Origin of the sequence: Winogradskyella jejuensis, assembly GCF_900129745.1 — a bacterium.
GTDB lineage: Bacteria > Bacteroidota > Bacteroidia > Flavobacteriales > Flavobacteriaceae > Winogradskyella > Winogradskyella jejuensis.
Genome location: NZ_FQWS01000001.1, coordinates 1,441,788 through 1,499,458 on the forward strand (window position 1 = coordinate 1,441,788; position 57,671 = coordinate 1,499,458).

Here is a 57,671-nt window from a genome sequence, read left to right on the forward strand (position 1 = left end):
GGTAGTACCTCTTTTATTACTGATAAAGCAAAGACTTGGGTTTTAGTATTAGTCTTGTTAGGAGTCATTTTCTTTTCGTTTTCTATCTATGGTTTGGCAACTAATAGCCTTACCAGTTTTGATTTTAAATCTATAGCTTTTATTACGCCAGTTGGTGGTTTTTTACTCATTATGGCTTGGCTTTTAATGTTGATTAATATCTTAAAAACTAAAACGGATTAACATTTTTGCGACACTATATTCTAAAATAAAGTTTTATTTTTGCCGGATAACACAACATAAAAAATATGGTAAATTCAGACCAATCTACGAAAACGATTTCGTTAGAAAAGTATGGTATTAAAAATGCTAAAATTAACTATCAGTTAGCGCCAGAAACATTACAAGAAATCACCTTGCAAAAGGGGATGGGAAAAGAAACAAACAATGGTACTTTGGCTATTAATACTGGAAAATTTACAGGACGTTCACCTGAAGATCGTTTCTTAGTTAAAGACGATTATACCAAAGATAAAATTTGGTGGGGACCATCAAACAAAGCTATATCTCCAGAGAATTTTGATTTTCTTCAGAAGGAAATTGAAAATTATTTAAGTAATAAAGAACTTTTTGTCCGTGATGGATATGTTTGTGCTGACCCAAAGTACAAAATGAATGTTAGAACGGTGACTGAATACCCTTGGTCAAATATGTTTGTTTACAATATGTTTTTAAGACCTACGGAAGAGGAGCTTGAAAATTTTAATGAAGAATGGTTGGTTCTTTGTGCTCCAGGATATGCATGTCCACAACCAGAGGAGCACGGTTTACGTCAAGGAAACTTTTCTATTCTTAATTTTACTAAAAAAATAGCTTTAGTTGCGGGGTCTGCTTACACAGGCGAAATGAAAAAAGGTATTTTCACGGCACTCAATTTTATATTACCCGTAGAGAAAAACGTCTTACCAATGCACTGCTCTGCCAATGTTAGTGAAGACGGTGAAACAGCAATTTTCTTTGGTTTATCTGGAACAGGAAAAACAACACTCTCTACTGATCCTAATCGTAAATTAATTGGAGATGACGAGCATGGATGGACTTCGGAAAACTCTATCTTTAATTTTGAAGGTGGTTGCTATGCAAAAGTGATTGACCTTTCTGAAGAAAAAGAGCCAGATATTTTTAGAGCTGTAAAGCCTGGTGCAATTTTAGAGAATGTAATTTTTAAAAAAAACGGAGAAGTAGACTATATGGATAGTAGCATAACACAAAACACACGTGTAAGTTATCCTATTTATCATATAGATAATATAAAAGTACCATCTTACGCATCTAACCCAAAAAATATCTTCTTTTTAACCGCAGATGCCTTTGGTGTATTACCTCCAATATCTAAGCTCACGCCAGCACAAGCAGCTTACCATTTTATATCAGGTTATACTGCAAAAGTTGCTGGTACAGAAGCAGGTGTTAAGGAACCTCAACCGTCATTTTCTGCATGTTTTGGAGCGCCTTTTATGCCTTTGCATCCTACAAAGTATGCTGAGATGTTAAGTAAAAAAATGACTGAAGCTGGTGTAAATGTATGGCTTATAAACACAGGCTGGAGTGGCGGTCCTTACGGTGTCGGTTCTCGTATGAAGCTTAAATATACGCGAGCAATGATTACTGCAGTCCTAAATGGTGATTTAGGTCTTTACAATTATGACGATTACCATATCCATTCTGTATTTGGAGTGGCACAGCCTCGAGAGTGTCCAGGAGTACCTTCTGGCTTATTAAGTCCAAGAGCAACTTGGAATGATGACAAAGCTTACTACGATATGGCATTCAAATTAGCGAATTCGTTTAGAGAGAATTTCAAACAATTTGAATCTTACGCTTCTGAGGAAATCAGACGTGGAGGTCCTCAACGTTATGGTTATTAGAATTCGATAAAGAGAAATAAAAAAGCGATTCATTTGTGAATCGCTTTTTTTCATTTAATATTTCAATAAATAAGAAACTATTTTCCTTTATTAGCTTCTGTTATGTATTTCTTTAAAGCCATAGTCATAGAAGGTGTTTCAGGCGTTGGTGCAGCAATATCTACACGTAATCCTTTTTCTTCAACGGCTTTAATTGTTGTGTTTCCAAAAACTGCAATACGAGTGTCGTTTTGTTTGAAGTCTGGAAAATTATGAAATAAAGACTCAATACCAGATGGGCTAAAAAACACTAGAATATCGTAATAAACATTAGCTAAATCTGATAAATCACTAATTACCGTTTTGTAAAATGTTGCTTGTCTCCAGTTTACACCTAGTTTATCTAATGTTTCAGGAATTATAGGTTTTACTTTATCCGTTGTTGGTAGTAAAAATGTTTCGTCTTTATACTTCTTAATAAGAGGAGATAATTCCTCAAAAGTGCGCTTACCAACATATATTTTACGTTTTCTGTAAACAACATATTTTTGTAAGTAGTAAGCAACAGCTTCAGACTGGCAGAAATATTTCATAGTGTCTGGCACTTTAAAACGCATTTCTTCCGCAACTCTAAAAAAGTGGTCTACAGAGTTTCTACTTGTTAGGATAATTGCGGTAAACTTAGTGAGGTCAATTTTTTGCTGTCTGATGTCTTTTGCTTCAACACCTTCAACATGAATAAATGGTCTAAAATCTACTTTTACCTTCTGGCGCTCTTGTAAGTCGAAATACGGAGAGTTTTCAATTTTAGGCTCTGGTTGCGAAACCAATATTGTTTTCACTTTCATATACTAAACGCTTTTTTAACCGAAATAATCCTTAATTACCTTGTACAAAATAACATAAGGTCCAATTTCGAGAGCGCAAAGATACAATAAAAAATAGAAAGTATGAGAAAGAAGAGCTTTTTGATAGACTTTCAAAAATCTAATAAATCCAATGAGATTAATTAAAAATAAAAGGGTTAAACCTAAATAAATCACAACCTTTTCATCTAAGTTACTGAATAATAACAAGATGTTAAATAGGATTAAAACTACGGCAGATATGTTTTTGTAAGTAGTTTTCTGAAAGATATAAAACTTAGAAAATTCTGAAAAGTTAAAAATATAACCCACAAAGCGTTCTATGCCAATTTTTAAAAGCATAAGAGCAGCTATAAAACCAAAACAAACATACATGAGTTTATTTCCATTAGCAGGCGTATCACTTAACGCTAGATAGGCTATATAGATAAAAATACCAGCAGAAAACACAAAGTTTAGAGATAGTAATAAAGAGAATGTATCTAGTCCTTTTCGTTCTCTGGTGTAGAGTTTTAGATATTTATCATTCCATATAACAGAAACAAAATCTATAAATCTTGCATTAAAAAGCTGTTTTGCAGATACCACAAGTATCAAGCTTACTAATATAAGACCAACGTAAATGTCTTGAGTTATATATTCTCTGAGCATAAGGCTAAAGTATAAAGAAATGTTTAAAAATAATTACATATTCCATATGCAATTAATAAACGAGATTATGGAGCAAAACCTTACATTTGCCAAAACGAGTCATCTATGACAGATGCTATTGTCATCATACCAACTTATAACGAAAAAGAGAATATACAAGCCATATTAGAGGCTGTATTTGCCTTGTCTACTAATGTTCATGTTCTTGTAGTTGATGATAATTCTCCAGACGGAACAGCAACTATCGTAAGAGAGTTGCAGCCTATTTTTCAAGATAGATTACATCTTTTGTCTAGGTCAGGGAAAAATGGTCTAGGTACAGCTTATATTGAAGGTTTTAAGTGGTGTTTGCAGAACCAATATCAATATATTTTTGAAATGGATGCTGACTTTTCTCACGCTCCGAAGGATTTATTAAGACTATACGATAAGGTTAGTTCTACCGATGCAGATGTGGTTATTGGGTCACGATATATCAAAGGTGTCAATGTGGTCAATTGGCCGCTTACTCGAATTTTATTGTCCTACGGTGCTTCGCTATATGTAAAGTTAATAACTGGTATGCGCGTACAAGATCCAACTGCGGGTTTTATTTGCTACAAGCGAAAAGTATTAGAGACTATAAACCTTGATGAAATAAAGTTTATAGGCTATGCGTTTCAGATAGAGATGAAGTTTAAGGCTTTTAAAAAAGGCTTTAAAATTGTTGAGATTCCCATTATCTTTACAGACCGAATTAGAGGAAAATCCAAAATGTCTGGAGGTATAATTTCAGAAGCTATTTTTGGTGTTATTAGTCTTAAATGGAATAGTTTATTCAAAAAATAAATATGAGCAATCAAACCCTTATAAAAAATGCCAAAATTGTAAACGAAGGTTCAATTTTTGAAGGCGATATTCTCATCGAAAACGAGATTATTAAAGAAGTAGATACTTCTATTAGCGTTAAATCCGCTGATGTCAAGGTTATTGATGCTGAAGGAAATTACGTATTTCCTGGTATGATTGATGATCAAGTACATTTTAGAGAACCTGGCCTTACACATAAAGCAACTATAGAAACTGAATCTAAAGCTGCTATTGCAGGAGGAATTACATCTTTTATAGAGATGCCCAATACCAATCCGCAGACAACAACAGTTAAAAAGTTAGATGAAAAATTTGCCATCGCCGCAAAATCGTCTTATGCTAACTATTCGTTTATGTTTGGAGGTACTAACGATAACCTTGGTGAAATTTTAAAAGTTGACCCAAAATCTGTAGCAGGATTGAAACTTTTTTTGGGTTCATCTACAGGGAATATGTTAGTGGATGACCCTGAGGTTTTGGAGAAAATATTTTCTAGTACAGATATGGTTATTTCTGTGCATTGCGAGGATGAAGCAACGATTAGAAAAAACTTAGCAAAATATAAAGAGCAATATGGAGATGATATTCCAATGGAATTACATCCTGTAATACGTAGTGAAGAAGCTTGCTATTTGTCTTCATCAAAAGCTATAGAGTTGGCTAAAAAAACAGGAGCAAGACTTCATGTATTTCACTTATCTACTGCTAAGGAGACCGAATTATTTACGAATAAAATTCCTTTAAAGGATAAAAAAATCACAGCTGAAGTTTGCATTCATCACCTATGGTTTACAGACGAAGATTACAAAACAAAAGGAAGTCGTATTAAATGGAATCCTGCTGTAAAAACAGCTGAAGATAGAGATGGACTTTGGAAAGCGCTACTAGATGGTCGTATAGATGTTATAGCAACAGATCACGCGCCACATACTATCGAAGAAAAAGACAATTCATATACAAGTGCCCCTTCAGGTGGACCTTTGGTGCAGCATGCTTTTGTGGCATTATTAGAAGCCTATCACAAGGGTAAAATATCTTTAGAACAGATAGTTCAAAAAGCAGCACATAATCCGGCAATACTTTTCAATGTTGAAAAACGAGGCTATATTAAGGAAGGCTATTATGCCGATTTAGTTATTGCAGATTTAAATAGTCCTTGGACCGTAAACAAGGAAAATATTTTATATAAATGTGGTTGGTCTCCTTTTGAAGGTAATACCTTTAAAAGTAGAATTACACATACGTTTGTAAATGGTCATCTAGCATACAATAATTTTAAAGTTTTAGATGTTAAAGCAGGAAAGCGCTTGACTTTTGATAGATAATAATGAGACACCTATTTTTTTTAATACTAGCAATACTGTCGCTATTGAGTTGTGAGCCAAAGTTAAAGCCTGATAAGCCGGATAATCTGATTGCTGAAGATAAAATGACAGATGTGCTCTACGATATGTTTATTGTAAGTTCAGCAAAAGGAATAAGTAGAACTAAATTTGAAAAGATAGGATTAAACCCCGAGCAATACATTCTAAAAAAGCATAATATAGATAGTTTACAATTTGCCCAGAGTAACGACTATTATGCGCATGATGTTGAGGTTTATAAGGCTATGATAGAGACTATAAAATCTAGGTTATCAGCAGAAAAAGAAAAATATAAGGCTATAGAAAAAGAAGAACAGGAGGAGAAAAAACGTCAAAAAGATTCTTTAAGAAAATTACGTCAAGCTAATAAAACAAAAGAAAAATTGATTGACCCTCCATCTAGAGTTAAGGAAATAGGCAAAGACTAAAGTTTTAAATCCTTCAAATACAAATTAGAAACATCTTTTATGGATTTTTCAATGGCTATAAAATTGTAATTCAAAGCAGCTTTTATTTTAGAATTATCGTGTTTTGTAACAGAAGTTAGTGTATTTGCAAGTTGTTTAGATAATTGTCTTCGTTTTCCAAATAACTTATGCTTTAGCCAATCTAATCGCCATAGAATTTCTAATTGCCAAGGTTGAACTAGCTTTTGCTTTTTAGAAACCCCAAGAGCCTTAGCTGCTTTTTCATTAAAATCTTTAAACAATAGATTTTCTGCAATTAAAATGTAACCTTCATTTTTTATGGAGCTTTCCATGAGATTAATTATGATGTTTGTAACATCTAAAACATCGATATAACTCGATCCACCTTTGGTGTAAAAATTTAATCCTTTATAAATCTGATTAAACAAGCTTCCACTTCCGCCACTTCTCCAAAAGCCAGGGCCTAATATTATACCAGGATTTACGATTACAACGTCAAGTCCTTCTTGAGAACCACGCCAAACTTCAAGCTCAGCGCCATATTTGGTAATTGCATATACACTATTGTCTTCTTCGGGATTCCATGGTGTTGTTTCGGTGATTAAAGTTTCAGGATTATTGTTATGTCCAATAGCAGCAATAGAACTCACATAACAGAGCTTTTCAACTTTATTAGAGATAGACAAGTTTACAATATTTGCAGTCCCTTCAATATTTATTTTTCTGAGCGTTTTGTATTTGTCGGGTTCAAAAGATATAAAGGCAGCGCAATGGTAAACAAAAGAGATGTCTTTAAAAGCGTCTTGTAGTTTAGGTACATCAGTAATGTCAGCTTCTAGCCATTCTATGTTATTGTAGAGTGTTTCCCAATCTTCAGAATAATAAGAAAACACATGCTTTACTTTTTCTAGTTTATGGGCACGACGATAAATAGCTTTCACCTTTTCGCCTTTAGAAATGAGTTTATAAAGTAAATGAGAACCAACCAAGCCAGTTCCGCCGGTAACTAAAATCATAGTAACGAAGGTAGTGTTTTTTACATTTGTCTTTTGTGTTTTAAAGTGGAAACATATCTTTGCCAAACTAATTTTAGATATTAATACCCAATGGGAAAGAATTTTGTTGAAGAGTTAAAATGGAGAGGTATGCTACACGACAGTATGCCTGGTGTAGAAGAGCACTTAAGTGAAGCCATGCGAAGTGCTTATGTAGGTTTTGATCCAACAGCAGATTCTTTACACATAGGAAACTTAGTACCAATAATGTTATTGGCGCATTACCAACGCTGCGGTCATCAGCCAGTGGCCTTGGTGGGTGGAGCAACAGGTATGATTGGTGACCCATCAGGAAAGTCTAGCGAACGTAATTTATTAGACGAAGCGACACTACGTCATAACCAAGAAGCCATAAAAGCACAGCTAGCTCATTTTTTAGATTTTGAAAGTGATGCTCCTAATGCTGCAAAATTGGTGAATAACTACGATTGGATGAAGGAATTTTCATTCCTAGAATTTATCCGTGATGTAGGTAAGCACATTACCGTAAACTACATGATGGCAAAAGATTCTGTGAAGAATAGAATCTCTGGAGAATCGTCCAGTGACGGAATGAGTTTTACCGAATTCACCTACCAATTGGTACAAGGCTATGATTTTTTACATCTATATAGAACGGATAATTGTACTATACAGATGGGCGGAAGTGACCAATGGGGCAACATTACTACTGGAACAGAATTAATTCGTCGTATTGGTAATGGTAAAGGATTTGCGATAACTTGTCCATTGATTACAAAGAGTGATGGTTCTAAATTTGGTAAGTCCGAAGGCGGTAATGTTTGGTTAGATGCTAAGCGTACATCACCATATAAGTTTTACCAATATTGGTTAAACTCTAGTGATGAAGATGCAGAGAAATATATTAAAATCTTCACATTTTTAGAGCAAGATGATATTGCTTCAATTGTAGAAACTCACAAAGAAGCACCACATTTAAGAGGACTTCAAAAGCGATTAGCACAAGAGATTACAACAATGGTGCATTCTGAAGAAGATTTTAAAAATGCAGAAAAAGCGTCTAATGTTTTATTTAGTAAAACCTTTAAAACAGATATCGCAACTATAGACGAAAAAACGTTTTTAGATGTGTTTGAAGGTGTGCCTCAAGCCGAAATTACTAAAGCAGATTTTGATGCTGGTTTAGATATGATTGCTGCTCTCGCTGCAAAAACGGAATTTTTAAGTTCTAATGGAGAAGCACGTCGCGCACTTAAAGAAAACTCTGTATCTGTTAATAAAGAGAAAGTTAAAGAAGACTATATTATCTCTTCAGACGATTTGATTAATGGTAAGTATGTTATCCTTAACAAAGGGAAGCGTAATACATATATCATCAAGGTAGTGTAAAACAAAAATGCCCGGAGAAGCCTCCGAGCATTTCCAACCAATCAATCAACTTTCAACTATTATTAATTTTTCTTTTTCAAAAATTAATTTTTAATAGCCTCCCAATTTTGGTCGGCTTTTTTCTGTAAACCTTTCACATTATTTTTTTTCCATTTTTTTAGAGTATTTATTCCCCAAGAATTGTAGAATAAATAAAGCTTTCCATCTCTTATTTCAAAGGTTTCTGGGTCAACACCTACTTTTTTAGAATCTACAGCTACGGCATAAGCGCAATAGCCACCATATTGCGGAATATAGTTTTCAGGAGCTTTTAAAAATGCATCTAAATTTTTCTGCGAGGCAAACTTATACTTTACATTATCGTACGTAGTGGTAAAATTTTTATCACCTTCAATGGCTTTATTGTTAAAATATTCGACTACATCATAACCTTCTGCCACATAGCCTTTTTTTATATTGTAGTCTATAGATTGCGCATTAATGCTGGTAATACTAATTAAGAAAATTAAAAGTGTGAGTTTCATAGTGTCATTAGTTATAGATACTATGTCGAAAAGAGTTGTGGAGTCTTACAAAACCATAAGATTGCAACCACGAATATCAGAATTGTCAAAACGCCCAATAACTTCAAAAGAATTATCATCATAAACTTTACCTAAGTCTTGGGTTGCAATAAAGGCGCAAGAATTAATATTTGCTAAATCAATGATATTTAATCCACCAGATTTTCCTTTGTTCTGTATGCTAAGCGCATCTTCCGTATCACGTGTTAAAACTTTCATCCAAGGCGGACATTCAAAAACTCCTTTTCCTTTTGAGTACCCTTGGCTTAATAATTCGGTCATGCCGTACTCGCTATGAATATGATTAACTCCAAAACCTCTTTTTAAGATAGCATGTAACTCTGTGCGAATCATTTCTTTTCTTCGACCCTTCATGCCTCCAGTTTCCATAACTATGGTGTGTTTTAGATTGAAGTCAAAGTTTTCAGCCAAATCTAATAAAGCAAATGAAACCCCAATAAGCAAAACCTTTTGTTTTCGTTCTTCAAGTTGAAGAAGCGTTTTAGCTAATTCATCTAAATTATTTAAATAGAAACCACTTTCAGGCTGTTTAGAGTTTTTAATTAAATCTTCTGCCATATATATTAAAGAAGACCCGTCACGTTCTAAATAAGAAGGTAATAAGGCCAAAACAACATAATCTTCTATATTGCCATAGAAGTGGGTGAAGCCTTTTCTAAAACTCGTTTTATATATGCTTAAGTCTGTAACATGATGTTTACTTGTTGTACTTCCTGTTGTACCAGAACTTGTAAAGGTTTTTTCGATAGGATTTCTTGAGCTTAAAACCTCATGTGATTTAAAAAATTGAATGGGTAAAAACGGGATATCTTCAATGGCTTTTATATCGGAAGGATGCTTAAATAACAAGTCGCAAAACGAACGATAGACCGAATTATGTTCAAACTGAAATCTAAAAACCTCCAAGGCCAAATCTTTAAATTCTTTTTCTGAATTTATATTGAAAATTCTGTCCGTTTCTATCATGTTGTAAAATTAAGCAAAACAAAAAGCGCTACCAATGGGTAGCGCTTTTTAGACTTAAAAAATCTTTATGCTTATCTAATCACTAATTTCTTAGTGCTTGTTGCACCATCTTGAGTTAATCTTAATAAATAAATACCAGACTTTAAGTTAGAAACGTCTAATCTATTGTTAGAAATAGTTTCGTTTTTAACTTGCTTACCTAATATATCAAACACAGCAACTGTTATCTGAGAAGCATTTACTGAAGAAATGTTTACCTCGCCAGTATTTGTTGGGTTAGGGAAGATAGAGAATTCTCTTATCTGGAAGTTGTCATCCGCTGAAAGTACTTGTGCAAAAGTTTGACCAATAAGAAGATTGTCAACTAAAACTCCTTCATTTTGTGAAGAATCAGACTGTCTTAATCCAAATTCAGAAATTGTTCGAGCATTAGCATCATCTAAATCAGCACCTAAGATAGAAGTATCAGTATCAGATGCAGCATCAATCCAAAGCTCTGAAATATTTGTAGTTTGATTGTATCTTACAATTGCTCTGTATGTGGTTCCAAAAGAAAAGTCAGTTCCCCAAATAGCGTCTTCAGTGCTGCTGTCTGTTGCAATACCAACTGTGAAATCATTACCAGGAGTATTAGCTTCAGCAATACTTAATCTACCACTAAAGCCAAAAGAATCGTCTTTGAAGAAAGCAAAATATTCATAGTCACCTCCAGAAATAACAGCTCCTGGGTCTTGTACAGTAAAATCAATACCAAAATAGATGTCTCCTGCTACAGGAGTAAATGCAATACTAGCGTCTTCACTAGGACTTCCATGTTGTACTAAAGCTTGTCCAGATACTATTTGTAAGTCTTCAACTGTACCAGAGAAGTTAGACCAATTTGGATTGCTAACTAACGGACCATCTGCATATGTAAAATCTTCTGATATAGGTAGTGTAAGTGCTGGGATACAGTCTACAGCACTCACAGTAGTGTCTATATCGCATAATCCACCATCTTGAATGGTTACAATAACATCAATGCCTTCATTTACACCATTAACTGTAATTGTACCAGAAGCATCTGTAGAAGGATTACCCATTGATAAATCAATAGTTCCAGAATCTGCAGTTACTGTGTAAGTTGAAGTACCTCCACCTGTAAATGCAATAGTAGCTGTATATGTATCCGTACCTGAAGTAATGTTATCACACACAGCATTTACAGCACCGATAGATAATTCGCATACTGCAGCATCATTAGAAGCTCTAAAAGTTATGTTTTTTACGGTGTAAGTTCCGTCCATATTCCTTTGAACAGACTGAGTGTCTTTAGACATGTTTTCATCTTCATTGTATTGAATACCTCCTATAGCAGCAAGCAATGCAGTGTCATCTCCATCGTTTGTGTCGTAAACAACACCACTTAATATTGATGTTCCCATTGGAAGAGGAGATATAGGAGTGTCATTTGGAAAGTCAGATGCATTACCACTAATTAAAGCTACAGCATCAGCTCCATTTTGTATCGCGCCAGATCCTCCTGGAGGAATTTCTAAATCACCTGCAGATATTATTGCTGTATTTCCTAAAATAAAGAAACCATTAGCGTCGGTAGAAAATCCGTCTAAATCATAAGATAAATAACTGGCATCATCACTACCATTAAAAAATACAACTACTAGACCATCAAGCGAAGTGTTGGGTGTCCACAAAATCTCAACAAATTCAGCTGTGTCTGTACCAGGAGTATCAGCATCAACTTCGTTTATTACCTGACCAAAAGAGGTAGCAGAAATTAAAAAAGTAATAAGTAAAAAGTAAAGTTTTTTCATAATTAATTAATTATAGTTTAAAGAGTCTCAAATATAAAAAGAATATTCACTTTAAGTAAATGATAGCGAGCATTTAAGACATCATTTTACAATTATTTAAATTTCGAATTTTTTTCTTCGACAAAATGTAATAATCTTCGACAAATGTTAGGTAATTGTTACCAATTTGTTATCAGTAAATTTTATTTAGGAGTTATAATTATATTTACCGTAAGTTATAATTCTACTTTATTTTGAAAAAGAGAGATATTAAAATTTTACTCGTTGATGATGAGGCCGACATTTTAGAAATTGTGGGTTACAATTTGTCTTCTGAGGGTTACCAAGTAACTACAGCCAAAAATGGTCTTGAAGCCATTGAAAAAGCAAAAAAGCACAAACCTCATCTTATAATTCTGGATGTAATGATGCCAGAAATGGATGGTATCGAAGCTTGTGAGAAGCTCAGAGAAATTTCAGACTTGAGTAATACGGTAATTACGTTTTTAACAGCTAGAGGTGAAGACTATTCTCAAGTTGCGGGTTTTGACGCTGGGGCAGACGATTATATTACCAAACCCATAAAACCTAAAGTGTTGGTGAGTAAAGTCAAAGCACTTTTAAGACGTTTAAAAGAATCAGATAATCCTTCGGACGCTATCACCAAAATAGGAGATTTAATAATCAATAGAGAAGAATACAAAATCACTAACAAAGGAGAAGAAATAATATTACCTAGAAAAGAGTTTGAATTGTTATCTTTATTGGCAACCAAACCAGGTAAAGTTTTTAAGCGCGAGGAGATTTTGGATAAAGTCTGGGGTAATGAGGTTGTTGTTGGCGGTAGGACTATCGATGTACACATTCGTAAGCTCCGAGAAAAAATTGGAGATAAATCTTTTAAAACAGTTAAAGGTGTTGGTTACAAGTTTGTAGACTAATGCAAAAGTCCCTTAAGAAATCTTATAAATTCGCTTTTAAAACTGCAGCCTATGTTACTATAGTAGCTTCGGTTTTTATGGCCTTATTCCTGCATTTTTTTCATGAATTAGATTGGGAATTTTTAATTTTTCCTTTCGCATGTTATGTGGTATGTTTCGCAGTTATTCAATATCGCGTAGAGAATTTTATATATCGTAGAGTCAAAAAAATCTATGACGACCTCACACTCTTAGAATCAACAAATTTGAGACAGCAACCCATAACAACGGATATGAAAACGCTGACCGAAGAAATTGATAAATATGCAAGAGATAAGAAGATAGAAATTGAAACCTTAAAGGTGCGTGAAGAGTACCGGAAAGAGTTTTTAGGAAATGTATCTCATGAGTTAAAAACACCTCTTTTTACAGTTCAAGGTTATATTGAGACCCTTCTCGATGGAGCTATGGATGATGAAAAAATCCGAAAAAAATATCTTACACGTGCCAGTAAAGGCGTTGAAAGACTTACTTACATTTTGAAGGATTTAGACATGATTACCAAGCTCGAAGTTGGTGATTTAAGTCTCAATTACGAAACTTTTGATATCGTAGAGCTGGTTCAGAATGTGTTTGACCTTTTTGAAATGAAATCTGCTAAAAAGAAAATTACACTCACTTTTGACACGGATTATATAACCCCAATTTTTGTTCATGCAGATAAGGAGCGTATTCAACAAATATTAAGTAACCTTATTGTTAACTCTATTAAGTATGGACTAGAAAGAGGAACAACAGAGGTGAGTATCGAAAATTTAATTAAAAACAAAGTTATTGTTCGAGTGACTGACAACGGAGAAGGTATTGCAAACGAACATTTAAGTAGATTATTTGAGCGTTTTTACCGTGTAGACAAAAGTGGTTCTCGTAAAGAAGGCGGTTCTGGATTAGGACTTTCTATCGTAAAGCATATTATTGAAGCCCATAACGAAAAAATCTACGTAGAGAGTGAACCCGGTGTTGGGAGTGAGTTCTCTTTTACTTTAGAAAAGGCTAAATAACTTCTTATAATTTGTTTCATAATCAAGGGTTGTAAAGCCAGAATACAAATTGTCAAACTGTAAGTTGTGTTGTGTCATTTTCTCTTGAGACACATATGGAATCACGAGGTTTTTTGCCAGTTCTTTGGCAAGATAAATCTGCTCAAACTGACCAGGTGTAGGTATAAAAACAGCTTTCTTTTCTAGTTTGGCTAAATCCATAATGGTGGTGTAACCTGAGCGTGATATAACTAATTCACTAGAGTTTATGGCGTCTTCAAGTTCATCACTTGTCATATAATTATACAACTCTATATTACCTAGTTTTGTAATTTTTTGCTGAGATTCAACAATTCCTCTTATAAATAGCACCTTTTTTTTTCGGTCTTTAAGAAGCACTAGTAATTTCTTCTCAAGTTTTGTGCGCTGTGGTTCTGGACCAGAAAGAATAACAAGTGTATCAATAGTTTTTTCAATGGCTTCCTTTTTAAAGCGACTCAAAGGACCAATGTATTTTAAATGTCCTAACTTTTGTTTAAGATGTCCCAGTTGGCCGCTAAAATTAGGCTCATATTCAAAATCCGGCACCCAACATTCATCAAACTTTTTTACGATTTTTTGATGCCATTTGCTACTAAACCAAGTCGTTTTTCCGCTCAGCACATTGAGTTGATGCGTTATATAGACAGACGGAATATCATCATGTCTTACACCAAAACGATTGTCTGAAATAATACCATCAATATGTTCAGCTTTAACAAGCTTGTTAATTATTGCTCTTTCAAGTTTTATGGTTTTTAAAATATGAGGCAAGGACTTTAAAAACTTCCATTTAAAACTATTCCCGTTTTTAGGATACGTAATGTTGTAAGAAGGTAATTCAAAAGCTTTGAGTTTTGGGAACTCTTTTTTTAATAATTCTAAAGCACCGCCGTCAGAAGCAATAATAGGTTCAAAATCATTCTGTAGGAGTGCTTTTATTATAGGAATACAGCGTGTGGCATGCCCTAACCCCCAATGTAATGGCGCAACTAAAATTCGTTTCATCTTAACAAAGATAAACCTAAAATGTTTCCTTAATTTTGCCGAAATATTAAATAATTGTGGGAAGTAAAAACAAATTAAAACGTTTTAAAGAAAACGAAACCTTCGAGAATGTATTTCAGCCTAAAAGAGAAGAGTTAACAGATGGAAATTATAAACTCAAAGGCAATTGGAATACAACGGTCTTTAAAAACGATAATCCAATCGTTTTAGAATTAGGTTGCGGTAAGGGCGAATACACAGTTGGGTTAGCAAAACGTTATCCTCATAAAAATTTTGTTGGTATAGATATTAAAGGTGCTCGTTTTTGGAGAGGCGCAAAAACGGCCTTAGAGGACAGTATGCCAAACGCCAAATTTATGAGAACCCAGATTGAATTAATTGAGTATGCCTTTGCTGAAAATGAAGTAGATGAGATTTGGATAACCTTCCCAGACCCACAAATAAAATATAAGCGGACGAAGCATAGGATGACTAATTTGCAGTTTTTAGAACACTATAAAAGAGTACTCAAACCAGATGGAATAATGCATCTAAAAACAGATAGTGAATTTATGCATGGGTATACTTTAGGGCTACTCCACGGCGCTGGTCATAAGGTCTTATATGCTAATCATAATGTTTATAAACTTGAAGGTAGTCCAGAAGAAGTTACAGAGATACAAACATTTTACGAGAACCAATATTTAGAACAAGACAAAGCAATTACGTATATTAGATTTCAAATTAACTAAATCTTGAGCATCACTATTGTCTTTTTTTTAGGCCTTTTTGTGGCTTTAATTGGTGTCATTCCTCCTGGATTATTAAATATGACAGCAGCTAAAATTAGTCTTAAAGAGGGTGCAGGACGAGGTGTTATGTTTTCTACTGGTGTATGTTTAGTCGTTTTTATTCAAACATATATAGCTGCAATTTTTTCTAGATATTTAAGTAATCGACCAGATGTTGTTGAGATTCTTCAGCGTGTAGCCTTTGTTATTTTTGTTTTAATTACCATTTATTTTCTGGTTTTAGCCTCAAAACAAAAAGAAGAAGCCAATCCAGTTGATGAAGATGATATTCGAAGTAAAAAAAGTCGGTTTTTCTACGGTATGTTTATGTCGGCGCTAAATGTGTTTCCTATTCCTTATCAGGCCTACATGACAATTACTTTGGCATCTTTTGGTGTCATGGATTTTGAGCGCGTGAGTATTATCACATACGTCACTGGTGCTGCAATGGGAACTTTTGTAATGTTGTATGTCTATATTTTCTTTTTTGATAAGATAAAAGACAAAGCATTTACCTCTCAGAAGAATATGAATTACATCATTGGCAGTGTAACAGGTTTAGTGGCCTTAATTACCTTTATAAATATTTTGAGAGAGATATAAAATGAAGCCTGAAACTGAGAGTTTTTTCGAGTGTGTTTACGAAGTTGCAAAACGAATTCCTTATGGGCGAGCAACGAGTTATGGGGCTATTGCAAAATACTTAGGAGCTACTAGAAGTGCACGTATTGTAGGTTATGCAATGAATAGCTCGTTTGGTAAAGATGTGCCAGCCCATCGTGTGGTAAATAGAAAAGGTCTACTCACAGGAAAGCATCATTTTGAAGGAACTAACCTAATGCAACAACTTTTAGAAAGCGAAGGCATTAAAGTAGTCGATAATCAGATTCAGAATTTTGAAGCCATTTTTTGGGACCCTTCAAAAGAGTTAGGTTAGCATATTTATAAACTGTATTCACTCATTGTTCTTTTCAATTTTCTTAACGAAAAATATAAACTTTTAGCAGTATCTTTGCATTTAGAATTAATCTAGATAAACATTGAAATTAAATAAACAAGAGATACTCAATGCGCTAAAAACCATTACAGTTCCTGGTGAAGGACAGAATATGGTTGATAGTGGAGCAGTAACAAATGTCGTAACATTTGCAGACGAAGTTATTGTAGATATAACCATTAAAAATCCTAGTCTACAAGCTCGTAAAAAGACTGAAGTGGAAATATTGCAAACCATTCACCGCGAGGTTTACGAAAAAGCAAAGATTAAGGTTAATATAAAAGTGGAAGCACCTGCTACGCCACAACCAAAAAATGAGATAAAAGGAAAACCAATTCCTGGAATTTCAAACATTGTTGCTGTTGCTTCAGGAAAAGGTGGTGTAGGTAAGTCAACAGTAACTGCAAACTTAGCAGTGACTTTAGCCAAGATGGGATTTAAAGTTGGTGTTTTAGATGCTGATATTTACGGGCCTTCTATTCCAATCATGTTCGATGTTGCTAATGAGCGCCCACTTTCAGTGAATGTAGATGGAAAATCAAAAATGAAACCCGTAGAAAATTATGGCGTAAAAGTCCTATCAATAGGTTTCTTTACAAAGCCAGACCAAGCCGTAATCTGGCGCGGACCAATGGCAAGTAAAGCTTTAAATCAAATGATTTTTGATGCTGCTTGGGGTGACTTAGATTTCCTATTACTGGATTTACCACCTGGAACAGGTGATATTCACTTAAGTATTATGCAAGCCTTACCTATTACTGGTGCAGTTGTGGTGAGTACACCTCAGAACGTTGCATTGGCAGATGCAAAAAAAGGTGTGGCTATGTTTCAGCAAGACAGCATCAATGTCCCAGTTTTAGGAATAGTTGAAAACATGGCGTATTTTACCCCTGAAGAGTTGCCAACGAATAAGTATTATATTTTTGGACAAGAAGGTGCAAAGCATTTGGCTGAAGATTTAGAAGTGCCGTTTTTAGGAGAAGTGCCAATTGTACAAAGTATTAGAGAAGCTGGCGATGTCGGTCGTCCAGCAGCGTTGCAAACAGCAACTCCAATAGAAGAAGCTTTTGAAACAATCACTAAAAATGTGGTAGAGCAAGTTGTTTACAGAAATGAGAATTTACCAGAAACAGAAGCAATAAAGATTACAACAATGGCAGGATGTTCTGCTGTAAAAAAGAAATAAATGAGTTCAGAAGAATTAAAGTTAAATGTTGAGAAGGCGCTAGACGAAATTCGTCCGTTCCTTCAGAGTGATGGAGGCGATATTTCTTTACTGTCAATAGAAGACGATAAATTAGTAAAAGTACAACTTCAAGGTGCTTGTACCTCTTGCAGCGTCAATCAAATGACACTGAAGTCTGGTGTAGAAATGACCATTAAAAAGTATGCACCTCAAATAGAAAAAGTGATTAATGTGGAATAGTAAAGTGACTTTTGTCACTTTCTATTATGAAGCGTTAGTTTAGTTTTGCTTTCAATATTAGAAGTCAATGATTACAACAGATATAATTATTATCGGTGCTGGCCCAACTGGGCTTTTTGCCGTTTTTGAAGCGGGTTTACTAAAATTAAAATGTCATTTAATTGATGCTTTACCTCAACCAGGCGGACAATGTTCTGAGATATATCCAAAGAAACCTATTTACGATATTCCTGCTTATCCCGAAATTCTTGCTGGAGATTTAACGGACAAGCTCATGGAGCAGTGTAAGCAGTTTGAGCCAGGTTTTACTTTAGGAGAGCGTGCTGAAACTATAGATAAGCAAGAAGATGGGTCGTTTATTGTAACCACAAATAAAGGTACTCAGCACAAAGCACCTGTCGTAGCTATTGCTAGTGGCTTAGGAAGTTTTGAGCCTCGTAAACCATTGTTAGATAACATTACAGATTACGAAGACAAAGGTGTAGAGTACATGATTAAAGAGCCAGAGATGTACCGTGGAAAAGACGTCGTTATTGCTGGAGGAGGTGATTCTGCATTAGATTGGAGTATCTTTTTGGCTGATGTAGCTTCAAATGTTACATTGGTACACCGTCGTAATGAATTTAGAGGGCATTTAGATTCTGTAGATAAAGTGCAAGAATTAAAAGATGCAGGTAAAATTAATTTAATCACACCTGCTGAGATTACTGCTATTAACGGTAATGGAAAAGTTGAAAGCGTTGAGGTGACTAAAAAAGATGAAGCGCCTTTCAATCTTAAAACTGACCATTTTATTCCTTTGTTTGGCTTGTCTCCAAAGCTAGGTCCAATTGCTAATTGGGGGTTAGAGATTGAGAAAAACGCCATTAAAGTAAATAATGCTTTAGATTATCAAACCAATATTCCTGGGATTTTTGCCATAGGTGATGGAAACATCTATCCCGGAAAATTAAAGTTGATTCTTTGTGGTTTTCACGAAGCTACGTTAATGTGTCAAGCAGCTTACAAAATCATAAATCCAGGAAAGCGATATGTTCTAAAATATACAACCGTGAGTGGTGTAGATGGTTTTGATGGGACACGTAAAGAAGCACCAAAGGCTGTTGTCAAAACAATCGACTAGTGGATAAGAATGATGTAACGATAACAATTATCGACCGTGATGGTGTAACCCATCAAATTGAAGCACCAACGGATATGGCTATGAACCTAATGGAAGTTGTGCGTTCATATGAGTTAGCTCCAGAAGGTACTATTGGTGTATGTGGAGGCATGGCGATGTGTGCATCTTGTCAGTGTTATGTAAAATCAAATCACGAGCTTCCAGAAATGCAAGACGACGAAGAAGCTATGCTTTCTGAAGCATTCTATGTAAAAGATAATAGTCGTTTGGGTTGCCAAATCCATATTACTCCAGATCTTGAAGGCTTAGAAGTAGAGTTGGCTCCAGAGAGTTAATTATTCAGTTCTGTAATCAATTAATTTCGTCGGTCCCTCCAATAAGATTCTTACAATTTTTAGAGTGCCATCATCGGCTGTGGCGATTTGCCATTTTATGAGTGAAATAGCGCCGTTTTCAATTTCAAGGCCTGTAATACTTCTTGGGTGCACACAACTCCCATCATTAAAAAAAGCAATATCACCAGGTTCAGGAAAACGTGGTCTGTGGGTATGTCCAGCTATAGTAATTAGGTTGTCATTTTCTGTAATCCACTTTTTGGTTCTGCGCTCTACTTTAATGAGTTCTTTATAATTTTTCGCTGGGCTAGTAGGGTCAGCAATGCCCATAACGTTTAAAGGTTTCCATAGAATACGTACCATGAAACGGCTCACTTTCCAAAATAAATAATTCCACCAATCGGCTTGATGGCCGTGACATAGAAATAATTCTTGCTTAGTTTCAGAATGTTCTAAGACGATACCTTCATGATACTTAATATCACAAAATAAATCTTTGTTTTCTCCCGTTTTTGGGTCAAAATAGGTGTTGAGGTGTTTTTTAACATAACTTTCATTACGATAAACCATATCATGATTTCCCCATATCATATGTAGTCTGCCTTCATCATGAAACTGCTTCATAAGCATGTATACATTCTTATGTGCATATAGCAAAGAACTAAAGGATAAATTTTCCCAAAGCTCGTCACCATCTCCTAATTCAGCATAATTAAAACCTTCATTATAATAATGCTTCAGGGCATGAAAGTAGATGTTTCTGTTGTTTGCAAAATCGTCAGCAAAGCTATTATCGCCACGATGACAATCGCTAAATAGAATAAATTTACTCGAATCATTAAACGGAATACGAGCAGCATTTTTGTAAGCCTTGTCTAATCTTTTTCTTGCTGAAAACATAAAGTAAATTTAAATAAAAAATGCTTCCTGTGATTAAGGAAGCATTTATATTATAAGCTTAGGTTAGTTGCCAACTGAAGCCCAGCAACTTATTTAAAAGCATTAAATCCAGTAATGTCTAGACCAGTAATTAATAAATGAATGTCATGTGTACCTTCGTATGTAATCACGCTTTCTAAATTCATCATATGACGCATAATAGGATATTCTCCTGTAATGCCCATGCCGCCTAACATTTGTCTAGCCTCACGAGCTATTTTAATAGCCATATCTACGTTATTGCGTTTTGCCATAGAAATCTGAGCAGATGTTGCTCTGTCTTCGTTTTTCAATTGACCTAAACGGAAAGCTAATAATTGTGCTTTGGTAATTTCTGTAATCATCTCAGCCAATTTCTTCTGTTGAAGCTGAAATGCGCCGATTGGCTTGCCAAACTGTATGCGTTCTTTAGAATATCTCAAAGCTGTGTCATAACAATCCATAGCGGCACCAATTGCACCCCAAGCAATACCATAACGTGCAGAATCTAAGCAACCAAGTGGTGCTCCTAAACCAGATTTGTTTGGTAATAAATTTTCTTTTGGAACTTTTACATCTTGGAAAATCAACTCTCCAGTAGCTGATGCTCTTAAGGACCATTTGTTATGCGTTTCTGGTGTGGAGAAACCTTCCATACCACGCTCTACAATGAGTCCATGAATGCGTCCTTCTTCATTTTTTGCCCACACCACCGCAACATTACAAAACGGCGAATTACTAATCCAAAGTTTAGCACCATTTAGCACATAATGGTCTCCCATATCTTTAAAGTTTGTGGTCATGCCACCAGGATTACTTCCGTGGTCTGGCTCCGTTAACCCAAAACTTCCCATCCATTCGCCACTAGCTAATTTTGGTAAATATTTTTGGCGTTGTTCTTCAGTGCCATATTTCCAAATAGGATACATGACCAAGGATGATTGTACCGATGCTGTACTTCTTACGCCAGAATCGCCACGCTCTATCTCTTGCATGATTAAACCGTACGATATTTGGTCTAAACCTGCACCGCCATATTCTTCTGGAATGTAAGGGCCAAAAGCACCAATTTCTGCTAATCCGCCAATGATAGATTTAGGAAATTCTGCTTTTTGCGCAGCGTCTTCTATTATAGGTGAAACGTCACGTTTTACCCAATCACGAGCTGCGTCACGCACTAATTTATGTTCTTCTGAAAGTAAATCGTCAATATTATAATAATCTGGAGCTTCGAATAAATCAGGTTTCATTGGTATCACATTTTTAATGAAACAAAAGTAACGAAAACGTTTTCAGTGAACAACCAAACTATTACATTTTCAAGTAGAAATCTTTGGTAAGATTAATGTAATCTTCAGTGTAGTTGTGTCTTCCATTTTCAATAATTAATTCTGAAATGGATAGCTCTCTTTTTTGAAATGAAAACTCAATCAGACTTCGTTTTATATTAGAGTGCGAATCGCCTTTTACATGAAGTATTCGGGAAGGGAATAAATTGAATTTTGATGCGAGTTCAATAAAACGTTTTTCTTCATTAAAGGGAATAACAACTGAGAACAAACCATTTTCTGACAATAGTTTTGAAACAGCATAAACCAAATGCTCAAAAGGCATGGCGTCTTGAAATCTAGCTAAATCTCGTGAAGCGTTTTCAGTTTTGTAATCTTCGGAATAAAAAGGTGGATTGCAAACGATGGAGTCGTATTTATCATCGACTTCCTCTGTATATTCTAAAAGCGAGGCGTGATAACAAAAAAGGCGGTCGCTCCAGGGCGAATTTTCAAAATTATCGGTACATTGCTCGTAAGCATTTGTATCTATTTCTATGGCTTCAATAAGTTGAGCGTTTGTGCGTTGTGCTAACATTAGCGATAATATACCAGTACCCGCGCCAATGTCTAGTATAGCAAAAGGGTGATGCTCTACAGAAGCCCATGCGCCGAGTAAAACACTGTCTGTGCCAATTTTCATGGCGCAGCAATCTTGTTTTATTTCAAACTGTTTAAACTTAAAAGGAGCGGAACTCATTATTGGGAAAGGTATAAATCTATCAATCCTTGAGGTGTATTAACAATTACCGTTTTGTTGTCTCTATCTATTTTAACGATAAATTCGTCATTCATTGGTACTAGGATTTCGACACCTTGTCTATCCACTTCAAACAATGCTTGAGAAGTTGTGTCATTAACACCAACTATTTTTCCAACTAAACCAAAATTTTCATCTTTCATTGTAAAGCCAATGATTTCATGAAAGTAGAACTTGTTACCTTCTAGTTTTGGGAGTAGCTCTAAGGGAAGATATAGGTCAGATTTTAAAAGTGCATCAGCATCGGCTTCAGTGTCTACATCTTCAAATTTTAATCGTAATAAGTCAGATTTATGCAATTGAGATGCTTCAATGAAAAATGGGACGAGATTCCCTCTTAGGTCTATAAAAATAGCATCTAAATTATCGTATAAATCAGGTTCATCCGTATCTAGTTTAGCTAAAAGTTCACCTTTAAAGCTATACTTCTTTACTATTTTTCCTAAATAAAAACAATCGTCTTTTTTCATGATTTGAAATAAAAAACCCAGACACAAAATGTCTGGGTTTAAAAGTATAAAAATTAATTTTTTATTCTTCTTCGTTTGAAGCTTCAGTTTCCTCAGCAACTTCTTCTTCTACAACAGGAGTTGCAGCAGCAATACGTGCCTCGTTAACCGCTTTTTCAGCTTCTAATGCTTTAGCTTTAGCATCCGCATCAGCTTTTGATAAGCCATCAGCTTTAGCTTGTACTTTAGCAGCTTTTTCTTCTAACCAAGCGTTGAATTTAGCTTCAGCTTGCTCTTCAGTTAAAGCACCTTTAGTAACACCACCAGCTAAATGCTTCTTTAACAAAGCACCTTTGTAAGATAAAATAGCTCTCGCTGTATCTGTTGGTTGTGCCCCATTGTTTAACCATTGTACAGCACCATCAACATCAAGTTCTATTTGTGCAGGGTTAACGTTTGGGTTGTAAATACCTAATTTCTCAAGGTATTTACCATCTCTTTTTGCGCGAGCATCAGCCGCAACAATCCAGTAAAAAGGTTTTCCTTTTTTCCCGTGTCTTTGTAATCTAATTTTTACAGGCATAATAATTAATTAGTTGAGGTTCTCGACCTCTGTTATTAATGAGGGCGCAAAGATAGTATATTTTTTTAATTTTCAAGCTTTTATCTTAGGTAAAGATATATCGAAAAAATAATATACTTTTGACAGCTATTATACGTTATAAAAACTGCTGATTAAAGAAAATAAGATGAATAAAAATATCTTTCTTATATTAATAATAGCGCTCTTTTATGGTTGCGCTGAGGAAATAGAATTTAGTAACCCTGCGGTTCAAGGTAATTTTGAAGGGCAAGCTTGGAGGGCAACTGTACATACGGCTTCTACAAAAGATGGAGGTTTAATAGTAAGGGCACAAAGAGGAAGTGAAATATTGCTTTTATTCACAACACGTACTGATGTGGGTCAGTATCCTTTGGGTAATAATAATCAAAGTGAAGCAAGATTTAGAGGAGCTGATTTAATCACTTATTCTACTTTAAATGCACCTGATTCTTCAGTACAAGTTTTTCCTTCAGATGGACTTATAGAGATTACGGAATTGAATTCTGTTACAAATACAGTAACAGGAGAATTTAGATTCAATGCATTTACTGTAGATGGTCTTAATTCTGTAAACTTTATTGATGGTGTTTTTTTTCAAGTCCCAATACGCGAAAATATTTTAGAAACTACAGGCGGCTCAACATGTGATTTGGCTTCTGCAGCAATTAACGATTTACAGACTGAGATAATGGCTTTTGAACCAGCACCAGATGTGGATTTGTGCTTGCAATATCAACAAGCATTAGAAGTGCAAGTCTCATCGTGTGTTGATGTTGATGGGTCTTTACAAATGATGTTAGATAATATTGATTGTGAGGATAGTGATGGAGATGGACGTCCAAATTCGTTTGAGGACATAAATATGGATGGAAATCTTGACAATGACGATACGGATATGGATGGTATTCCAAATTATTTAGATGATGACGATGATGGAGATTTTGTTCCTACGGCCATTGAAAGGGGAGATTTAGATGGAGACGGTATCCCAAATTATCTAGATGTTGATGATGATGGAGATGGCATATTTACCATTTTTGAAGCGCCAACAGCATCTCAAAATACGGACGGAGATTCATTGTTCGATTATTTAGATACTGACGATGATGGAGATGGTATATTGACAATAGACGAAAACCCTGATCCTAACGGAGATGGTAATCCGGATGATGCTGTAGATACAGACATGGACGGTACGCCAGATTATTTACAGAATTAATAATAACATTTAATGTTATAAAAATGCCGTTACCAAGTAGCGGCATTTTTTGTTAAACCCTGTTAAATCAAGTGTTTTAATGCTAAGACTTGTTAAAATATTTTGTTTTTTGACCTCTACCTGTTATACTATTTTTGTGATGTGAAACAATAAGCATCTTAAAATAAATTATTGAATTTTTAAAATGATAAAAGATAAAATGAAGTACGAAAAAATTATTTCCGACAAGTTAAACGAATTACTAATTAAAAACTATGATGCAGAAAAAGGATACATCAAAGCCATGAAAGAAGTGGATAATGTAAACTTAAAAAACTTTTTTAGCAACAGAGCAGAAGAAAGAAGTCGTTTTGCACGTCAATTAAGAACTGAAATTTTAACATATGGCGAATTACCAGAAGACTCAGGAAGTTTTAAAGGAACGATTCATAGAAATTGGATGTCGCTAAAGGCAACATTCTCATCTGATAATGAAGAAACCATTCTGGAAGAAGCTATTAGAGGAGAAAAAGCAAGCCTAGATGAGTATAATGAATTAATCACCGATACGAGCTTCCCAACTAGGTTAGTAAATCTATTGCGTGAGCAAAGAAACGCAATTGAATCTGCTATTAAAAGTGTAAAACTATATGAAGAAGTGTTGTCATAATACTTAATTAATAATAACTAAAGGCCACGTGAAAACGTGGCTTTTTTTGTTTACAACTGTTTATAACTTTGGTTGCATATACCCTTTAATTCTCCTTATTTTTATAGACTACTTTTTAAAAAAGATAGCGTATAATTTTTCAGTTAAATAGACAGGCATGTATTTAATTTTTGATACCGAAACTACAGGTTTACCCAAGCGTTGGGATGCACCAATTACAGACGTAGACAATTGGCCACGCGCTATACAAATTGCTTGGCAGTTACATGATGCCATGGGTAATTGTATTGAGCATCAAGACTATCTAATAAAGCCAGATGGTTTTAACATTCCTTATGATGCCGAAAAAATTCACGGTATTTCTACGGAGTTAGCGGAAGAGCAAGGTGTTTCTCTAGCTGAGGTTTTAGAGAAGTTTAATGTTGCCATGTCTAAAACAAAATTTATTGTTGGACAAAATGTAGGTTTCGATGTTAATGTTATGGGTGCTGAATATGTGCGTGGAGATGTTGCTAATCCATTGCAAGAATTACCTGTTTTAGATACCTGTACAGAGCATACAGCTGCGTTATGTCAGATTCCTGGAGGTCGTGGCGGAAAGTTTAAATTACCGACACTTACTGAGCTTCATGAGTATTTATTTAACCAACCTTTTGCAGAAGCTCATAATGCTACTGCCGATGTTGAAGCAACAACACGTTGTTTTTTAGAACTATTAAGACGAAGAGAATATACTAAAGAGCAACTCGGTGTTCAGCCCGATTATTTTGAAGAATTTGGACAAGTAAATCCTTCAAAAATTGAAGGTATTGGCTTAAATCATGTTAATCTTAAGCGAGAAAGTGCAAAAATTAATGCGAGACTTCAAAAGGAGCAAACGGGAGTCATTCCAACAGGGACTAACAAAGAAGCTGCTTCAAAATTAGCTGAAGCAGAGTTTGTCCATCTGCACAATCATTCGCAATTTTCAATTCTTCAGTCTACAATAAGTATCAAGGATTTGGTTGCTGCGGCAGCAAAGGAAAACATGCCTGCTGTGGCGCTTACAGACCATGGAAATATGATGGGAGCTTTTCATTTTGTAAGTGCTATTTCTGCGCACAACAAGAGCGTAAAGGCACAGCACGCTGAAGCCGAAGAAAATGATGAGGAAAAGAAATGTAGAATTATAAAACCAATTATTGGTTGCGAGTTTTTTGTTTGCGAAAATCACGAAGACAAAACCCGAAAAGACAATGGTTACCAAATCGTATTATTAGCTAAAAATAAAAATGGCTATCACAATTTAGCAAAACTTTCTTCTGCAGCTTTTACTAATGGCTTTTACTACGTGCCAAGAATTGATAAAAAGCTTATTGAGCAATACAAAGAAGATTTAATTTGCTTAACAGGAAACCTTTATGGCGAAGTGCCGAGCAAGGTTTTAAATGTTGGAGAAAAGCAAGCTGAAGAGGCGTTAATTTGGTGGAAAGATACCTTTAAAAACGATTTGTATATCGAATTAATGCGCCACAATCAAGAAGATGAAAATCGTGTTAATCCTGTATTAATTCAGTTTGCGCAAAAGTACAATGTAAAGCTCGTCGCCACGAATAATACCTATTACGTAGAACAAGAAAACGCCAATGCACACGATATTTTACTCTGCGTAAAAGATGGCGAAAAACAAGCAACACCAATTGGCCGTGGTCGTGGTTACCGTTACGGTTTGCCAAATCAAGAATATTATTTCAAGTCTTCGGAAGAAATGAAGGCGTTATTCAGAGATATTCCTGAAGCTATTGTGAATATTGAAGAAGTCATCGATAAGGTTGAAGCTTATGAGTTGGCACGAGACGTATTGCTTCCTGCTTTTGATATTCCAGATGAATTTGAATTTGATGAAGACAAAGCCGATGGCGGAAAACGAGGTGAAAACGCCTATCTAAAACACCTAACTTACGAAGGTGCAAAAAAACGTTATGGAGAAATTACAGACGAAATAAAAGAACGTCTCGATTTTGAACTTTCTGTTATTGAAAACACAGGTTATCCAGGATATTTCTTAATTGTAGAAGATTTTATTCGTGAAGCTCGTAATATGGACGTTTCCGTTGGTCCAGGTCGTGGTTCGGCAGCAGGTTCTGTAGTCGCGTATTGCCTTTGGATAACCAATATAGACCCGATTAAGTACGACTTACTTTTTGAGCGTTTCTTAAATCCAGATCGTGTAAGTATGCCAGATATTGATATCGATTTTGATGATGAAGGTCGTGGCCGCGTTATGCAATATGTCATTGATAAATATGGTGCTAATCAAGTGGCTCAGATTATCACTTACGGAACAATGGCTGCAAAATCCTCGATTAGAGATACAGCGCGCGTGTTAGATTTACCGCTTAACGAAGCCGACCATATAGCCAAGCTAATTCCTAATATGTCTAAGCTAGGTAAGATTTTTGGGAAAAGTGAAAAGGAACTGGCTAGTAAATTCCGTGCAGAGGAATTAGATAAGGTTAACCAATTGCTTAACATATCCGATGGCGAAGATTTACAGGCCGAAACCGTTAATCAAGCAAGAGTTTTAGAAGGCTCCGTAAGAAATACAGGAATTCATGCCTGCGGTGTTATTATAACGCCTGGAGATATTACTAATTACGTTCCGGTCGCCACAGCCAAAGATTCCGATTTATACGTTACGCAATTTGATAACTCAGTCGTGGAAAGTGCCGGATTATTAAAAATGGATTTTTTGGGATTAAAAACCTTGACGCTTATCAAAGACACGGTAAAAATCGTTAAGGCAAAGCATGGGATTACACTCGACCCAGAAAATTTTCCGTTAGATGATGAAGAGACTTATGCGCTTTTCCAACGTGGTGAAACGGTTGGGATTTTTCAGTACGAATCGCCTGGAATGCAAAAACATATGAAGCATCTTAAACCAACAGTTTTTGATGATTTAATTGCAATGAATGCCTTGTATCGTCCAGGTCCAATGGAATACATTCCAAGTTTTATTCGCCGTAAACATGGTGAAGAAGATATTATCTACGATTTACCAGAAACTGAAGAATACTTAAAAGAAACTTACGGAATTACGGTTTACCAAGAGCAAGTGATGTTGTTGTCTCAAAAATTGGCAGATTTTACCAAAGGTGAAGCGGATGTTCTTCGTAAAGCCATGGGTAAAAAGCAGAAAGCGGTTTTGGATAAGATGAAACCAAAATTTATTTCGCAAGCTGCAGCCAAAGGCATGGATGAGAAAAAGCTAGAAAAAATCTGGAAAGATTGGGAAGCTTTTGCGAGTTATGCTTTTAACAAGTCGCACTCCACATGTTATGCTTGGATTGCCTACCAAACGGCGTATCTAAAAGCACATTATCCTGCAGAATATATGGCAGCGGTTTTGAGTAATAACATGAATGATATCAAGTCTGTTACCTTCTTTATGGAAGAGTGTAAGCGTATGCGTTTGCCGGTACTTGGGCCTAGTGTTAATGAGAGTTATTATAAATTCTCAGTAAATAAAGATAATGCTGTGCGCTTTGGTATGGGTGCCATAAAAGGTGTTGGTCATGGCGCCGTTAAAACCATTGTCGAAAATCGAAAAAAAGATGGTAATTACAAATCTATCTTCGATTTGGCAAAGCGTATAGATTTAAGAGCAGCTAATAAAAAATCTTTTGAAGGTTTAGCAAATGCTGGCGGTTTCGATTGTTTTGAAGATACACACCGCGCACAATATTTCGCTCATGATGGAGATGGCATTACATTCCTTGAGAAAGCTATGAAATACGGTGCTAAACATCAAGAAAACGAAAACTCTGCACAAGTAAGTTTGTTTGGTGAGGCTAGTGGTGTTGAGATTGCTGAGCCACAAGTTCCACCATGTGAAGATTGGGGAACAATGGAAAAATTATCTCGTGAAAAAGAAGTCGTTGGGATATATATTTCAGGACATCCTTTAGATGATTTTAAAATTGAAATGAAAAGTTTTTGCAACGGTGTTATCGCAGATTTTAATGATTTGGATAAAATGATTAATCAAAATATAAAGTTTGGCGGCGTAGTCACCGAAGTGCAACACCGAATAAGCAAACAAGGTAAAGGTTGGGCAATGTTTACGATTGAAGATTATTCAGATAGTTTTGAGTTTCGGATTTTTGGCGAAGATTACTTAAAGTTTCGTCATTTTTTAGTTCAAAATTCTTTTGTGCATGTACAAGCTTTTGTGAAAGAAGGTTGGGTCAATAGAGAAACGGGTAAAAAAGGAGAGCCGCGTATTCAGTTTAATAACTTTCAGTTATTACACGATGTTATGGATACTTATGCTAAAAAATTATCTATACAGTTAGACATTCGAGATTTAAAGGAAAACACAGTCAGTGAACTTGAGAGTCTTTTTAGAATGCATAATGGAAATAATCAACTCAGCTTTATAGTATACGATAGTGAAGACAAAATAAAGTTGAATATGCCAAGCCGAAAGCAAAAGGTGAAAATTTCGCAAGAGTTATTGAATACGTTGACGGATAGTGACATTAAATATAAGTTGAATTGATATCGAATAATAATAATTCAAAACAATATAATCATAGCCAAATCAAATACTATGATTGTAAGGTTTGGCAGAATTTTTGACTAATTTTGTATATCAAATTAAAGTAGAATACAATTAAACTAAATATTATGGCATTAGAAATAACAGATGCAACTTTTGAAGAGCAAGTATTAAATAGCGACAAGCCAGTAATGGTAGATTTTTGGGCAGCATGGTGCGGACCTTGTCGTATGGTTGGACCAATCATTGATGAGATAAGCAATGAATACGACGGAAAAGCTGTTGTTGGTAAGGTAGATGTAGATGCTAACCAAGAGTTTGCTGCAAAATATGGTGTAAGGAATATTCCAACAGTTTTAGTTTTTAAAGATGGAGAAGTTGTTGGTCGCCAAGTAGGTGTTGCACCAAAGAATGCTTATGCTGAAGCCTTAGACGCTTTATTGTAAACTCAATACTCTAAAAGAATTGATAAAAGGTTTGTCTGTATGGCAAACCTTTTTTAGTTTCGGTAACTCATGGATTTAAGAAAAGAATTAAATAAAGCAGGTGGTTTTAAAAACCTTGAATTGTTAGCCAAACAAGTGGTTGAAGGTTTCATTGCGGGTATGCATAAAAGTCCGTTTCATGGATTTTCTGCAGAGTTTGCTGAACACAAAATTTACAATCAAGGCGAAAGTACAAAGCATATCGATTGGAAGCTCTATGCTAAAACCGATAGATTGTATACAAAGCGTTATGACGAAGAAACAAATCTCCGCTGTCATCTTATTGTAGACAGTAGTGCGTCAATGCATTACCCTGAGTCAGCAGGTTCCACAATAGATAATTTGAATAAAATTTCCTTCTCAGCTTTAGCTGCGGCATCCTTAATGAATATCTTAAAAAAACAGCGAGATGCAGTCGGCTTAAGTTTATATAGCGATGGTTACGATTTTTATGCACCAGAGAAAGGGAGTGAGCGTCATCATCAAATGTTATTAGGTAAGTTAAGCGAAGCGGCAATCAATAAAAAAGAAACTAAAACTACAGAAACCTATAAGTATTTACATCAGATTGCAGAGAAAATTCATCGTCGCTCGTTGATTTTTGTATTTACAGATATGTTTCAAACTTCGGAAGAAGATGAAAAGATTTTCGAAGCGCTTAGACACTTAAAACATAATAAGCATGAAGTCGTGGTTTTTCATGTGTTTGATAAAGAAAAGGAACTAACTTTTAATTTTGATAATAGACCAAAACGATTTGTAGATGTAGAAACTGGAGAAACCATAGATTTATACCCAGATACGATTAAAGAGAACTACGAAACAAGCGTAAAAACATATTTTAAAAACTTGAAATTACGTTGCGGACAATACCGTATTAAATACGTTGAAGCCGATATTAATAAGGGCTTTGATAGTATTTTAACTACATATATGATTGAGCGGCAAAAATTTGCTTAAATAAAGTGATATTTTTTCTTTTTTTATTTGCGGAATTAAAAATGCAGTGTATATTTGCCCTCGCAATTAAGCAACGGTCTGGTAGTTCAGTTGGTTAGAATATCTGCCTGTCACGCAGGGGGTCGCGGGTTCGAGTCCCGTCCAGACCGCAAAATTGCCCAAGCTCTAAGAGATTAGAGCTTTTTTTGGCAATAAAAGTGTTGTGTTGTTCTAGGAGAAATCCTAGAGTAGTTGTAAGATTCCTAAGAAAATTAGGAAATTACCAATGAGAAGCTTTCCTTTTTTCTGTTTAGAAAATCGGAATGCTTTTTTGTTTTATGACTGTTTTTCAAAAGAAATAAAGCGCTTAATCGATAAAATAATACATTTAATCGATTAAATGACTATTGAAGCCAATTTTTCCTTTCATTTGTTGTCCTCTTTGATAAAGCCCTAAATCACTTATCAAGAATCTATATTAATCCATTGACGCTTTTACATGTACGTAAAGGCTTTTCTTATTTAGTACGCTATTAAAAACTAAAACGTAATAAACTAAATAAGAAACTTATGAAAGCTTTAAAAATCTCCCTGCTTTTAATTGCTGTTGTTGTATTAACTGTATCAGTTGTATCTAAGGATAACGCTGTGCAAGATGAGACTAACACTTACAAAGAGTATAATTCTAATAAATTAGTTTTAGGAAAGAAAAAGAGAAAGCTACAGGCTGCAGGGTAATTTATCCAATCTTATAATTTCAAAATAGTCCTTTCCTTAATTGGAGAAGGGCTTTTCTCGTTTATTTATATGAAACTATATCCTTTTTTATATATTTTTGAATAAACACCAAATTATTTGAAAAAATTTCTCTTTATTTCTTTAATTCTAATTGTTTTATTCAAGAACCAATTTTATGCTCAAGATAAAGAAATACTCGACTCAATAAATAAAAATTATTGGTTGACTAAAGATGATAATCTTGACGTTAAAGACAGGCTGAAGTTCGCAATAGAAGCTAAAAAATACGCAGACAGATTTGATGTTGATTCAATACAGCTTAGGGTGCAAAGGCAATTGGCTCTAATGTTTTTTTTAAATGAGAATTATGACTCTTTTGTAAATATAAATAAAGAAAATTTAGAATTAGCTTCAGAATTAAATGATTCCTCTGCAATAAGAGTTGCAGGCAAAAATCTGGGTTCATATTATTTGTATATAGAGCAGAACGATAATTCTTATTATTATTATTCAAAAGCACTTGATTATTTTAAGGGTAATAGTATAAATATTGAAAAGGCAGAAATACTACTCGCGTTAGCAGATATTCAACAAGAAGAAAAAGCATATAATGGAGCTGAAGAAGATGCAATTAGTGCAATTAAAATTTTAAATCTACTTCCAAAATCTGAGCAAGTACTTGAAACCTACTGGAGTCTTTACAATATATTAGGCTTTATCTCGGAGAATACACTTAATAAAGAAAAGACTCTTGAATATCACGATAAATCAATTTCATTTTCTAAAGAAATGGAAGACGGGTTTCTTTACGAAATAGCTTCTATTAATAATAAAGCAAATGCTTATCGAACATTTGGTGAGTACGAAAGAGCTTTAGAATTATATCAAAGTCTTTTGGAATTAAAACCAAAATACCAAGAAGAGGAACTAGACTTTTACCCTACTTTATTAATAAATATTGCAAAAACGAAGTTAGAATCTGGAGATTACAAATTTAGCCAAACTGAAAGTTTTCTGAAAGAAGCTTATCAATCATGTGTAGATATCGATTATCAGAATGGCATTATGGCTGCCTCCTTAGAACTAACACGATTATATTTAAAACATAATAAGCTTGATTTAGCAAGAAAGTATGGCAACGAAACCTTAAAAAAATCTAACGAAGTCTCTAATAACGAATATAAAATGGGTGCTTTATTGGAGCTTTCTTATTTATATGAAGATGAAAAAGGAAAGGACTATTTAAGACAACATATTAGGCTTCAGGACAGTCTTCAAAAAGAAGAGCGATTAGTTAGTAATAAGTTTGCTCGTGTAAAATTTGACACCGACCAAATTGAAGCTCAGAATGAACAAATATCAAAAGAGAACTTTTATTTATTACTTCTCTCAGCTGGTCTTTTACTAACAGGGACTCTAGTTTATATTATATTATCTCAGCGTGCTAAAAATAAAGAATTAAGATTAGTACAAGAACAACAAAAGGCAAACGAAGAGATTTATAATCTTATGCTTGGTCAACAAGATAAAGTAGAAGAAGCTCGTGCTCAAGAAAAGATAAGGGTATCTAAAGAACTTCATGATGGAGTTCTCGGTCGACTTTTTGGTGCCAGATTAAGTCTAGACAGTCTTAATTTCTCAGAAGGTAAAGAGGCTATGATGAATAGAGCTAATTACATCGGTCAGCTAAAAACTATAGAAGACGATATCCGAAAAATATCTCACGAAATGAATACGGATTTTGTGTCGGGTTCTGGATTTATGGATATCGTTTCAGAACTTATAGAAAACCAAACAAAGGCCTACGGATTAACTTATAGTTTTAATTATACAGATGATTTTAGTTGGGAGTTTGTGCCTAACAAAACCAAAATAAATATTTACAGAATTTTACAAGAGTCCATGCAAAATATCTATAAGCATGCAGAAGCTAAACATGTTAAAATTGATATTTTAAGAAAGAAAGATGAGATAAATATCTACATTGTAGATGACGGTAAAGGTTTCGATACTTCTAAATCAAAAAAAGGTATTGGACTTAAAAATATGGCATCCCGTGTTTCTGATATTGATGGAAAAATTTCATACAGATCTCAATTAGGAAAAGGCACTTCTGTAAAAGTTAAAATCCCCTACAAAATTTAATTAACCTACTAACCAATAATGCAAAAACTCAAAATTTTAATGGTGGACGATCACCCTATAATTATAGAAGGGTATATGAACGTTCTCATGGCAACCAAAGCCGAAGACCAAGAGCTGTCTATAGATACGGCTAATAACTGTGATATGGCAGAAATTATGATTAATAGAGCAGCAAAGGATGTGCATTATGATCTTTGTTTTTTCGATATTAGTCTTCCACCATCTCAAGATGGTAAGTATACCTCAGGAGAAGATTTAGCAAAATTGGCTAAATCTATGTTGCCAGATTCCAAAATTATAATTCTTACCATGTTTAATGAGTCCTTTAGGATACACAATATCATAAGAGAGATTAATCCAGATGGCTTTTTAATAAAGAGTGATTTAACATCTATGGAATTGGCAGATGCATTTCAGCATATTCTAAAATCACCACCATACTACAGTAGTACAGTGCATAATTACGTAAAGCAGACTTTGACTAGCGAAATTTATGTAGATGATATAAACCGAAAAATATTGTACTTACTTTCTCAAGGGATTAAGACAAAAAGTCTCTTAGACCACATTTCGTTATCTATGAGCGCCATTGAAAAACGTAAGAAACAATTGAAGCTTCTATTTTCTGTTGAGGATGGAAAAGACGAAACTTTATTAGCAATGGCTAAGGAAAAAGGATTTATTTAAAAAAAAGTACGGTTTTTTACCTTCAAAAAAACACTCAGAAGTATTGTCATTAATGTAAACTACGGTTTTTCCGCATCAAGTCTACGGTTTTTCCGTAGCAAAAAGACAAAAAGCTTCTTTACATTTACACTGTCAACATGAATTAATTAATCCCTCTTAAACATTGTTGAATTAATAGCTTTAAAACCTAGTAGTGAATCGACCGATGATTAACTGCTAGGTTTTTTTATATCCAGCTTCCTGAGTGATGTATCACTTTGGATATAAAAAGACCTAAATACACCACAGCTATAATAAACTTCAAAAAGGTAGAGCTTACAAAGCCTATAAACGAACCAAAAGCAGCTTTAGTAGCTCTATTGACGTCATTTTTATGCATCAGCTCACCAATTAAAGCACCAACAAAAGGACCAATTACAATCCCGAAAGGTATAGGTGAAAAAAGCCCTACGACTAAACCCAGTGAAGTGCCTATCATCCCAGACTTACTTCCGCCAAAGCGTTTTGTGCCAGCTATGGGTATAATATAATCTAGTATAAAGATGATTAGTGCAATTATAAATGTTACGACTAGAAAAGCTGTACTTATGGTTACGCCATCCGCATAACTCAATACCAATAAGCCTAACCAACTAGTTAAAGGACCTGGTAGAACAGGTAAAAAACTACCAGCTAAACCTAATAGCATTAATAGTAGTCCACATATAATTAGAACAATTTCCATATATCTCATTCAAAAATTCACTAGATAGGACGCTGATTAGTGTTAAAAGTTACATTTTTAAAACTAAAAAATTAGTTAAAACTAAAATATTAGTTATATTAGCACCATTAATTCAACTAAGCACTTGGTTATAATGAAGCAATTAACAAAAGCAGAGGAAGAGATTATGCAAACGTTATGGCAATTAAAAAAAGCCAATGTAAAGTCTATTATAGACATGTTGCCAGAGCCAAAACCAGCATATAATACAGTATCTACAATTGTTAGAATTTTAGAATCTAAAGGATTTGTAGATTATGAGAAACAGGGAAAAGGACATGTTTACTTCCCAATCGTAGATAAAGAGGTTTATAGCAACCAGTCTATAAACAAGTTGGTAGATAATTATTTTCAAGGCTCTTTTAAAAGTATGGTATCGTTTTTTGTAAAAAAGAACGATGTCGATGTTAACGATATTGAAGCTCTACTCAAAGAAATTAATAAACCAGACTAATATGTTACATTATTTATTACAAATAGTAGCGTTTCAGGTTATATTTCTATTAGTTTACGATTTGTTTTTAAAACGCGAAACGTTTTTTAATTACAACAGAGTTTATTTGTTGGGTACGGCAATACTTTCTTTTGTGCTTCCTTTTATAAAGTTAGAAACCATGAAAGCTGTTGTTCCAGAAGAGTTTGTAGTAGTATTGCCAGAAGTTATTATTGGCAATATTAGTCAGCCGACAGATTTAGATACTCAAATAGCCTTGCAAACGGGTATTATCGTGGATGAACCTAGCATACCTGTCTGGCAAATTGTATTTTATTCAGGGGCGATTTTCGCAACACTACTTTTTCTTTTCAAATTTATGAAGTTGTATTGGTTAAAGTCTAACAATCCAAAACGATGGCGAGGTAATGTACTTATTGTAAAACTGCTCAAAAGTTCCGCTGCATTTTCATTTTTCAACACCATTTTTTTAGGCGAAAAACTTTCTGAAGACGAGCAGCCTACAATATTAAAACACGAGTTAGTACATGTTAAACAACTGCACAGTATCGATTTATTAGTCTTCGAGTTTATGCGAATTCTACTTTGGTTTAATCCATTAGTGTACATGTACCAAAATAGAATAAAGGCGTTACACGAATATATTGCAGATGACATTGCCGTAAAACAAAGCGGTAAGAAATCCTATTATCAAGATCTGCTTAATCAAGTTTTTGAAACAAATAATCTATCCTTTACAAACACATTTTTTAAATCATCATTAATCAAAAAACGAATAGCTATGTTACAAAAATCAAAATCAAAGCAAATAGCGTTGGTAAAATACACTTTGCTTATTCCAATAGTATTTGGGATGCTTATTTATACCTCTGCTGAGGTAAAAGCTCAGGAACCAGAAAGTAAAACGATTACAGAAGTTATTGAAGTACAAGAGATTTCAGAGAAAGAATTAATAGATAAGTATTACAAGCAAATGAAAGCTATTGAGAAATCAGATGGTATTTCAAAAGTTATGAATCTAATAAATTTTGACATTAGTAAATTTAGAATGTCTTTAGATGAATATGCTAGACTGAGTGCTTTGAATAGAGTTATGTTTATTGATAAAATTGAGAAAAAAATTCTAGAAAAAACAGCTACAAAAAGTGATAAAGAAGCATTAAAGCAGCTTAAGGATGATTATAAAACTTATGCTGAATATGTGGAAAGAACCAAAACAGAAGATTATGGGCGTAAGTGGGAGACTTTAAATGACGAAAGTACATTAAGACTTTATGTAAAAGATGCAAAAAATCTAGATGATGCCGAAAAAGAACGAATGGCAGAAAAAATAGAATTAATAAATAAAGACAGTTATTGGGATGAACTATTAATTTCTGACGGTAATCAAACACAACGAATGACATTTCACAAAGAAAATGATGAAGTCGTTTCTGTAGATAACGTAGTTAATAAACCTATAGTTACCGATGCTACTGAAACTGTTGAGGTACCTTATGCCATTGTAGAAAATATACCAACTTTTGAAGAGTGCAAGGACTTACCATCTAAAGACCGAAAAAAATGTACATCCAAAACCATAGCAAGTTTTGTAAATAAAAATTTTAATACAGATTTGGCAACTAAATTAGGTTTGGTGGGTAGACAACGCATTTCGGTATTCTTTAAAATAAATAAAGAAGGTGATGTCAGTTCTATTGCAGCAAGAGCACCACATCCAAGATTAGAAGAAGAAGCTAAACGTGTAATTGCCATGCTACCGCAATTTATTCCGGGAACACAAAAAGGAAAGCCTGTGGTTGTGCCGTACAGTTTGCCTATACTTTTCCAGGTAAATAATACTCCAATTAATCCGGCACTAAACCCAAATCCAGAAAAAAAAGTTTTAGACTATGACGATGTCGTAGGCAGTGGTGTTGCATACTCTGTTATAGACAAAGCACCTGTATCTATCGAATGCCAAAATCTTGAAAAAGCAGAGGAAAAAAAGAAGTGCACCAGCCAATCGGTTGCAAAGTTTGTGAACAAAAATTTTAATATGGATATAGCATCAAAGCTTGGATTAGTAGGTAGACAACGTATTAAAGTAGGTTTTAAAATAGGTACAGACGGTAAAGTGCATTCGGCTTTTGCAAGAGCAGTACATCCGCGATTAGAAGAAGAGGCAGTTCGAGTGGTTAATGATTTACCAGCATTTATTCCTGGAGAACAAGAAGGTCAAAAAGTAGATGTATTATATTCCTTGCCAATAATGTTTCAAGTTGCACCAAAAACCACGAAAAACTAAATGCTTAAAAGACTCACAATTCTAATTTTATTTATACAATTCAATGCCGAAGCTCAGTCTTCGGCATTACAGCTTGGAGACAGTTTGTATGCCAACGGTAACTATTCAAAAGCCATAAAGGCTTACAAGAAGCACACAAATCAAGTTGAAGTTTATGATAAAATAGCCAAAACATATCTCGCTATTGGCAATAATGGAAAAGCATTAGAAAATTATAAAAAAGGCGTTGAAGCCAATCCTAAAGACGCTCTTATTAAGTTTGAATACGCAAAGCTATTATCCCGCTCAAAAAAATATGTAGAAGCTTCAAATTTATTTGAAGAACTTATCTATGTCGATTATAAAAATCCGAACTATCACTATCAAAAAGGTGTAGTATTAGAAAAGTTAAAGGATTCTACATTTCTAAATCGTTACCTCTCGGCTTATCAGTTAGACCAAACACATCAGAAAGCCATTTTCAAAATTGCTAAGTATTATCTCATGAAACGTAAGCACCAAGCGTCCCATAAGTATATCGATAAAGGGTTAGAGAGTTATACCGAGAATCTTGAGTTAATAAGTCTTAAAGCACAAAATTACTATCATCAAGATTACATAAAAGAGGCTATTATCTGGTTTAATAAATTACTAGATTTAGGTGAAACCTCTGAGTTTATTCATGAAAAGCTGAGTATATGTTATGCTAAAAACTACGATTACGAGCAGGCCATTTTTCATCGAAAAAAAGTGCTAGACTACAATCCGTATGATGCAACCTCTATGTATGTTATAGGTACCTATTATGAAGAATTGAAAGACTATAAAAAGGCGGAAGAATATATAAGTAAATCATTAAAACTGCAAGACAAACCACTAAATGATGAATACGTTAAACTAGGTAGAATTTATAATTTTCAGAAAAAGTATGAAGCCGCTATTTCAGCTTTTCAAAAAGCTGTAAAAGAAGATTCGAAGGATATTTTTGCAAAATTTGCTATTGTTCGAACCAAGGATGAATATTATGCAGACAGAAAAGCAGTTATAAAACTCTACGAGGATTTTATAAAAAATCATAGTGACCACGTCTTAGCAAGATATGCAGAAGCACGACTAAAAGAGTTAAAAGAAGAGGTCTTTATGGATAAGAATTAATGTTAGTACTTTAAAACAGGCGGTCTAGCATGTTATTACTAAATATTGTACTTTTCGGTTTCACAATTTTATAAATGAAACGATTAGTTGTTTGTGTTTTTATTCTTCTAGTTTCTTGTGACTATTTTGAAAATAAAAAAGTCAAAACTGAAGATATTGTTTCGCAAGAGTTAGAAACTATAGATTGGAAATCGGTAGATGAGTATCCTAGCTTTACAGTTTGTGACTCTGTTTCAGAAAAGCAGGCTCGCAAGCAGTGTTTTGAAAGTACTATTTTAAATCACGTAAATGATTACCTCTCAAAGCAAAGTATTGTGGTCTCTCAAGATGTGGAAGACACTATAGCCATAAAACTTAAGATTGATAACCTTGGCGAAATTTCTATTCTAGATATTAAAACAAAGCCAGAAACTCAAGAAATTATTCCTGAAATTGACACCTTGTTAAGAGGGAGTATTGCGTCATTACCAAAAATATTTCCTGCAGTAAAAAGAAGCCAGAATGTAACAACAGAGTTTATTCTCCCTGTAGTTGTCTCAATTAAATAGTAGAATTTATCTAAACTTTATAGCAAACTTTTGAAGCAAGCGTAAGGCTTCAACATATAGCCATATTAATGTAGCTAAAAGTCCCCAAGTCGCTAACCATTCTTTTTGTTTTGGCGCACGATTTTTATAACGCTCTATATAATCAAAGTCTAGAAGTAGTGCAAAAGAGGCAACTAAAGCAGCAATAACATTAAAACCAATAGCCCACCAAGATATTCCCCAAATAAAACTTCTAATTCCAAAAAAACCAAGAATCCAAGAGACTAAATACACCACCATAATACTTACTGTGGCAGTAATAATAACACTTCTTACTTGTTTGGTCACGACTATAATTCGTGTTTGGTAGAGCAAAAGCATGACAAAAAATGTAATTATAGTTACGCCAATAGCTTGATAAGGTAATTCTGGAAAATGCTTATGCGCATAGGCCGAAAAACCACCAAGAAAAAACCCTTTGGCTATAATATAAAGCGGAACTAAAAACCCAGCCCATTGCGTCCTAAAAGAAATGATGATACTAATTATTGCTGCACCGAGCATACCTCCTAGTGTAAACCAACCTGTGTCCCATCCTTCGGTACTTAATTTCCAAATGTAGGTTGTAATAGCGGCAATGACTAAGATGCCCAAAAAGGATTTGATAAAAATGCCGAAAACGGTCATTTTTTTTGATGAATCTCGTCCATCGTCCCAGAAATAATCATTAAAAATAGGATTAGAGGTTCTAGAATTTCTAATACTCATTTGTTATTATAGCTTTAGTTTGTAACCTATCATAAAATCCATCGGGAAGTCATCTCTACTATCTAAACCAAGAGCATAAAAGCGGTCGTAAAGAAAAGTAATGTAGCCATTGTTAGAGACTTTAAAATCTGCTCCGATTCCAAAAATAAACGGAACTTCAAATTCGGTCTCGTTCCTCGGCTCTGTAGTAATAACATCACCGCCAATTACTGTCGTTACATCAATGGAAGAAAAGACTAATGATGCAAATCTAGTTTGTACAAAAAGATTGAATTTTTCTGTTCTAATTGGTCTTATACGATAGCCAAGAGAGAGTTCAGTGCTTTTATAATCTCCACTAGAACCGATTGTTTGTCTTAATTGTAATAATCCAGAATGTAACGGATTGTCCGTATTACCATATATTTCTAATTCTGATGCAATTTGCAGATGAGAGTCATTATCAGTCAATCCTTCCACCAGAGGGTGATTGGTTATACCAGCTAATAGACCTAACCTGAAATTAACTTTTAGGTTATTGTTTGTAACATTATAGTCTACGTTTACATTCTTGTTGTGAGAGTCAATGTAACGTTTTAAACTCCCAGTTGTGAGTTTCACTTTATCAACAGAAAGTGTACTCTTAGAAGCTTCTTTTTTTAATATCGCAATATAATCTCTTGTATAGTCACCGTCGTTTCCCTTTTCATTTTTAAGTTCAAAAAAGGTGTCGTCTTTTGTTCTTAAAAAATAGCGGTATTTACGATTGTTAATTGTGTAAAACAAATCAACATCACCTTCTACAACAGATGTGAGTTCAAGATTTTCGCCATTTATGGTGTAGGTGTTTTGCGCATATCCTAAAGAAATGCAAGCAAAAACTAAGCAGATAATAAGTATTTTTTTCATGGTTTAGTAGTTTTCAGTTTGGGACTTTTGTTAAAGCTACCAAAAATATCTGGAAATCTCTAGTTTTTAAAAGAGCGTCCTTTCCATTTGTATTTAGAAAACGGAAAGCGTAAAGCAATATATGCCGTCATAAACGGATGCAGTAAACTCACAAAAACATAAGATAGTAATACAGGTTCTTGTTTATAAAAACGCGCTGTTTTAAAAATGATAAGCAAGTCTATACCAAACTTAACAAGGAATAATAGTATTACTGTTTTTAAGGCTAAAAATGCTGTTAGGTATAAAGGAATTAATGCTACAATAATTAGGTTAGTCAGAAATATTAAGAGTCCTAAAAGTTTTGGAAACCATGAGGTATATCTGGTGGATTTTGAAACCCATCGTAATCTTTGTTGAATATAACTCGTTAAGTTTTCAGAAACTTTAGTTGAGACAATAGCTTTTTCAGATTTTAAAAAGTGAATCTCTTCTTTATACGTTTCTATTAATTTTTGAAGCAGAAACACATCATCTCCGCTAGCTGAGGACTCATTGCCTTTAAATCCATCAACAGTATCAAAAACTGATTTTTTATAAGTAAAATTTGCACCATTGCACATAAAGGGCTTTTTAATCCCAAAGCCACCAATAGTTGCGCCTTGTAAACTAAGTGTATCTATTGTTTGAAACCGATTAAAAAAAGAAGATAACCCTGAAAATTTTACAGGACCTGCTATTGCAACCGTGTTTTTGGTTTGAATAAACTCATCTAAAGTATCAAGCCAATATTTTGGTAAAATACAATCTGCATCGGTAGTAACAATCCAATTATGCTTTGCAATTTGTATGGCAGAGGTAATGGCATCTTTCTTTGGAGCGTTTGAAGTTCTAATATTTGAAACAACTCTAATATTGTCAGTTCGATTATTCCGACTTTTTCGTCGGAATGTATCGAGAACTGATTCCCAATCATCCTCAGATTCATCATCTACCAAAATGACTTCAAAATGCGAATTAGGATAATTCAATGCTTTAATTGAATTCAATAAATACGGTAAATTTTCAGCTTCATTCCTAAACGGAATCACTACCGAAAATTTAGTTTTAGGCTCTAAATCTTGCAGTTTAAAATCTTCAACTTTATCAAAACCATAATTCAGCCACCCTATTACTATGAGGTAGATGAAAACAATGATGAAACAAATAATTAATAGCATTAATCTTGAACTTTTGGGAGTCTAAAATTTAGGACAAAGTAACTTCCAAAAATACTTGGAAGCACAAAATTGAGTAACCACATTAATGTCGAAATTGAAAGTATGGTTAATTCGTCAATTCCTAAATAGCTAAACAGAAATACTGCAGCACTCGTTTTTATTAAAACATCAAATACAGCAAGTGATGGTACAATTGAACTTAAAAAATACATGCTACTAATAGCAATCATAGCGGTTTTGTAGTCAATGTTAACTCCAAAAATCTGCAACAAAAAATAAAACTGAAACGAGAAAATTGCATAACGAATCACAGATAAGATAAACGTTGTAGTGTGAATTCTTTGCGGAAGGTGTTTTACAAAATCTATAATTCGCTCTATAGAAAACCCTTTAATCTTAAATCTAGATTGTTGTAACCCAAATGCAGTAAATACACCCACAGCAATTATAATGAGAACTAGCCTTGAGGCTTTGTAAAACTTCAACTCCAAATCATAATTATTATAAAAGAGTATGAGCCCAATAATCCCAATTATGGTTGTTACTGCCATTTGATTAACGTTAGCAATAAGGTTGAGCAGTACAACCCGTTTTCTGTATTGTTTTGCAAAGTAAATGGCTTTGGCGCCATAATCGCCAATACGGTTTGGTGTAATTAATGATGCGGTTAAACCACCAAGGCTTTGTTCTAAGGCCTCAAAAAATGATATTTTCTTGATTGTTTCCACCAAATTTTTCCATTTTAAGACTTCAAAAAACCAATTAAAAACACTCAAAATCAGTAGAAAAAAGATGTTTTTGGCTGAAAAAACGTTGTTTTTGATTAAAAACGAAGTGAATTCTGTAAAATTAAGATTGTTGTTTTTTAGTAGTCTGTTATAGATGTAATAAGACGCGCCAACTATTATACTTAGTTTAATTATTGCAATAAAGAATTGCTTAGTTTTGTATGGAAGGCTTCCTAGCACAATACAAATTAAACCAAAATATTACACTATGCGTTTTAAGTTTGCAAAATACAGCTTAGCTCTACTCTTTTTATTAAGTTCTTTCAATGTGTTTGCGCAAAGAAAAGAAATTAGCACGTGGTCAGCTCAAATTTCTTTGGGGCTTAATTCGCCATCCAAAGGTGGATTTGTAGATGGTTTCTCAGCACAGACTTTAAATTTGCCTACTGTAAACTTAGGTGTTCAGCGTATGTTTAGCAGAACGCTTGGTGCAAAACTAGACTATGGGTTTAATCGTTTTAAGAGCGAAAGTGATAATCCTGAATTTAAAGTTAATTATAGTAGAATAAATGCACAATTGGTTTATAATCCTTCTGAGTCGCTGAACTTTCTGCCGCAGCCTATGCAACTAGTGGCTCACGCAGGACCTGGTTTTTCTATGGTAAAACCATTGGGTACTTTAGATGAAAATAAGCAGTCTTATCTCAATTTTAATTTAGGGTTTGAGGTGCATTATTCAATTAATAGAAAAGTGAATTTATTTACCGATATATCTTACATCTACGGTTTTACAAGTTTAGACGATTACAATCCGGAAATTAATGGATTAGGAGCGTTTAACGGAAGTGTTTTTAATGTGTCTTTTGGAGTGTCAATTGCTTTGAGTGGCTGTTATTATTGCGAATAATTTATGGCGACAGAAAAAATAATTTTAGGGATTGACCCAGGAACAACCATAATGGGTTTTGGACTCATAAAAGTGGTTGGAAAGAAGATGGAGTTTTTACAGCTCAATGAATTACAACTTAAAAAATACGACGACCATTATCTTAAGTTAAAACTCATTTTTGAACGCACGGTAGAACTTATTGATACGCATCACCCAGATGAAATTGCTATTGAAGCACCTTTCTTTGGAAAGAATGTGCAAAGTATGCTAAAACTTGGTCGTGCTCAAGGTGTAGCGATGGCCGCGGGTTTGTCTCGTGAGGTGCCAATTACTGAATATTCACCTAAAAAAATTAAAATGGCCATTACGGGTAATGGTAATGCGACTAAAGAGCAAGTTGCAAAAATGCTTCAGAGTTTACTAAACTTAAAAGAGTTGCCAAAAAATCTCGATTCTACAGATGGTTTAGCAGCTGCGGTTTGCCATTTTTATAACCAAGGTCGTGTTCAAATAGGAAAAAGTTATACGGGTTGGTCGAGTTTTGTAAAGCAGAATGAAGGACGAGTTAAGAAGTAAATAAATGTCTAAGAAGTCGTCTATTCTGCTCTATTTAATTTTGATAGTTGGGGTCTTTATACTCTATAAATTTATAATTTCAGAGAGATTCAATATTTTAAGAAATGGTGAAAAAGTAAAAGTCTTAGTTACAAAATTTCCAGATTGTGATTATCACGGCAGACATGATAGTGAGTTTTTAAGATTTACATTCGAAGGAAATAAATGTTCAAAAAGATTAAAATTGAAATATTGTAAAATTCTTCATGAGAAATACTTTAGAAAAGGAATTCGTCAAATTGAGATTCTAACTGATGAAGAACACAAGAGTTTCGTTCTGCCTTTTGAAGATTTAAAATATAATTATTACGCTTTTATTTTAATTGAGATAATTTTTTCAATTTGTCTTTTAAAAGCTATTCTAAAAAAACAGAGTAATGACATTGAAGAAGATTCTTCTCAGATTTTAGAACAATCAGATGAATAATTTGGATTCTAAGAAAAGTAGGCAAAGCAAAAGTATGAGTTCCTCTCCTTCGGAGAGGTTAGGAGAGGCTGTAGAGTTAGATGAAGCAGTTGGCATCTACATCCATATCCCATTCTGCAAGCAAGCCTGTCATTATTGCGATTTTCATTTTTCGACATCTCTTAAAAAGAGAGATGATATGGTCAAGGCTTTAGCTAAGGAAATTGAATTGCGTAAAGATGAATTTAAAAATGAGGTAGTTGAAACCATTTATTTTGGTGGCGGTACACCATCTGTATTGACGATTGATGAGTTAAGATTTTTGATTGAGAGTGTATACAAGAATTACAACACTTCCGATAACCCAGAGATTACTTTAGAAGCTAATCCAGATGATTTGTCTAAAGATAAAATAATTGAACTTTCAGAAAGTCCTATTAATCGATTAAGCATTGGTATTCAATCTTTTTTTGAAGACGACTTGAAGCTTATGAATCGCGCCCACAACGCCGAAGAATCAAAAGCATGCTTGTCTGTGGCGACTCGCCACTTCGATAACATTTCGGTAGATTTGATTTATGGCATTCAAAATTCAACTAACGAAAAATGGCTTCAAAATATAGAAACAGCATTAAGTTTCGGCATACCACATATCAGTAGTTATGCATTAACGGTTGAGCCTAAAACTGCATTAGCATCGTTTATAGAAAAAGGTATAATTGATGATGTGGATGATGAGTTGGCGCATGCGCAATTCAATATTTTAAAAGACAAATTAGAGACTAAAGGCTTTGTGCATTACGAGTTGTCAAATTTTGGTAAGGAAGGCTATTTTAGTAAAAACAATACAGCCTATTGGCAAGGTAAACCGTACATAGGCATTGGTCCTTCGGCACATTCGTTTAATGGTAGCCAACGCGGTTGGAATATTAGAAACAATAGCAAATACATTAAGTCAATCGAAGAAGGTATTTTACCAATTGAGATTGAAAATTTAACCAAAACAGACCGTTATAACGAGTATGTAATGACAGGTCTTAGAACCATGTTTGGAGTCTCCATCGAGAAAGTCGAAACTGAATTTGGTGAAAGCTACAAAGATCATCTTTTGAAATATGCTGAAATTTTTATTCAACAACAATTGTTGTATATTGAAAATAATCATTTAAAAACCACGAAAAAAGGTATGTTTTTAAGCGATGGAATTTCTTCTGAATTATTTAAACTGAATTAATCTTGATAGCAACAATACAATACAATTCTAGAAAATTAAATATAGATTTATCCAAACCCTTAGATATTTCTATCCCCATACGTCACGGCGTAAAAAACGTCAACGCTTGGTATATCGGTCCTCCAAAGATTGAAGCAGAAGTTTATGATAATGAAGCAATTAGCGTTGCTGAAGGCGCTTCGGTTAATTTTAATACAATAACGTTTAATCCGCATGCTCACGGCACACATACCGAAACGGTTGGGCATATTACAGAAAAACCGTATCCGATTACCAAAGTGTTTAAATCGTCTTTTTTTCTAGCTGAAGTTATTAGTGTAGCACCAGAAAAACTAATGAAAGACCACATTATTTCGGCAAAACAATTGCAATTTGCTATTGGTAATAAAAAACGAGACGCCTTAATTGTTAGGACATTGCCAAATATGAAAGACAAAAAGACCATGCAATATTCTAATACAAATTGGGTCTATTTTACAGAAGATGCTATTAAGTTACTAGTAAAAAAAGGGATTAAGCATCTACTTATAGATTTGCCAAGCATAGATAGAGAAAGAGATGGAGGTGAACTTAGAGGGCACAATGCTTTTTGGAATACATCTGGCGAACTCCGATTAGATGCAACAATTACAGAATTTATTTATGTGCCAAACAAAATAGAAGACGGGACTTATATGCTTAATCTTCAAATTGCTCCATTTGAAAATGATGCGTCACCAAGTCGTCCAGTTTTATATAAAATTTTAGAGTAAATTTATTTCCGATTGTCGCGCTGAGCTTGTCGAAGCGCTTTCGGAGAGTTGATTCGGTAGCTATATTAAAATCTATAAATGGAAACATTTTTCATCATAATCATAAGTATATTAGTCACTCTAGGCATAGTGACACTAATAAAACAATGGCGAAGTACAAAGAAAACAAACGAGCAGTCTATCATTCTTTTAGATAAGATAAAGCGCGTTTGTAAGTTCATTACGGTCGAAGGCGATTTTGCGGATATTTACCATTACGAAGATGTAAAGGAAAAATTTCTGAAATTGATTTCTAGTAAGAAAAAGGCACTAGTCGTCATCAATGCTAAAGCGCATGTTGGGTTTGATTTAAGTAAACTTAAAATGAATGCTGATGCGAACTCAAAACGCGTAGTGCTTACCCACTTTCCTCAACCAGAGGTATTGTCTATCGAAACCAACATTAATTATTACGACAAAAAAGACGGTATGTTTAACAAATTTGAAGCTTCAGATTTAACAGACTTACATGTGCAAGCTAAAGCCCATATACAAGAAAAAATACCAGAGAGTGGTTTGTTTAATGTAGCTAGAGGTGAAGCTCTAGAAGCCATTCAACTTATAGAGTCTATTGTAGAAACTATTGGTTGGAAGCTGGATTATTCAGCATTAAAGATTGAAACTGAAGATAAAAAACTTTTAGAATGAACATCGAGCAATTCCGAGACTATTGCGTGAATAAAAAGGAAGTCACTGAGCATTTTCCGTTTGATGAAGATACGCTCGTATTTAAAGTCTGCAACAAAATGTTTGCCTTGGCGTCATTAAAAAAATGGGAAGAGGGAAATCCGTTTATAAACCTTAAGTGCAATCCAGATTATGCGCAAGAACTTCGTGCGGAATATGATGGTGTTCAGCCAGGTTACCATATGCATAAGCAACAATGGAATTCCGTTTACGTAAATAGTGATGTGCCTACAAAACTAATTGCATCGTTGATTGACCACTCTTACGACCTGATAGTTCAGAAATTACCAAAGAAGGATAGAACACGAATACAGTAGCTGTCTTATGTCTTTCGACATAACTATACTTATTTTTAAGATAAGTAAATGCAATTAAGAAATTGCTTAGTTTCACTACTCAAAAAATAAATATTATGAGTTCTAAATGGGATGGTGTAATGCCTGCAGTATTTACATGGTTAAAAGAGTCAAAATCTGGTGCTCTTGAGATTGACTTTGGTACAACACAGAAACAGGCAGCAGATGTTTTAAAAACTCAAGGAAATGGTGGTAGCAGAATGAGCGGACTTGTTGGTTCTGGTACGTTAGGTGAGAATAGTTACTTGAGCACAAAACAGCGTCTGTCTTTATTGGAAGCACTTTCTGAGGTTTCTAAAGAATATAATGTTCCTTTAATCAGTGGAGCTGCAGCAGAAACTAAAGAACAACTTGCCAAAATCGTAAAAGGACTTGCAAAAGTTGGCGTTGATACAGTTATGGTCATGCCACCAAAAACGAAGGCGATTCCTTCTGATAAAGAAATGTATGAGTATTATGCACTTTCTGAAGCAACTGCAAATGATGTTGGTGTAACAATTATGCCTTATAACAATCCTGATGCTGCAGGTTATCATCCGCTATCAACAGACCTCCTTTTAAGGCTTTCTGTTCTTCCTAAGGTAACTGCGCTTAAAATATCGACCATCGATGTTTCAATTATTGAAACGTTGATGTTAGAAAACAAAGATTTAAAGATTTTGGCAGGAGTAGATACAGTTACTGTGCATGCAGGACTTGCTGGAGCTTGTGGCGGAATTACAGGTGTAGGCGTTATTTTCCCAAAAGCAAGTGTTACAATGCAAGAGTATATTTCAAACGGAGAATGGGATAAAGCAAACAAAATTTCGCAGGCTTTAAATTCCTTGTCTTATCTAGATGCTCAGCCGCTGTTGATGGAATATCTTAAGCTTGCTATGGGAATACATCATAACGATATTGCTGGAGGACTGCGTACCTTTGGTAAGAAATTAACTCAAAAGCAAATTGATGATGTCCGCGCTAGATATATTCTGGCAAAAGAAAGGCTTGAAGTTCTGGACTTAATATCTTGATGTTTTCAAATATCCAAATATTAAAAATTAGTAAATATGATTACAGGAAAAAACTATATAGGCTCAAAGCTATCAGCAAAAGGAAGTAAAACGTATAAAACGTTTAATCCAGAATTAAATATTGAAAATGAACCTATTTATACCGAGGCAACGATAAGTGAAATTAATGAAGCAACCCAATTAGCTACAGAAGCATTTGAAACTTATAAAGCGGTTTCTGGTGAGAAAAAAGCAAAGTTTTTAAGAGCTATTGCTGATGAAATTCTAGCATTAGATGATACTTTAATTAAGACGTATTGTTCTGAAACAGGTCTCCCAGAAGGAAGAGCAAAAGGTGAAAGAGGAAGAACCGTAGGTCAACTAAGAAGTTTTGCCGATTTGGTAGAAGAAGGTTCTTGGGTAGAAGCATCTATCGATACAGCGCAGCCCAATAGAGAACCCATGCCAAAACCAGACCTCCGAAAACTATTAGTGCCTCTAGGACCAGTCGTGGTCTTTGGAGCAAGTAATTTTCCATTAGCCTATTCAACTGCTGGTGGCGATACAGCCGCAGCATTGGCTTCTGGCTGTCCAGTAATCGTAAAATCCCATCCAATGCATGCAGGAACAGGAGAATTGGTAGCAAGTGCTATTATTAAAGCAGCTGAGGCCACTGGTATGCCAAACGGGGTGTTTTCTAATATTAATAGCAGTGGTATTGACGTTGGCGCGCAACTTGTAAAACATCCACAAGTAAAGGCTGTTGGTTTTACAGGAAGTATAAAAGGTGGTCGAGCTTTATATGATTTAGCAGCTCAGCGTGAAGAACCTATACCTGTTTTTGCAGAAATGGGAAGTATAAACCCTGTCGTAATACTGCCAGCAGCACTTAATAACCGAAGTGAAGCACTTGCAGAAACTTATGCTAATTCTATCACTTTGGGAACAGGACAGTTTTGTACAAATCCAGGTCTCATTCTTGGTATTAAAAGTCAGTCGCTTTCTGATTTTGTGTCAAGTTTATCCAATGCCATATTAGAAAAAGAGCCAACCTGTATGCTGCATCCTAATATTCATGAGGCTTATCAAACTAAAAAAGAAAAAGTAATGTCTCAGACCGATACTGCAATTACGGCTAATCTTAATTCAGATACAAAACCTAATTATGCTAGTCAGGCAGTCGTAACAGTAGATGGCGGAACATTTTTAAAAAATCCAATATTGCATCAAGAAGTTTTTGGGCCATTTTCTATGGTTGTACAGTGTGATGACGTTGACCAATTAGAAGCCGTTATTTCTAATTTAGAAGGACAACTCACAGGTACGTTAATAGCAGATTCAGATGAAGCTTCAGAGTATTCAGGAGTTATTTCTGCTTTACAAAACAGAGTTGGACGTATCATCTATAACGGCGTTCCTACAGGAGTTGAGGTTTGTCCGTCAATGGTACATGGCGGTCCGTATCCATCTTCAACGGACAGTCGTTTTACCGCTGTTGGTATCCATTCTATAAAACGATGGGTAAGACCGTTTAGTTATCAAGATTGGCCAAATGAATTACTTCCAGACGAATTAAAAAATGAAAATCCTTTAGGAATTTCTAGATTGGTAAATAATAGTCAAACTAAAGCAGCGATTGAGTAAATGGCTAAAAATACTTTTGTTTGTATAGATGCGCATACCTGCGGAAATCCGGTTAGAGTGGTTAAAAGTGGAGGTCCAGAGCTTGTTGGTGATACAATGAGTGAGAAGCGTCAACATTTTTTAAAAGAATACGATTGGATTCGTAAAGGCTTGATGTTCGAGCCTCGTGGTCATGACATGATGAGTGGCAGTATTTTATATCCACCGCACAATCCAGAAAATGATTTTGCCATTCTATTTATAGAAACTTCGGGTTGTTTGCCAATGTGTGGTCATGGTACTATTGGCACCATTACAATTGCTATTGAAGAAGGTTTAATTACACCAAAAACGCCAGGAAAGATAAGAATGGAAGCACCGGCAGGTTTGGTAGAAATCGAATACCAACAAACCGGTGAAAAAGTAGATTGGGTAAAACTAACGAACGTAAAAAGTTATTTGGCAGCAGAAGGATTATCTGTAGACTGTCCAACTTTGGGTAAGCTTAAATTCGACGTGGCTTACGGTGGTAATTTTTATGCGATTATAGACCCGCAGGAAAATTTTTCAGGTATTCAAGATTATACAGCAAGCGAAATTATTGGATTTTCTCAAAAACTCAGACCACTTATTAACGAGAAGTATCCTAACTATTTTATTCATCCAGAAAATAAAACCATTAGAGATGTTTCACATCTATTATGGACAGGCACACCTTTAGACAAAAACTCTCATGGAAGAAATGCCGTATTTTATGGCGATAAAGCCATAGACAGAAGTCCTTGTGGAACAGGAACATCAGCACGTTTGGCACAACTTTTCGCCAAAGGTCAATTAAAGGTTGGAGAACCTTTTATTCACGAAAGTTTTATAGGAAGTAAATTTATCGGACGTGTTGAAGAGGTTACTAGTCTAGGTGATAAAAAAGCAATAATTCCAAGTATTCAAGGTTGGGCAAAAATTTATGGGCATAATACCATTACTATTGATGACGAGGATGACCCATATGCCCATGGTTTTCAAGTGATATAAATATGTCTAAACAAGTAATTATTATTGGTGGCGGAATCATAGGATTATGTTCTGCATATTATCTTCAAAAAGAAGGCTGTAGTGTCACGGTAATCGATAAATCAAATTTTTCGTCAGGAGCATCGTACGTTAATGCCGGATACATTACACCAAGTCATTTTATTCCATTAGCACAACCAGGAATTATTACAAAAGGCATAAAATGGATGTTTAATTCGGCGAGTCCTTTTTATGTAAAACCTAGGCTTGATGTCGATTTTTTAAAATGGGCTTGGGCTTTCAAATCCTCTTCAACAAAGGCAAAAGTCGAAAAAGCAATACCAGTAATTAAAGACCTAAATTTATTAAGCCGAAGACTTTATGAGGATTTAAAAGATTCGGGAGATTTTAAGTTTCATTACGTACGCAAGGGATTATTAATGTGCTATAAGTCCGAAAAGGTCGGAGAGGAAGAATGGCAAGTTGGGCAACGTGGCATACAAGAAGGTCTCAAAGTTGAAAATCTTTCAGTTTCAGAAGTCAAAAAACTAGAGCCAGATGTAGATTTAGATATCAAAGGCGCCGTTTATTTTCATTCTGATGCGCACATGACACCTAATAATTTTATGCGGGATATGTTGAGTCATTTAAAATCCGTTGGTGTCACGTTTTTTGAAAATGAAACCTTAGTTGATATAGAGGTAAATGCGAATTCAATAAGCAAAATTATTACAAATAATCAAGAGCTAGAAGCTGATGAGGTTGTGATGGCTGCTGGAAGCTGGAGCCAAAATCTATCTAAAAAACTAGATATTAAAATCCCACTTCAAGCAGGAAAAGGCTATTCAATAAATGTTGAAAAAGATACTGGAATTAAAATACCTTCAATTCTATGTGAAGCTAAAGTTGCCGTTACACCTATGGATGGTTTTACGCGCTTCGCAGGGACTATGGAAATTGCTGGAATAAATCATAATATAAATCCTGTGCGTGTTAAAGCCATTGCAAAAGCAGCTAAGGATTATTACCCAAATATAACTATTAACTCGGAAGCTATTGATAATGCCAAATGCGGTTTAAGACCATGTTCACCAGACGGTTTGCCATATATTGGTAAATCTTCAAAATGCGAAAATTTAACTATAGCTACTGGCCATGCTATGATGGGTTGGAGTTTGGGACCAGCAACAGGAAAATTAGTTACTGAGATAATTAAGAAAGAGAAATATTCCATGCCAATTGAGGCGTTTCATCCGGATAGAAAATTTTAAGATTTTCGCCTTATAATCATATTAAAATTATCTTTGAAGCTTCTATTAGTTATATGACTTCAGCAAAAGACTTAAAACAGCGTAGCAATAATCAATGCGAGTTGTGTAGTGCAACAGAACATCTGTCGGTTTACGATATTCCCAATGCAAAAGAAAAAGCAATTTACGCCTGTAATAATTGCATAGAGCAAATGGAAGACTCTGAGAAGATTGACCCTAACCATTGGCGCTGTCTTAACGATAGTATGTGGAGCGAGCACGATGCTGTAAAGATTGTGGCTTGGCGTATGCTTAATCGTGTAAATGAATCTTGGGCAGAAGATATGTTAGCTATGATGTATTTAGAAGATGAAACACTTGAATTGGCTAAAGCCGCTGGAGATGGAGAGGCTGACGAAAACCAGGTTATTCATCGCGATGTAAATGGTGTTGTCTTAGATACTGGCGACTCTGTGGTGTTGGTAAAAGATTTAAAGGTGAAAGGTTCTAGTATGGTTGCTAAACAAGGTACAGCTGTTAGAAATATTAGGCTCGATAGAGAAAATTCAGAATATATTGAAGGTAAAGTCGATGGACAGCACATTGTGATAATCACGAAGTACGTAAAGAAACTATAATGCTAGAAATTAGACCTACTTGCGAGAACTGTAATAAGCGTTTGCCTTTTGATGCTCAAGATGCTTATATCTGTACGTTTGAATGTACGTATTGTGCCGATTGTGTAGAAAAGCTAAAGCAAGTATGTCCTAATTGTGGTGGTGGTTTTGAAAAACGCCCAATAAGACCAGAACGGCTTCTAAAAAAATATCCGGTATCTACGACGATAGTGCATAAACCAGTTGATTTTGAGGTTCATTATTTGAAGATAAACAGATAATTGATAGACTTCTAAAAGTCTAGAAATCTAATAATCTAATTCTTCTAACAACTCATATCCGCCACAATCTTCCATTCGCCATTAATCATTTTAAAAATGATGATAAAGACACCATCTGCATCACCAACCTCTCGTTTTAGATGGTACTCTCCCATAACCCAGTAATTGTTTCCATCAATTTGCGAAACATCATTAATTATAAAGTTTAACGTTCCGGTTTCCGCTTTTGTAGGGTAACCACGTTTGTAATTATCTAATGTGTTTTGCCAACCTTTGGTAAGTCCATTACTACCATAAAATTTAAGCGAATCACTTTTCCAATACCCTTGCATAAAGCCTTTGAGGTCGCCTTGGTTCCACGCGTTTTGTTGGTCATCCATGACTTTTAGAATGGCAGTTTTTGCTGTATTGTAATCTGTTTCTTCGACAACAGTGACATCTCCAACATCGGCTCTAACACTAATACAAGCGTAAGTAATAAGGGCTAATCCTAGGGCTATAACATACTTTTTCATGAGGTTGGGTTTTATTCAACCTAAAAGTAGTAACTAAATTTTAAAGCGCCTCTTTCTGATTTTTAAAAAAAGCATCAGCCTGTAGCTGCATTAGTTCTCGCGCTTTTTTGTGCTTATAGCTAATCACCTCTTCTTCATCGGCAATGTCGTTATAAACCTTATTATTAATGTCATTGTCTGTTTTAAGTAACAGTTTACGCTCATTAACCTTTTGCATGGTCCAAGTCTTAATTGTAGTTTCTTGGTCTTGGAGACGGTAATCGAATTCGCCTTTAGGAGATAATAGTTTAGCAAAAATTGGCGAAGTTTCTATAGCTAAAAATAGCATAAATATAAAAAACGATGGTAACCATGGCAATTCACCTAGCGCATTAACACGCGCCATTAAACCATCAAAATTATCAATGATGGGTTGCGAATCTGCAACGTTTGTTTTTTGTGTAGTTTGTAGGTCAGCAATCTCAGTCTGTAGAGCTTCAATTTTGGCTTTGTTATCTGTTTTTAGTTGTTGTAATTCGGCAAGTGCAGCATCGTGTTTCTCACGTTTTTCTTTATAAACAGGCCCTTTTCCCAAGAGTTGGGTGCCTGCTGTACCTTCAGCTTCAGAAATGTAAGTGTCGTAAAGTGTATTCACTTCTGCCTCTTTAGTATCAATCTCCGTTTGAAGTCCGGTAATAGTATTTTGTAATTCAGTAATCTTAGGTGTAAACTGTTGTGCAATCTGATTTTGATTGGCTAAGGTTAAATCGTTTTTTTGCTCTAGAAGTACCTGATTGATTTCTTTTTCGAAAATCTTTAGTTCTAAAGGCTTAGATATAACAACAGCAATAATCACAGCTAATAAAATTCGAGGTGTCGCCTGAAGAATTTCATCTATAACATTATCTCGTTTTTTAATGGTAGAAACAATATAACGGTCTAGATTAAAAATGAGCAAGCCCCAAATAATCCCGAAAAATATGGCTGAATAGAGTGTGTCAAAAACGGTGTAAAGCGCGTAACTCGCTGCTATAGTAGCCATAAGCGCCGTAAAAAAAACAGTAGCACCTATCCCAGCATATTTGTTTTGTTCGCCTATGGAACAGTCTTTAAGTATATCGGTGTCTGCGCCAGAGCAGATAATAAAAAATTGTTTTAGCATAACTTGGTTCGATTAGATTGATAAACTATAAGAACGCTAAAAGTTTGGTTTTGTTACAGTTTTAATCGAAAAAAGCCTCGTGGAAGAGGCTTTCTTTGGTACTAAGATTATAGGTTTATTCATTTTTCTTCATAACTGGTGGCGGTGGAGGAGGCGGTGGCAAAACGTTTCCTTTATCATCAGTTATGAAACCATCTTTATTGTAGTAGGTTTTTTTGCCGCCATAAATGATGAAGTAGTGCGACTCACCATTGTCTAAAACCTCATAGCCAGACTTTGCATTTTTTGGTGTCTCTTTTATAATTTGATTAAGCGTTTTCTTTTTGCCGTTTTTGTATTGTTTGACTTGAAATGGTGGTGGCGGTGGCGGTGGCGGCGGAAAATTTGGAAATACTTCAGCATCCTTTTTTTGCTTATCCGTCATACGACTATAAATAGATTTGTAACGCGCTATGTCTTTTTGCTTAATGATAGGGTAAGGTGCTTTTTTATTAGTCTCAGCTTTACTAATTTGAGCACTCAATTTTTTAGTCCAAGCATTGTAGTCTGCAACTTCTTTTGCTGTTGGTGGGTTTTGTTGCTTTACTGGAGGTGGAGGCGGAGGAAATTTTATAGCTTTCAATGCTTTATCCGAAACAGGGTGTGGAGCCGACTCAGCTTTTTGCTTATCTGTCATTCTACTGTATATCCCTTGATATTTCATTAAGTCTTTTTGCTTTACAATTGGGTATTCTGCAGGTTTACCATTTTGCTCATTTTTTTGAGCTATTAACGTTTCTTCTTTTAGCTTTTTTGCCCACGCGTTATATTCTGCAACTTCTTTTGCAGTTGCTGGATTTTGTTGTTCAGCATTCGGCGAGACAGAAATTGAGGCTTCAGTACCCTTAACATATTCAAATCCTGGAAATGGCATTTTTTCGGCGTTTCGCTTTTGTGCCGCAGACATTCTATTGTGGATGCCAGCATATTTGATTAAATTTTGTTCGTTTACAGGAGGAAGTAGTTTCTCACCTGTAGAAAAAACTGTGCTTTTGGCATTTATCTTTTTTGCCCAAGCGTTATATTCTGCTATTTCTTTAGCTGTAGGTAGTTTTTGTTGTTTTTCGGATTTTTTATTATCCAAGAAAGGTGTATTTCCTTTACTCTTAATGACCTCTTGATTTTTAGTTACTAAACGATGAAATCCGTAATCTTTTAAAGCGTTGTATATAAACCAAACTTCTTTATTTGTTTCCTCACCTGCAAATGTCACGTGTACATTCATAATTTTATTTCGAACCGTAGCTGAGATATCTTGGTGCAATGTATTCACCGTTTCAACGAAAGAGGTTTTGTCGGTCTTAATTCCATCTACTTCATAGTTGTTATTGCCTAAAACCTTGATGCTAATACTTCGGGCTGTATGTTCCTTTTCAAGGACTGAAGTATTTATTTCTGAAATTTCATTTTGTAAAGGAACTTCAACAATTTTACGTTCGCTAAAGCCGTAAAATAAAACCCCTAAAACGGGTAGAACTAATAGGCCAATTAGCCACTTTCTTTTTTGTGATGTTCGTGTTTTCATAACTGTAAATCGTTTTTTGATGGATGAATAATCTATA

The 57,671-nt window shown here is 34.8% G+C and carries 60 protein-coding genes and 1 tRNA gene (2 of these 61 cut by a window edge); 41 read left to right on the forward strand and 20 right to left on the reverse strand.

The window, feature by feature from the left end:
* Both BUB95_RS06730 and pckA read left to right on the forward strand, forming a co-directional pair.
* Positions 1–222, forward strand: partial view of a DUF423 domain-containing protein gene (locus tag BUB95_RS06730; RefSeq protein WP_073084557.1) — the 3' portion only. The gene continues 168 nt to the left of window position 1, outside the view; the window shows 222 of its 390 coding nt (coding positions 169–390); its start codon lies beyond the left edge, outside the window; it ends in the stop codon at positions 220–222.
* A 65-nt stretch (positions 223–287) separates the two neighbouring features.
* Positions 288–1,907, forward strand: coding sequence for a phosphoenolpyruvate carboxykinase (ATP) (pckA, locus tag BUB95_RS06735; protein WP_073084559.1), 1,620 nt, complete (start codon positions 288–290; stop codon positions 1,905–1,907).
* 77 nt (positions 1,908–1,984) lie between these two features.
* Here pckA and BUB95_RS06740 read toward each other — a convergent pair whose 3' ends face one another.
* Together BUB95_RS06740 and BUB95_RS06745 are read right to left on the reverse strand one after the other, a co-directional pair.
* Positions 1,985–2,734: a uroporphyrinogen-III synthase gene (locus BUB95_RS06740; RefSeq protein ID WP_073084561.1), complete on the reverse strand. Its 750-nt coding sequence runs from the start codon at positions 2,732–2,734 to the stop codon at positions 1,985–1,987.
* A 15-nt stretch (positions 2,735–2,749) separates the two neighbouring features.
* Positions 2,750–3,403, reverse strand: coding sequence for a DUF4271 domain-containing protein (locus BUB95_RS06745; RefSeq protein ID WP_073084564.1), 654 nt, complete (start codon positions 3,401–3,403; stop codon positions 2,750–2,752).
* 105 nt (positions 3,404–3,508) lie between these two features.
* Here BUB95_RS06745 and BUB95_RS06750 point away from each other — a divergent pair, with 105 nt between their 5' ends.
* From BUB95_RS06750 to BUB95_RS06760, 3 genes are read left to right on the forward strand one after another with little or no spacing between them, the layout of a single operon-like run.
* Positions 3,509–4,231, forward strand: a complete 723-nt coding sequence (locus BUB95_RS06750) for a polyprenol monophosphomannose synthase (protein ID WP_073084566.1) — start codon at positions 3,509–3,511, stop codon at positions 4,229–4,231.
* Between the two features lie 2 nt (positions 4,232–4,233).
* Positions 4,234–5,577, forward strand: coding sequence for a dihydroorotase (locus BUB95_RS06755; protein WP_073084568.1), 1,344 nt, complete (start codon positions 4,234–4,236; stop codon positions 5,575–5,577).
* A 2-nt stretch (positions 5,578–5,579) separates the two neighbouring features.
* Positions 5,580–6,044 (forward strand): DUF4296 domain-containing protein, encoded by a 465-nt coding sequence (locus BUB95_RS06760; RefSeq protein ID WP_073084571.1) that lies wholly within the window; start codon positions 5,580–5,582, stop codon positions 6,042–6,044.
* On the opposite strand, the gene BUB95_RS06765 is transcribed toward BUB95_RS06760, so the two are convergent.
* On the reverse strand, positions 6,041–7,060 hold the full coding sequence (locus BUB95_RS06765) for an NAD-dependent epimerase/dehydratase family protein (protein ID WP_073084573.1): 1,020 nt from the start codon (positions 7,058–7,060) through the stop codon (positions 6,041–6,043). The two genes, BUB95_RS06760 and BUB95_RS06765, sit on opposite strands and share 4 nt — an antisense overlap.
* A 90-nt stretch (positions 7,061–7,150) precedes the next feature.
* Between BUB95_RS06765 and tyrS the strand changes: the two genes are divergently transcribed.
* Positions 7,151–8,449, forward strand: a complete 1,299-nt coding sequence (gene tyrS / locus BUB95_RS06770; RefSeq protein WP_073084576.1) for a tyrosine--tRNA ligase — start codon at positions 7,151–7,153, stop codon at positions 8,447–8,449.
* An 83-nt stretch (positions 8,450–8,532) separates the two neighbouring features.
* On the opposite strand, the gene BUB95_RS06775 is transcribed toward tyrS, so the two are convergent.
* The 3 genes from BUB95_RS06775 to BUB95_RS06785 all read right to left on the reverse strand — a co-directional run bounded on the left by BUB95_RS06775 (position 8,533) and on the right by BUB95_RS06785 (position 11,813).
* Positions 8,533–8,973, reverse strand: coding sequence for a YHS domain-containing (seleno)protein (locus BUB95_RS06775; protein WP_073084578.1), 441 nt, complete (start codon positions 8,971–8,973; stop codon positions 8,533–8,535).
* 45 nt (positions 8,974–9,018) lie between these two features.
* The gene (locus BUB95_RS06780) at positions 9,019–9,999 is read right to left on the reverse strand and encodes a LuxE/PaaK family acyltransferase (protein WP_073084581.1); all 981 of its coding nucleotides are present in this window, start codon (positions 9,997–9,999) and stop codon (positions 9,019–9,021) included.
* 71 nt (positions 10,000–10,070) lie between these two features.
* On the reverse strand, positions 10,071–11,813 hold the full coding sequence (locus BUB95_RS06785; protein ID WP_073084584.1) for a T9SS type A sorting domain-containing protein: 1,743 nt from the start codon (positions 11,811–11,813) through the stop codon (positions 10,071–10,073).
* Positions 11,814–12,046: 233 nt separating this feature from the next.
* On the opposite strand from BUB95_RS06785, the gene BUB95_RS06790 reads away from it, so the two are divergent.
* On the forward strand, positions 12,047–12,733 hold the full coding sequence (locus tag BUB95_RS06790) for a response regulator transcription factor (protein ID WP_073084586.1): 687 nt from the start codon (positions 12,047–12,049) through the stop codon (positions 12,731–12,733).
* Positions 12,733–13,773 carry a sensor histidine kinase gene (locus tag BUB95_RS06795; protein WP_073084588.1) on the forward strand — a complete coding sequence of 347 codons (1,041 nt, stop codon included), beginning with the start codon at positions 12,733–12,735 and terminating at the stop codon, positions 13,771–13,773. Before BUB95_RS06790 ends, BUB95_RS06795 begins: the two co-directional genes overlap by 1 nt.
* Here the strand turns inward: BUB95_RS06795 and BUB95_RS06800 are convergent.
* Positions 13,756–14,799: a glycosyltransferase gene (locus BUB95_RS06800; RefSeq protein ID WP_073084591.1), complete on the reverse strand. Its 1,044-nt coding sequence runs from the start codon at positions 14,797–14,799 to the stop codon at positions 13,756–13,758. The two genes, BUB95_RS06795 and BUB95_RS06800, sit on opposite strands and share 18 nt — an antisense overlap.
* A gap of 56 nt (positions 14,800–14,855) precedes the next feature.
* On the opposite strand from BUB95_RS06800, the gene trmB reads away from it, so the two are divergent.
* The 7 genes from trmB (at position 14,856) to BUB95_RS06835 (ending at position 19,450) form a co-directional block, all read left to right on the forward strand.
* A complete protein-coding gene (gene trmB, locus BUB95_RS06805) occupies positions 14,856–15,530 on the forward strand; it encodes a tRNA (guanosine(46)-N7)-methyltransferase TrmB (RefSeq protein WP_073084593.1) in 675 nt (224 codons plus the stop codon).
* Positions 15,531–15,533: 3 nt separating this feature from the next.
* Positions 15,534–16,172: a LysE family transporter gene (locus BUB95_RS06810; RefSeq protein ID WP_073084595.1), complete on the forward strand. Its 639-nt coding sequence runs from the start codon at positions 15,534–15,536 to the stop codon at positions 16,170–16,172.
* A 1-nt stretch (position 16,173) separates the two neighbouring features.
* Entirely contained in the window at positions 16,174–16,506 is a 333-nt protein-coding gene (locus BUB95_RS06815; protein ID WP_073084597.1) for an MGMT family protein, read from the forward strand.
* A gap of 103 nt (positions 16,507–16,609) precedes the next feature.
* Positions 16,610–17,752 carry an Mrp/NBP35 family ATP-binding protein gene (locus tag BUB95_RS06820; protein WP_073084600.1) on the forward strand — a complete coding sequence of 381 codons (1,143 nt, stop codon included), beginning with the start codon at positions 16,610–16,612 and terminating at the stop codon, positions 17,750–17,752.
* Positions 17,753–17,992 carry a NifU family protein gene (locus BUB95_RS06825; RefSeq protein WP_073084604.1) on the forward strand — a complete coding sequence of 80 codons (240 nt, stop codon included), beginning with the start codon at positions 17,753–17,755 and terminating at the stop codon, positions 17,990–17,992. It abuts the gene before it with no gap.
* Between the two features lie 67 nt (positions 17,993–18,059).
* Positions 18,060–19,115, forward strand: a complete 1,056-nt coding sequence (locus tag BUB95_RS06830; protein ID WP_073084606.1) for an NAD(P)/FAD-dependent oxidoreductase — start codon at positions 18,060–18,062, stop codon at positions 19,113–19,115.
* Entirely contained in the window at positions 19,115–19,450 is a 336-nt protein-coding gene (locus tag BUB95_RS06835; protein WP_073084608.1) for a 2Fe-2S iron-sulfur cluster-binding family protein, read from the forward strand. Before BUB95_RS06830 ends, BUB95_RS06835 begins: the two co-directional genes overlap by 1 nt.
* Here the strand turns inward: BUB95_RS06835 and BUB95_RS06840 are convergent, their stop codons facing one another.
* The 5 genes from BUB95_RS06840 to BUB95_RS06860 form a co-directional block, all read right to left on the reverse strand.
* Complete coding sequence (locus tag BUB95_RS06840; protein ID WP_073084610.1) at positions 19,451–20,350, reverse strand: metallophosphoesterase; 900 nt, start codon at positions 20,348–20,350, stop codon at positions 19,451–19,453. It abuts the gene before it with no gap.
* Between the two features lie 89 nt (positions 20,351–20,439).
* On the reverse strand, positions 20,440–21,618 hold the full coding sequence (locus BUB95_RS06845; RefSeq protein ID WP_073084612.1) for an acyl-CoA dehydrogenase family protein: 1,179 nt from the start codon (positions 21,616–21,618) through the stop codon (positions 20,440–20,442).
* A 61-nt stretch (positions 21,619–21,679) separates the two neighbouring features.
* Positions 21,680–22,396 (reverse strand): tRNA1(Val) (adenine(37)-N6)-methyltransferase, encoded by a 717-nt coding sequence (locus tag BUB95_RS06850; protein ID WP_073084615.1) that lies wholly within the window; start codon positions 22,394–22,396, stop codon positions 21,680–21,682.
* Positions 22,396–22,926: a ribosome maturation factor RimM gene (rimM, locus tag BUB95_RS06855; protein ID WP_073084617.1), complete on the reverse strand. Its 531-nt coding sequence runs from the start codon at positions 22,924–22,926 to the stop codon at positions 22,396–22,398. The genes BUB95_RS06850 and rimM overlap by 1 nt, the downstream gene beginning before the upstream one ends.
* Before the next feature lie 61 nt (positions 22,927–22,987).
* Complete coding sequence (locus BUB95_RS06860; RefSeq protein ID WP_073084619.1) at positions 22,988–23,488, reverse strand: 30S ribosomal protein S16; 501 nt, start codon at positions 23,486–23,488, stop codon at positions 22,988–22,990.
* Between the two features lie 166 nt (positions 23,489–23,654).
* Here BUB95_RS06860 and BUB95_RS06865 point away from each other — a divergent pair, with 166 nt between their 5' ends.
* The 9 genes from BUB95_RS06865 (at position 23,655) to BUB95_RS06900 (ending at position 34,914) form a co-directional block, all read left to right on the forward strand.
* Positions 23,655–24,728: a DUF6252 domain-containing protein gene (locus tag BUB95_RS06865; protein WP_073084622.1), complete on the forward strand. Its 1,074-nt coding sequence runs from the start codon at positions 23,655–23,657 to the stop codon at positions 24,726–24,728.
* Between the two features lie 199 nt (positions 24,729–24,927).
* Entirely contained in the window at positions 24,928–25,377 is a 450-nt protein-coding gene (locus BUB95_RS06870; RefSeq protein WP_073085136.1) for a ferritin-like domain-containing protein, read from the forward strand.
* A gap of 157 nt (positions 25,378–25,534) precedes the next feature.
* Complete coding sequence (gene dnaE / locus BUB95_RS06875) at positions 25,535–29,920, forward strand: DNA polymerase III subunit alpha (protein WP_073084624.1); 4,386 nt, start codon at positions 25,535–25,537, stop codon at positions 29,918–29,920.
* Positions 29,921–30,048: 128 nt separating this feature from the next.
* Complete coding sequence (gene trxA / locus BUB95_RS06880) at positions 30,049–30,366, forward strand: thioredoxin (RefSeq protein ID WP_073084626.1); 318 nt, start codon at positions 30,049–30,051, stop codon at positions 30,364–30,366.
* Positions 30,367–30,435: 69 nt separating this feature from the next.
* Positions 30,436–31,365, forward strand: a complete 930-nt coding sequence (locus BUB95_RS06885) for a DUF58 domain-containing protein (protein ID WP_073084628.1) — start codon at positions 30,436–30,438, stop codon at positions 31,363–31,365.
* 75 nt (positions 31,366–31,440) lie between these two features.
* Positions 31,441–31,514, forward strand: a tRNA-Asp gene (locus BUB95_RS06890).
* 400 nt (positions 31,515–31,914) lie between these two features.
* Complete coding sequence (locus BUB95_RS14285; protein ID WP_159432643.1) at positions 31,915–32,082, forward strand: hypothetical protein; 168 nt, start codon at positions 31,915–31,917, stop codon at positions 32,080–32,082.
* Between the two features lie 117 nt (positions 32,083–32,199).
* Positions 32,200–34,227: a tetratricopeptide repeat-containing sensor histidine kinase gene (locus BUB95_RS06895; RefSeq protein WP_083573326.1), complete on the forward strand. Its 2,028-nt coding sequence runs from the start codon at positions 32,200–32,202 to the stop codon at positions 34,225–34,227.
* 18 nt (positions 34,228–34,245) lie between these two features.
* Complete coding sequence (locus BUB95_RS06900) at positions 34,246–34,914, forward strand: response regulator (protein ID WP_073084631.1); 669 nt, start codon at positions 34,246–34,248, stop codon at positions 34,912–34,914.
* Between the two features lie 226 nt (positions 34,915–35,140).
* Here BUB95_RS06900 and BUB95_RS06905 read toward each other — a convergent pair whose 3' ends face one another.
* Entirely contained in the window at positions 35,141–35,638 is a 498-nt protein-coding gene (locus BUB95_RS06905) for a DUF456 domain-containing protein (protein WP_073084633.1), read from the reverse strand.
* 133 nt (positions 35,639–35,771) lie between these two features.
* On the opposite strand from BUB95_RS06905, the gene BUB95_RS06910 reads away from it, so the two are divergent.
* The 4 genes from BUB95_RS06910 (at position 35,772) to BUB95_RS06925 (ending at position 40,100) form a co-directional block, all read left to right on the forward strand.
* On the forward strand, positions 35,772–36,131 hold the full coding sequence (locus tag BUB95_RS06910) for a BlaI/MecI/CopY family transcriptional regulator (RefSeq protein ID WP_073084636.1): 360 nt from the start codon (positions 35,772–35,774) through the stop codon (positions 36,129–36,131).
* Position 36,132: 1 nt separating this feature from the next.
* The gene (locus BUB95_RS06915) at positions 36,133–38,418 is read left to right on the forward strand and encodes a M56 family metallopeptidase (RefSeq protein WP_073084638.1); all 2,286 of its coding nucleotides are present in this window, start codon (positions 36,133–36,135) and stop codon (positions 38,416–38,418) included.
* Entirely contained in the window at positions 38,419–39,552 is a 1,134-nt protein-coding gene (locus BUB95_RS06920) for a tetratricopeptide repeat protein (RefSeq protein ID WP_073084640.1), read from the forward strand.
* A 74-nt stretch (positions 39,553–39,626) separates the two neighbouring features.
* On the forward strand, positions 39,627–40,100 hold the full coding sequence (locus BUB95_RS06925) for a hypothetical protein (protein WP_073084643.1): 474 nt from the start codon (positions 39,627–39,629) through the stop codon (positions 40,098–40,100).
* Positions 40,101–40,106: 6 nt separating this feature from the next.
* On the opposite strand, the gene BUB95_RS06930 is transcribed toward BUB95_RS06925, so the two are convergent.
* The 4 genes from BUB95_RS06930 to BUB95_RS06945 are packed head-to-tail and all read right to left on the reverse strand — an operon-like array spanning position 40,107 to position 43,902.
* Positions 40,107–40,847, reverse strand: a complete 741-nt coding sequence (locus BUB95_RS06930; RefSeq protein WP_073084645.1) for a Bax inhibitor-1/YccA family protein — start codon at positions 40,845–40,847, stop codon at positions 40,107–40,109.
* A gap of 6 nt (positions 40,848–40,853) precedes the next feature.
* Positions 40,854–41,735 carry a hypothetical protein gene (locus tag BUB95_RS06935; RefSeq protein ID WP_073084647.1) on the reverse strand — a complete coding sequence of 294 codons (882 nt, stop codon included), beginning with the start codon at positions 41,733–41,735 and terminating at the stop codon, positions 40,854–40,856.
* A 59-nt stretch (positions 41,736–41,794) separates the two neighbouring features.
* Positions 41,795–42,934: a glycosyltransferase family 2 protein gene (locus tag BUB95_RS06940; RefSeq protein ID WP_073084650.1), complete on the reverse strand. Its 1,140-nt coding sequence runs from the start codon at positions 42,932–42,934 to the stop codon at positions 41,795–41,797.
* The gene (locus BUB95_RS06945) at positions 42,934–43,902 is read right to left on the reverse strand and encodes a lysylphosphatidylglycerol synthase domain-containing protein (protein WP_073084652.1); all 969 of its coding nucleotides are present in this window, start codon (positions 43,900–43,902) and stop codon (positions 42,934–42,936) included. The genes BUB95_RS06940 and BUB95_RS06945 overlap by 1 nt, the downstream gene beginning before the upstream one ends.
* A gap of 28 nt (positions 43,903–43,930) precedes the next feature.
* Here BUB95_RS06945 and BUB95_RS06950 point away from each other — a divergent pair, with 28 nt between their 5' ends.
* The 13 genes from BUB95_RS06950 (at position 43,931) to BUB95_RS07010 (ending at position 54,414) form a co-directional block, all read left to right on the forward strand.
* Positions 43,931–44,569, forward strand: coding sequence for an outer membrane beta-barrel protein (locus BUB95_RS06950; RefSeq protein ID WP_073084655.1), 639 nt, complete (start codon positions 43,931–43,933; stop codon positions 44,567–44,569).
* Between the two features lie 3 nt (positions 44,570–44,572).
* A complete protein-coding gene (ruvC, locus tag BUB95_RS06955) occupies positions 44,573–45,127 on the forward strand; it encodes a crossover junction endodeoxyribonuclease RuvC (protein ID WP_073084657.1) in 555 nt (184 codons plus the stop codon).
* A 4-nt stretch (positions 45,128–45,131) separates the two neighbouring features.
* Positions 45,132–45,593 carry a hypothetical protein gene (locus BUB95_RS06960; RefSeq protein ID WP_073084660.1) on the forward strand — a complete coding sequence of 154 codons (462 nt, stop codon included), beginning with the start codon at positions 45,132–45,134 and terminating at the stop codon, positions 45,591–45,593.
* Between the two features lie 34 nt (positions 45,594–45,627).
* Positions 45,628–46,806 carry a radical SAM family heme chaperone HemW gene (hemW, locus tag BUB95_RS06965; protein ID WP_073085140.1) on the forward strand — a complete coding sequence of 393 codons (1,179 nt, stop codon included), beginning with the start codon at positions 45,628–45,630 and terminating at the stop codon, positions 46,804–46,806.
* Between the two features lie 2 nt (positions 46,807–46,808).
* Positions 46,809–47,558: a cyclase family protein gene (locus tag BUB95_RS06970; protein WP_073084662.1), complete on the forward strand. Its 750-nt coding sequence runs from the start codon at positions 46,809–46,811 to the stop codon at positions 47,556–47,558.
* Positions 47,559–47,636: 78 nt separating this feature from the next.
* A complete protein-coding gene (locus BUB95_RS06975) occupies positions 47,637–48,245 on the forward strand; it encodes a DUF4230 domain-containing protein (RefSeq protein WP_073084664.1) in 609 nt (202 codons plus the stop codon).
* A complete protein-coding gene (locus BUB95_RS06980) occupies positions 48,242–48,601 on the forward strand; it encodes an MmcQ/YjbR family DNA-binding protein (RefSeq protein WP_073084666.1) in 360 nt (119 codons plus the stop codon). Before BUB95_RS06975 ends, BUB95_RS06980 begins: the two co-directional genes overlap by 4 nt.
* Before the next feature lie 95 nt (positions 48,602–48,696).
* Positions 48,697–49,653: a dihydrodipicolinate synthase family protein gene (locus BUB95_RS06985; RefSeq protein ID WP_073084669.1), complete on the forward strand. Its 957-nt coding sequence runs from the start codon at positions 48,697–48,699 to the stop codon at positions 49,651–49,653.
* Positions 49,654–49,689: 36 nt separating this feature from the next.
* On the forward strand, positions 49,690–51,276 hold the full coding sequence (locus BUB95_RS06990) for an aldehyde dehydrogenase (NADP(+)) (protein ID WP_073084670.1): 1,587 nt from the start codon (positions 49,690–49,692) through the stop codon (positions 51,274–51,276).
* Positions 51,277–52,287 carry a 4-hydroxyproline epimerase gene (locus BUB95_RS06995; RefSeq protein WP_073084672.1) on the forward strand — a complete coding sequence of 337 codons (1,011 nt, stop codon included), beginning with the start codon at positions 51,277–51,279 and terminating at the stop codon, positions 52,285–52,287.
* A gap of 2 nt (positions 52,288–52,289) precedes the next feature.
* Positions 52,290–53,537: an NAD(P)/FAD-dependent oxidoreductase gene (locus tag BUB95_RS07000; protein ID WP_073084674.1), complete on the forward strand. Its 1,248-nt coding sequence runs from the start codon at positions 52,290–52,292 to the stop codon at positions 53,535–53,537.
* Between the two features lie 53 nt (positions 53,538–53,590).
* Positions 53,591–54,154, forward strand: a complete 564-nt coding sequence (locus BUB95_RS07005) for a PhnA domain-containing protein (RefSeq protein WP_073084676.1) — start codon at positions 53,591–53,593, stop codon at positions 54,152–54,154.
* Positions 54,154–54,414, forward strand: a complete 261-nt coding sequence (locus BUB95_RS07010; RefSeq protein ID WP_073084678.1) for a DUF1272 domain-containing protein — start codon at positions 54,154–54,156, stop codon at positions 54,412–54,414. The genes BUB95_RS07005 and BUB95_RS07010 overlap by 1 nt, the downstream gene beginning before the upstream one ends.
* 44 nt (positions 54,415–54,458) lie before the next feature.
* Here the strand turns inward: BUB95_RS07010 and BUB95_RS07015 are convergent, their stop codons facing one another.
* From BUB95_RS07015 to BUB95_RS07025, 3 genes are all read right to left on the reverse strand, one after another.
* Complete coding sequence (locus tag BUB95_RS07015) at positions 54,459–54,929, reverse strand: YybH family protein (protein WP_073084680.1); 471 nt, start codon at positions 54,927–54,929, stop codon at positions 54,459–54,461.
* A 40-nt stretch (positions 54,930–54,969) separates the two neighbouring features.
* The gene (locus tag BUB95_RS07020) at positions 54,970–56,070 is read right to left on the reverse strand and encodes a DUF4407 domain-containing protein (RefSeq protein ID WP_073084682.1); all 1,101 of its coding nucleotides are present in this window, start codon (positions 56,068–56,070) and stop codon (positions 54,970–54,972) included.
* A 115-nt stretch (positions 56,071–56,185) separates the two neighbouring features.
* Positions 56,186–57,671: the 3' portion of a M56 family metallopeptidase gene (locus BUB95_RS07025; RefSeq protein ID WP_073084684.1), read on the reverse strand. Its footprint extends 725 nt past the window's final position; 1,486 of the gene's 2,211 nt are visible here — the last part of the coding sequence; the start codon falls outside the window, past its right edge; its stop codon occupies positions 56,186–56,188.

Bases quoted from the DNA above. Each gene is read 5' to 3' on its own strand.
- BUB95_RS06860 (WP_073084619.1), bottom strand. From the start codon at position 23,488: ATGCCTGTAAAAATTAGATTACAAAGACACGGGAAAAAAGGAAAACCT.
- BUB95_RS06740 (WP_073084561.1), bottom strand. From the start codon at position 2,734: ATGAAAGTGAAAACAATATTGGTTTCGCAACCAGAGCCTAAAATTGAA.
- BUB95_RS06845 (WP_073084612.1), bottom strand. From the start codon at position 21,618: ATGAAACCTGATTTATTCGAAGCTCCAGATTATTATAATATTGACGAT.
- BUB95_RS06960 (WP_073084660.1), top strand. From the start codon at position 45,132: ATGTCTAAGAAGTCGTCTATTCTGCTCTATTTAATTTTGATAGTTGGG.
- BUB95_RS06745 (WP_073084564.1), bottom strand. From the start codon at position 3,403: ATGCTCAGAGAATATATAACTCAAGACATTTACGTTGGTCTTATATTA.
- BUB95_RS06795 (WP_073084588.1), top strand. From the start codon at position 12,733: ATGCAAAAGTCCCTTAAGAAATCTTATAAATTCGCTTTTAAAACTGCA.
- BUB95_RS14285 (WP_159432643.1), top strand. From the start codon at position 31,915: ATGAAAGCTTTAAAAATCTCCCTGCTTTTAATTGCTGTTGTTGTATTA.
- rimM (WP_073084617.1), bottom strand. From the start codon at position 22,926: ATGAAAAAAGACGATTGTTTTTATTTAGGAAAAATAGTAAAGAAGTAT.
- BUB95_RS06850 (WP_073084615.1), bottom strand. From the start codon at position 22,396: ATGAGTTCCGCTCCTTTTAAGTTTAAACAGTTTGAAATAAAACAAGAT.
- BUB95_RS06785 (WP_073084584.1), bottom strand. From the start codon at position 11,813: ATGAAAAAACTTTACTTTTTACTTATTACTTTTTTAATTTCTGCTACC.
- BUB95_RS06990 (WP_073084670.1), top strand. From the start codon at position 49,690: ATGATTACAGGAAAAAACTATATAGGCTCAAAGCTATCAGCAAAAGGA.
- BUB95_RS06980 (WP_073084666.1), top strand. From the start codon at position 48,242: ATGAACATCGAGCAATTCCGAGACTATTGCGTGAATAAAAAGGAAGTC.
- BUB95_RS06760 (WP_073084571.1), top strand. From the start codon at position 5,580: ATGAGACACCTATTTTTTTTAATACTAGCAATACTGTCGCTATTGAGT.
- BUB95_RS06800 (WP_073084591.1), bottom strand. From the start codon at position 14,799: ATGAAACGAATTTTAGTTGCGCCATTACATTGGGGGTTAGGGCATGCC.
- BUB95_RS07020 (WP_073084682.1), bottom strand. From the start codon at position 56,070: ATGCTAAAACAATTTTTTATTATCTGCTCTGGCGCAGACACCGATATA.
- BUB95_RS06935 (WP_073084647.1), bottom strand. From the start codon at position 41,735: ATGAAAAAAATACTTATTATCTGCTTAGTTTTTGCTTGCATTTCTTTA.
- BUB95_RS06830 (WP_073084606.1), top strand. From the start codon at position 18,060: ATGATTACAACAGATATAATTATTATCGGTGCTGGCCCAACTGGGCTT.
- BUB95_RS06865 (WP_073084622.1), top strand. From the start codon at position 23,655: ATGAATAAAAATATCTTTCTTATATTAATAATAGCGCTCTTTTATGGT.
- BUB95_RS06900 (WP_073084631.1), top strand. From the start codon at position 34,246: ATGCAAAAACTCAAAATTTTAATGGTGGACGATCACCCTATAATTATA.
- BUB95_RS06985 (WP_073084669.1), top strand. From the start codon at position 48,697: ATGAGTTCTAAATGGGATGGTGTAATGCCTGCAGTATTTACATGGTTA.
- BUB95_RS06910 (WP_073084636.1), top strand. From the start codon at position 35,772: ATGAAGCAATTAACAAAAGCAGAGGAAGAGATTATGCAAACGTTATGG.
- BUB95_RS06905 (WP_073084633.1), bottom strand. From the start codon at position 35,638: ATGGAAATTGTTCTAATTATATGTGGACTACTATTAATGCTATTAGGT.
- BUB95_RS06815 (WP_073084597.1), top strand. From the start codon at position 16,174: ATGAAGCCTGAAACTGAGAGTTTTTTCGAGTGTGTTTACGAAGTTGCA.
- hemW (WP_073085140.1), top strand. From the start codon at position 45,628: ATGAGTTCCTCTCCTTCGGAGAGGTTAGGAGAGGCTGTAGAGTTAGAT.
- BUB95_RS06995 (WP_073084672.1), top strand. From the start codon at position 51,277: ATGGCTAAAAATACTTTTGTTTGTATAGATGCGCATACCTGCGGAAAT.
- BUB95_RS06765 (WP_073084573.1), bottom strand. From the start codon at position 7,060: ATGATTTTAGTTACCGGCGGAACTGGCTTGGTTGGTTCTCATTTACTT.
- ruvC (WP_073084657.1), top strand. From the start codon at position 44,573: ATGGCGACAGAAAAAATAATTTTAGGGATTGACCCAGGAACAACCATA.
- BUB95_RS07015 (WP_073084680.1), bottom strand. From the start codon at position 54,929: ATGAAAAAGTATGTTATAGCCCTAGGATTAGCCCTTATTACTTACGCT.
- BUB95_RS06780 (WP_073084581.1), bottom strand. From the start codon at position 9,999: ATGATAGAAACGGACAGAATTTTCAATATAAATTCAGAAAAAGAATTT.
- BUB95_RS07010 (WP_073084678.1), top strand. From the start codon at position 54,154: ATGCTAGAAATTAGACCTACTTGCGAGAACTGTAATAAGCGTTTGCCT.
- BUB95_RS07005 (WP_073084676.1), top strand. From the start codon at position 53,591: ATGACTTCAGCAAAAGACTTAAAACAGCGTAGCAATAATCAATGCGAG.
- BUB95_RS06975 (WP_073084664.1), top strand. From the start codon at position 47,637: ATGGAAACATTTTTCATCATAATCATAAGTATATTAGTCACTCTAGGC.
- pckA (WP_073084559.1), top strand. From the start codon at position 288: ATGGTAAATTCAGACCAATCTACGAAAACGATTTCGTTAGAAAAGTAT.
- BUB95_RS06930 (WP_073084645.1), bottom strand. From the start codon at position 40,847: ATGAGTATTAGAAATTCTAGAACCTCTAATCCTATTTTTAATGATTAT.
- BUB95_RS06775 (WP_073084578.1), bottom strand. From the start codon at position 8,973: ATGAAACTCACACTTTTAATTTTCTTAATTAGTATTACCAGCATTAAT.
- tyrS (WP_073084576.1), top strand. From the start codon at position 7,151: ATGGGAAAGAATTTTGTTGAAGAGTTAAAATGGAGAGGTATGCTACAC.
- dnaE (WP_073084624.1), top strand. From the start codon at position 25,535: ATGTATTTAATTTTTGATACCGAAACTACAGGTTTACCCAAGCGTTGG.
- trxA (WP_073084626.1), top strand. From the start codon at position 30,049: ATGGCATTAGAAATAACAGATGCAACTTTTGAAGAGCAAGTATTAAAT.
- BUB95_RS06750 (WP_073084566.1), top strand. From the start codon at position 3,509: ATGACAGATGCTATTGTCATCATACCAACTTATAACGAAAAAGAGAAT.
- BUB95_RS06840 (WP_073084610.1), bottom strand. From the start codon at position 20,350: ATGTTTTCAGCAAGAAAAAGATTAGACAAGGCTTACAAAAATGCTGCT.
- BUB95_RS07000 (WP_073084674.1), top strand. From the start codon at position 52,290: ATGTCTAAACAAGTAATTATTATTGGTGGCGGAATCATAGGATTATGT.
- BUB95_RS06925 (WP_073084643.1), top strand. From the start codon at position 39,627: ATGAAACGATTAGTTGTTTGTGTTTTTATTCTTCTAGTTTCTTGTGAC.
- BUB95_RS06920 (WP_073084640.1), top strand. From the start codon at position 38,419: ATGCTTAAAAGACTCACAATTCTAATTTTATTTATACAATTCAATGCC.
- BUB95_RS06950 (WP_073084655.1), top strand. From the start codon at position 43,931: ATGCGTTTTAAGTTTGCAAAATACAGCTTAGCTCTACTCTTTTTATTA.
- BUB95_RS06940 (WP_073084650.1), bottom strand. From the start codon at position 42,934: ATGCTATTAATTATTTGTTTCATCATTGTTTTCATCTACCTCATAGTA.
- BUB95_RS06915 (WP_073084638.1), top strand. From the start codon at position 36,133: ATGTTACATTATTTATTACAAATAGTAGCGTTTCAGGTTATATTTCTA.
- BUB95_RS06885 (WP_073084628.1), top strand. From the start codon at position 30,436: ATGGATTTAAGAAAAGAATTAAATAAAGCAGGTGGTTTTAAAAACCTT.
- BUB95_RS06755 (WP_073084568.1), top strand. From the start codon at position 4,234: ATGAGCAATCAAACCCTTATAAAAAATGCCAAAATTGTAAACGAAGGT.
- BUB95_RS06870 (WP_073085136.1), top strand. From the start codon at position 24,928: ATGAAGTACGAAAAAATTATTTCCGACAAGTTAAACGAATTACTAATT.
- BUB95_RS06825 (WP_073084604.1), top strand. From the start codon at position 17,753: ATGAGTTCAGAAGAATTAAAGTTAAATGTTGAGAAGGCGCTAGACGAA.